The organism is Pedobacter glucosidilyticus DSM 23534 (assembly GCF_000425145.1).
Lineage (GTDB): Bacteria > Bacteroidota > Bacteroidia > Sphingobacteriales > Sphingobacteriaceae > Pseudopedobacter > Pseudopedobacter glucosidilyticus.
In genome coordinates, this window is the sequence record NZ_AULF01000006.1 from 1 (window position 1) to 57,671 (window position 57,671).

55 protein-coding genes and 1 pseudogene (1 of these 56 running past the window's edge) are annotated in these 57,671 nt (G+C 33.9%); 27 read left to right on the forward strand and 29 right to left on the reverse strand.

The annotated features are described in order from the left end of the window. The 10 genes and pseudogenes from H510_RS18025 to trmB all read right to left on the reverse strand — a co-directional run. Nucleotides 1-180: pseudogene (locus tag H510_RS18025) on the reverse strand (IS5/IS1182 family transposase); the annotation flags it as partial. A 196-nt stretch (nucleotides 181-376) separates the two neighbouring features. Next, nucleotides 377-1,648, reverse strand: a complete 1,272-nt coding sequence (locus tag H510_RS0101410) for a glucose-1-phosphate adenylyltransferase (RefSeq protein WP_026902672.1) — start codon at nucleotides 1,646-1,648, stop codon at nucleotides 377-379. Then, entirely contained in the window at nucleotides 1,635-3,065 is a 1,431-nt protein-coding gene (locus H510_RS0101415; protein WP_026902673.1) for a glycogen synthase, read from the reverse strand. The genes H510_RS0101410 and H510_RS0101415 overlap by 14 nt, the downstream gene beginning before the upstream one ends. A 73-nt stretch (nucleotides 3,066-3,138) precedes the next feature. Continuing rightward, nucleotides 3,139-5,940 (reverse strand): DNA polymerase I, encoded by a 2,802-nt coding sequence (polA, locus tag H510_RS0101420; RefSeq protein WP_026902674.1) that lies wholly within the window; start codon nucleotides 5,938-5,940, stop codon nucleotides 3,139-3,141. A 91-nt stretch (nucleotides 5,941-6,031) separates the two neighbouring features. Further along, nucleotides 6,032-6,601 (reverse strand): DNA-3-methyladenine glycosylase I, encoded by a 570-nt coding sequence (locus tag H510_RS0101425; protein WP_051290997.1) that lies wholly within the window; start codon nucleotides 6,599-6,601, stop codon nucleotides 6,032-6,034. Nucleotides 6,602-6,603: 2 nt separating this feature from the next. After that, on the reverse strand, nucleotides 6,604-6,882 hold the full coding sequence (locus tag H510_RS18030) for a type II toxin-antitoxin system RelE/ParE family toxin (protein ID WP_036691566.1): 279 nt from the start codon (nucleotides 6,880-6,882) through the stop codon (nucleotides 6,604-6,606). Next, nucleotides 6,882-7,103, reverse strand: a complete 222-nt coding sequence (locus tag H510_RS0101435) for a DUF2683 family protein (RefSeq protein ID WP_026902676.1) — start codon at nucleotides 7,101-7,103, stop codon at nucleotides 6,882-6,884. The genes H510_RS18030 and H510_RS0101435 overlap by 1 nt, the downstream gene beginning before the upstream one ends. 43 nt (nucleotides 7,104-7,146) lie before the next feature. Beyond that, nucleotides 7,147-7,491, reverse strand: coding sequence for a carboxymuconolactone decarboxylase family protein (locus H510_RS0101440; RefSeq protein WP_026902677.1), 345 nt, complete (start codon nucleotides 7,489-7,491; stop codon nucleotides 7,147-7,149). Between the two features lie 73 nt (nucleotides 7,492-7,564). Further along, nucleotides 7,565-7,906: an MGMT family protein gene (locus H510_RS0101445; RefSeq protein WP_026902678.1), complete on the reverse strand. Its 342-nt coding sequence runs from the start codon at nucleotides 7,904-7,906 to the stop codon at nucleotides 7,565-7,567. Then, entirely contained in the window at nucleotides 7,907-8,557 is a 651-nt protein-coding gene (gene trmB / locus H510_RS0101450) for a tRNA (guanosine(46)-N7)-methyltransferase TrmB (RefSeq protein ID WP_026902679.1), read from the reverse strand. 105 nt (nucleotides 8,558-8,662) lie between these two features. On the opposite strand from trmB, the gene fcl reads away from it, so the two are divergent. Continuing rightward, the gene (gene fcl, locus H510_RS0101455) at nucleotides 8,663-9,592 is read left to right on the forward strand and encodes a GDP-L-fucose synthase (protein ID WP_026902680.1); all 930 of its coding nucleotides are present in this window, start codon (nucleotides 8,663-8,665) and stop codon (nucleotides 9,590-9,592) included. Between the two features lie 52 nt (nucleotides 9,593-9,644). On the opposite strand, the gene H510_RS0101460 is transcribed toward fcl, so the two are convergent. From H510_RS0101460 to H510_RS0101480, 5 genes are all read right to left on the reverse strand, one after another. Next, nucleotides 9,645-10,394 (reverse strand): zinc ribbon domain-containing protein, encoded by a 750-nt coding sequence (locus H510_RS0101460; protein WP_026902681.1) that lies wholly within the window; start codon nucleotides 10,392-10,394, stop codon nucleotides 9,645-9,647. Then, entirely contained in the window at nucleotides 10,394-11,491 is a 1,098-nt protein-coding gene (locus H510_RS0101465; RefSeq protein WP_026902682.1) for a Nif3-like dinuclear metal center hexameric protein, read from the reverse strand. The genes H510_RS0101460 and H510_RS0101465 overlap by 1 nt, the downstream gene beginning before the upstream one ends. A gap of 75 nt (nucleotides 11,492-11,566) precedes the next feature. Further along, a complete protein-coding gene (locus H510_RS0101470; RefSeq protein WP_026902683.1) occupies nucleotides 11,567-11,926 on the reverse strand; it encodes a TM2 domain-containing protein in 360 nt (119 codons plus the stop codon). Nucleotides 11,927-11,938: 12 nt separating this feature from the next. Then, nucleotides 11,939-12,226 (reverse strand): DUF2752 domain-containing protein, encoded by a 288-nt coding sequence (locus H510_RS0101475; RefSeq protein WP_245584771.1) that lies wholly within the window; start codon nucleotides 12,224-12,226, stop codon nucleotides 11,939-11,941. A gap of 1 nt (nucleotide 12,227) precedes the next feature. Further along, nucleotides 12,228-12,641: a DUF4199 domain-containing protein gene (locus H510_RS0101480; protein WP_026902685.1), complete on the reverse strand. Its 414-nt coding sequence runs from the start codon at nucleotides 12,639-12,641 to the stop codon at nucleotides 12,228-12,230. Nucleotides 12,642-12,748: 107 nt separating this feature from the next. On the opposite strand from H510_RS0101480, the gene mfd reads away from it, so the two are divergent. Further along, on the forward strand, nucleotides 12,749-16,099 hold the full coding sequence (mfd, locus tag H510_RS0101490; RefSeq protein WP_026902686.1) for a transcription-repair coupling factor: 3,351 nt from the start codon (nucleotides 12,749-12,751) through the stop codon (nucleotides 16,097-16,099). 100 nt (nucleotides 16,100-16,199) lie between these two features. Then, the gene (locus tag H510_RS0101495) at nucleotides 16,200-17,354 is read left to right on the forward strand and encodes an ATP-binding protein (protein WP_036691570.1); all 1,155 of its coding nucleotides are present in this window, start codon (nucleotides 16,200-16,202) and stop codon (nucleotides 17,352-17,354) included. Here H510_RS0101495 and gltX read toward each other — a convergent pair. Together gltX and H510_RS0101505 are read right to left on the reverse strand one after the other, a co-directional pair. Continuing rightward, nucleotides 17,337-18,848: a glutamate--tRNA ligase gene (gltX, locus tag H510_RS0101500; RefSeq protein ID WP_026902688.1), complete on the reverse strand. Its 1,512-nt coding sequence runs from the start codon at nucleotides 18,846-18,848 to the stop codon at nucleotides 17,337-17,339. The two genes, H510_RS0101495 and gltX, sit on opposite strands and share 18 nt — an antisense overlap. Before the next feature lie 86 nt (nucleotides 18,849-18,934). Further along, nucleotides 18,935-19,957 carry a dipeptide epimerase gene (locus H510_RS0101505; RefSeq protein WP_026902689.1) on the reverse strand — a complete coding sequence of 341 codons (1,023 nt, stop codon included), beginning with the start codon at nucleotides 19,955-19,957 and terminating at the stop codon, nucleotides 18,935-18,937. Nucleotides 19,958-20,010: 53 nt separating this feature from the next. Here H510_RS0101505 and H510_RS0101510 point away from each other — a divergent pair, with 53 nt between their 5' ends. The 3 genes from H510_RS0101510 (at nucleotide 20,011) to H510_RS0101520 (ending at nucleotide 23,780) form a co-directional block, all read left to right on the forward strand. Next, the gene (locus H510_RS0101510) at nucleotides 20,011-21,147 is read left to right on the forward strand and encodes a hypothetical protein (RefSeq protein WP_026902690.1); all 1,137 of its coding nucleotides are present in this window, start codon (nucleotides 20,011-20,013) and stop codon (nucleotides 21,145-21,147) included. A 60-nt stretch (nucleotides 21,148-21,207) separates the two neighbouring features. Next, the gene (locus H510_RS0101515) at nucleotides 21,208-21,981 is read left to right on the forward strand and encodes a TerC family protein (RefSeq protein WP_026902691.1); all 774 of its coding nucleotides are present in this window, start codon (nucleotides 21,208-21,210) and stop codon (nucleotides 21,979-21,981) included. Nucleotides 21,982-22,094: 113 nt separating this feature from the next. Further along, nucleotides 22,095-23,780, forward strand: a complete 1,686-nt coding sequence (locus tag H510_RS0101520; RefSeq protein WP_026902692.1) for a S41 family peptidase — start codon at nucleotides 22,095-22,097, stop codon at nucleotides 23,778-23,780. Between the two features lie 31 nt (nucleotides 23,781-23,811). Here H510_RS0101520 and H510_RS20455 read toward each other — a convergent pair whose 3' ends face one another. Further along, a complete protein-coding gene (locus H510_RS20455; RefSeq protein ID WP_026902693.1) occupies nucleotides 23,812-24,645 on the reverse strand; it encodes a TonB family protein in 834 nt (277 codons plus the stop codon). 91 nt (nucleotides 24,646-24,736) lie between these two features. Between H510_RS20455 and H510_RS0101530 the strand changes: the two genes are divergently transcribed. Together H510_RS0101530 and H510_RS0101535 are read left to right on the forward strand one after the other, a co-directional pair. Then, a complete protein-coding gene (locus tag H510_RS0101530) occupies nucleotides 24,737-26,137 on the forward strand; it encodes an MBL fold metallo-hydrolase RNA specificity domain-containing protein (protein WP_026902694.1) in 1,401 nt (466 codons plus the stop codon). Nucleotides 26,138-26,242: 105 nt separating this feature from the next. Next, a complete protein-coding gene (locus H510_RS0101535; RefSeq protein WP_026902695.1) occupies nucleotides 26,243-27,229 on the forward strand; it encodes a pyruvate dehydrogenase complex E1 component subunit beta in 987 nt (328 codons plus the stop codon). 72 nt (nucleotides 27,230-27,301) lie between these two features. Here the strand turns inward: H510_RS0101535 and H510_RS0101540 are convergent, their stop codons facing one another. Continuing rightward, a complete protein-coding gene (locus tag H510_RS0101540; RefSeq protein ID WP_081659163.1) occupies nucleotides 27,302-28,870 on the reverse strand; it encodes a TonB family protein in 1,569 nt (522 codons plus the stop codon). Next, a complete protein-coding gene (locus H510_RS0101545) occupies nucleotides 28,867-29,247 on the reverse strand; it encodes a BlaI/MecI/CopY family transcriptional regulator (protein ID WP_026902697.1) in 381 nt (126 codons plus the stop codon). Before H510_RS0101545 ends, H510_RS0101540 begins: the two co-directional genes overlap by 4 nt. A gap of 228 nt (nucleotides 29,248-29,475) precedes the next feature. On the opposite strand from H510_RS0101545, the gene H510_RS0101550 reads away from it, so the two are divergent. The 11 genes from H510_RS0101550 to H510_RS0101600 all read left to right on the forward strand — a co-directional run bounded on the left by H510_RS0101550 (nucleotide 29,476) and on the right by H510_RS0101600 (nucleotide 40,301). Continuing rightward, nucleotides 29,476-29,892 (forward strand): cobalamin B12-binding domain-containing protein, encoded by a 417-nt coding sequence (locus H510_RS0101550; RefSeq protein ID WP_245584772.1) that lies wholly within the window; start codon nucleotides 29,476-29,478, stop codon nucleotides 29,890-29,892. Between the two features lie 2 nt (nucleotides 29,893-29,894). Then, entirely contained in the window at nucleotides 29,895-30,671 is a 777-nt protein-coding gene (locus tag H510_RS0101555) for an enoyl-CoA hydratase/isomerase family protein (protein ID WP_036691573.1), read from the forward strand. A 141-nt stretch (nucleotides 30,672-30,812) separates the two neighbouring features. Further along, complete coding sequence (locus H510_RS0101560) at nucleotides 30,813-32,243, forward strand: sigma-54-dependent transcriptional regulator (RefSeq protein ID WP_026902700.1); 1,431 nt, start codon at nucleotides 30,813-30,815, stop codon at nucleotides 32,241-32,243. Then, complete coding sequence (locus tag H510_RS0101565; RefSeq protein WP_026902701.1) at nucleotides 32,244-35,057, forward strand: PAS domain-containing sensor histidine kinase; 2,814 nt, start codon at nucleotides 32,244-32,246, stop codon at nucleotides 35,055-35,057. 5 nt (nucleotides 35,058-35,062) lie between these two features. Continuing rightward, a complete protein-coding gene (locus H510_RS18035; RefSeq protein ID WP_036691634.1) occupies nucleotides 35,063-35,470 on the forward strand; it encodes a response regulator in 408 nt (135 codons plus the stop codon). An 11-nt stretch (nucleotides 35,471-35,481) separates the two neighbouring features. After that, complete coding sequence (locus H510_RS0101575; protein WP_026902702.1) at nucleotides 35,482-36,942, forward strand: hybrid sensor histidine kinase/response regulator; 1,461 nt, start codon at nucleotides 35,482-35,484, stop codon at nucleotides 36,940-36,942. Between the two features lie 67 nt (nucleotides 36,943-37,009). Then, nucleotides 37,010-37,996, forward strand: coding sequence for a hypothetical protein (locus H510_RS18040; RefSeq protein ID WP_051290998.1), 987 nt, complete (start codon nucleotides 37,010-37,012; stop codon nucleotides 37,994-37,996). An 81-nt stretch (nucleotides 37,997-38,077) separates the two neighbouring features. Continuing rightward, nucleotides 38,078-39,118, forward strand: coding sequence for an AI-2E family transporter (locus tag H510_RS0101585; protein ID WP_026902703.1), 1,041 nt, complete (start codon nucleotides 38,078-38,080; stop codon nucleotides 39,116-39,118). A gap of 71 nt (nucleotides 39,119-39,189) precedes the next feature. Then, nucleotides 39,190-39,456 carry a YtxH domain-containing protein gene (locus H510_RS0101590; RefSeq protein WP_026902704.1) on the forward strand — a complete coding sequence of 89 codons (267 nt, stop codon included), beginning with the start codon at nucleotides 39,190-39,192 and terminating at the stop codon, nucleotides 39,454-39,456. A 42-nt stretch (nucleotides 39,457-39,498) separates the two neighbouring features. Further along, nucleotides 39,499-39,834 carry a phage holin family protein gene (locus tag H510_RS0101595; RefSeq protein ID WP_026902705.1) on the forward strand — a complete coding sequence of 112 codons (336 nt, stop codon included), beginning with the start codon at nucleotides 39,499-39,501 and terminating at the stop codon, nucleotides 39,832-39,834. Between the two features lie 2 nt (nucleotides 39,835-39,836). Continuing rightward, nucleotides 39,837-40,301 (forward strand): hypothetical protein, encoded by a 465-nt coding sequence (locus H510_RS0101600; protein WP_026902706.1) that lies wholly within the window; start codon nucleotides 39,837-39,839, stop codon nucleotides 40,299-40,301. 123 nt (nucleotides 40,302-40,424) lie between these two features. On the opposite strand, the gene H510_RS0101605 is transcribed toward H510_RS0101600, so the two are convergent. From H510_RS0101605 to rsfS, 5 genes are all read right to left on the reverse strand, one after another. Beyond that, nucleotides 40,425-41,507 (reverse strand): 3-oxoacyl-ACP synthase III family protein, encoded by a 1,083-nt coding sequence (locus H510_RS0101605; RefSeq protein ID WP_026902707.1) that lies wholly within the window; start codon nucleotides 41,505-41,507, stop codon nucleotides 40,425-40,427. Nucleotides 41,508-41,568: 61 nt separating this feature from the next. After that, the gene (locus tag H510_RS0101610; protein WP_026902708.1) at nucleotides 41,569-42,636 is read right to left on the reverse strand and encodes a PA0069 family radical SAM protein; all 1,068 of its coding nucleotides are present in this window, start codon (nucleotides 42,634-42,636) and stop codon (nucleotides 41,569-41,571) included. A 45-nt stretch (nucleotides 42,637-42,681) separates the two neighbouring features. Continuing rightward, nucleotides 42,682-43,326: a LutC/YkgG family protein gene (locus H510_RS0101615; RefSeq protein WP_026902709.1), complete on the reverse strand. Its 645-nt coding sequence runs from the start codon at nucleotides 43,324-43,326 to the stop codon at nucleotides 42,682-42,684. A gap of 63 nt (nucleotides 43,327-43,389) precedes the next feature. Then, the gene (gene ftsH, locus H510_RS0101620) at nucleotides 43,390-45,474 is read right to left on the reverse strand and encodes an ATP-dependent zinc metalloprotease FtsH (protein WP_026902710.1); all 2,085 of its coding nucleotides are present in this window, start codon (nucleotides 45,472-45,474) and stop codon (nucleotides 43,390-43,392) included. A gap of 27 nt (nucleotides 45,475-45,501) precedes the next feature. Next, complete coding sequence (gene rsfS, locus H510_RS0101625; protein ID WP_026902711.1) at nucleotides 45,502-45,876, reverse strand: ribosome silencing factor; 375 nt, start codon at nucleotides 45,874-45,876, stop codon at nucleotides 45,502-45,504. A gap of 36 nt (nucleotides 45,877-45,912) precedes the next feature. On the opposite strand from rsfS, the gene H510_RS0101630 reads away from it, so the two are divergent. The 3 genes from H510_RS0101630 to pfkA are packed head-to-tail and all read left to right on the forward strand — an operon-like array spanning nucleotide 45,913 to nucleotide 49,717. Beyond that, entirely contained in the window at nucleotides 45,913-46,677 is a 765-nt protein-coding gene (locus tag H510_RS0101630; RefSeq protein ID WP_026902712.1) for a biotin--[acetyl-CoA-carboxylase] ligase, read from the forward strand. A 7-nt stretch (nucleotides 46,678-46,684) separates the two neighbouring features. Then, nucleotides 46,685-48,736 carry a protein-disulfide reductase DsbD family protein gene (locus H510_RS0101635; protein WP_026902713.1) on the forward strand — a complete coding sequence of 684 codons (2,052 nt, stop codon included), beginning with the start codon at nucleotides 46,685-46,687 and terminating at the stop codon, nucleotides 48,734-48,736. Then, a complete protein-coding gene (pfkA, locus tag H510_RS0101640; RefSeq protein WP_026902714.1) occupies nucleotides 48,737-49,717 on the forward strand; it encodes a 6-phosphofructokinase in 981 nt (326 codons plus the stop codon). Between the two features lie 76 nt (nucleotides 49,718-49,793). Here pfkA and H510_RS0101645 read toward each other — a convergent pair whose 3' ends face one another. Both H510_RS0101645 and H510_RS0101650 read right to left on the reverse strand, forming a co-directional pair. Further along, on the reverse strand, nucleotides 49,794-50,120 hold the full coding sequence (locus H510_RS0101645; protein ID WP_026902715.1) for a DMT family transporter: 327 nt from the start codon (nucleotides 50,118-50,120) through the stop codon (nucleotides 49,794-49,796). Nucleotides 50,121-50,122: 2 nt separating this feature from the next. After that, nucleotides 50,123-52,228 carry a carboxy terminal-processing peptidase gene (locus H510_RS0101650; protein ID WP_245584773.1) on the reverse strand — a complete coding sequence of 702 codons (2,106 nt, stop codon included), beginning with the start codon at nucleotides 52,226-52,228 and terminating at the stop codon, nucleotides 50,123-50,125. Nucleotides 52,229-52,351: 123 nt separating this feature from the next. On the opposite strand from H510_RS0101650, the gene H510_RS0101655 reads away from it, so the two are divergent. Both H510_RS0101655 and H510_RS18045 read left to right on the forward strand, forming a co-directional pair. Continuing rightward, nucleotides 52,352-53,674: a replication-associated recombination protein A gene (locus H510_RS0101655; RefSeq protein ID WP_051290999.1), complete on the forward strand. Its 1,323-nt coding sequence runs from the start codon at nucleotides 52,352-52,354 to the stop codon at nucleotides 53,672-53,674. Between the two features lie 39 nt (nucleotides 53,675-53,713). Then, complete coding sequence (locus tag H510_RS18045) at nucleotides 53,714-54,262, forward strand: HPP family protein (RefSeq protein ID WP_051291000.1); 549 nt, start codon at nucleotides 53,714-53,716, stop codon at nucleotides 54,260-54,262. Between the two features lie 2 nt (nucleotides 54,263-54,264). Here H510_RS18045 and pepT read toward each other — a convergent pair whose 3' ends face one another. Further along, complete coding sequence (gene pepT / locus H510_RS0101665) at nucleotides 54,265-55,503, reverse strand: peptidase T (RefSeq protein WP_036691577.1); 1,239 nt, start codon at nucleotides 55,501-55,503, stop codon at nucleotides 54,265-54,267. 117 nt (nucleotides 55,504-55,620) lie between these two features. On the opposite strand from pepT, the gene H510_RS0101670 reads away from it, so the two are divergent. The 3 genes from H510_RS0101670 to H510_RS0101680 are packed head-to-tail and all read left to right on the forward strand — an operon-like array spanning nucleotide 55,621 to nucleotide 57,397. Beyond that, nucleotides 55,621-56,406: a hypothetical protein gene (locus tag H510_RS0101670; protein WP_026902719.1), complete on the forward strand. Its 786-nt coding sequence runs from the start codon at nucleotides 55,621-55,623 to the stop codon at nucleotides 56,404-56,406. 5 nt (nucleotides 56,407-56,411) lie between these two features. Further along, the gene (locus H510_RS0101675) at nucleotides 56,412-56,765 is read left to right on the forward strand and encodes an MmcQ/YjbR family DNA-binding protein (protein WP_026902720.1); all 354 of its coding nucleotides are present in this window, start codon (nucleotides 56,412-56,414) and stop codon (nucleotides 56,763-56,765) included. An 8-nt stretch (nucleotides 56,766-56,773) separates the two neighbouring features. Continuing rightward, on the forward strand, nucleotides 56,774-57,397 hold the full coding sequence (locus H510_RS0101680) for a rhomboid family intramembrane serine protease (RefSeq protein WP_026902721.1): 624 nt from the start codon (nucleotides 56,774-56,776) through the stop codon (nucleotides 57,395-57,397). Here the strand turns inward: H510_RS0101680 and H510_RS18050 are convergent. Beyond that, a protein-coding gene (locus H510_RS18050) for a diacylglycerol/polyprenol kinase family protein (RefSeq protein ID WP_051291001.1) crosses the window boundary here: on the reverse strand, nucleotides 57,394-57,671 show its 3' end. The gene runs 451 nt beyond the window's last position; 278 of the gene's 729 nt are visible here — the last part of the coding sequence; the start codon falls outside the window, past its right edge; the stop codon is at nucleotides 57,394-57,396. The two genes, H510_RS0101680 and H510_RS18050, sit on opposite strands and share 4 nt — an antisense overlap.

Sequence of the window (57,671 nt, forward strand, 5' to 3'; positions counted from 1 at the left end):
ATAGGATGATGTGCCTTTAGTCTGATAAGCTGATAATAAAGGTTCTACATTGATGCGATTGATAACCTCATTGACTACTCTAACTGTATGACTTTCAGGTATAAGCTCCTCTAAGGATGGAGGAAGCATCATGATTTGATGCTGATTATAGGGCTTGAAAACAGGTACTTTATTTGGCATTACATCTTATTGATTTACACTTAAATATAAGTAAATCAAGTATTTATACCAAAAAAAATATGAAATTTATCTACTAAATTAACTCATTATTATCAAACAAAAAGAGACTGCCTTTTTGAGACAGCCTCTTTAATTTTGTTAAAGTGCTACCGAAGGGACACTCCTTTTAAGGACAAGGTTGAAAGTGAAACGCTCTCTAGCCTATAACCGTTCCATCAGCAATAACGGCTTTTTTCTTGATAACAATAATACCATCTTTACAGGTATGGGTATCAAAATCTCCATCTTGCAAATGCGGACCACCATTAATGACAACATTATTACCAATAAAACAATTTTTATCCAAAATTGCATTGCTAATGGTACAATTTTCACCAATACCGGTTAAAGGTTTGTGGGTTTGTTTTAAACCTTCAATTTCTTCAAGGGTTTGGTAATAATCGCTACCCATTACATAACAGTTAGAAATTTTTGTGCCTGCGCCAATTCTGGTTCTGATACCTATCACCGCTCTGGTAATTTCTTCTGCATGGATGATGCAACCATCGGCAATAACGGTATTGGTTAGTTTTGTTCCTGATATTTTAGATGGAGGAAGCATCCTAGCTCTTGAATAAATAGGATTAGTACCAAATAAGTTAAACTGTGGGACCTCATCAGTAATACCCAAATTGGCTTCAAAGAAAGAGTCTATATTTCCAATATCTGTCCAATAACCTTCGTACTGATAACTTACAATCTTGTTAACGCCAACCGCTTGTGGGATAATTTCTTTACCAAAATCATGACGCTCGTTACCCTCTAACATATTGATTAAAACATCTTTATTAAAAAGATAAATACCCATAGAAGCCAGGTAATGTCTGCCTTGTTTGGCCATTTCCTCGCCTACCTCAGACTCCCACCCTATAATTTTCTCGGCATTGGGTTTCTCTGTAAATGCTGTTATAGCTAGGTTTTCATCAGCTTTTAAAATTCCAAAACTGGTTCCGTCTTTGGCATTAACCGGTATGGTAGCAATAGAAATATCAGCTCCTTTTTCTATATGCGAATCAACCATCGCTTCAAAATCCATCTGGTAAAGCTGGTCGCCAGATAAGATTAACACATATTCAAAATCATGCTGTTTTACATGATGTAAACTTTGCCTTACAGCATCAGCCGTACCTTGGTACCAAGTTGTATTTAAAGGAGTTTGCTCTGCTGCCAAAATATCAACAAAAGCATCGCTAAAAACGCTAAAATGATAGGTGTTTTTAATGTGTTTATTTAAAGATGCCGAGTTAAACTGTGTTAAAACGAAAATTCTTTTTAAGTTAGAATTGATACAGTTAGATATTGGAATATCAACCAAACGATATTTACCTGCTATAGGAACTGCAGGTTTAGAACGTGTTGCTGTAAGAGGATAAAGACGAGAGCCTTGCCCGCCACCTAGGATAATTGAAATGACTTTAGATGGTACCATGTTGTTGTATTAAGCTGTTGTATAACTGTATGTATTGCTGTGCCGATTTATTCCATGAAAAGTCTAAACTCATCATAGATTTTCTTATTTGTGTTAGTTTTTTATTGTCTTGATAGAGGTAGATAGCCCTTTCGATTGCTTTTACAATATCACTTACCTCACAATTATCAAATCTTATACCATAGCCATCAGTATCATCAATATCAATAATAGAATCTTTTAATCCGCCGGTTGCCCTTACGATAGCTACTGTGCCGTATTTTAAAGCATATAATTGGTTTAAACCGCAAGGTTCTACTCTTGATGGCATCAAGATAAAATCTGCCCCAGCATAAATCTGATGTGAAAGCTCCTCATTATAACCGATATAAACATTATAGTCTTTAAATTCTTCTTTTAAATCTACCAGTTGTTGCTCTATATGTTTCTCGCCAGAACCCAAAACCAAAACGCTAATTTGTCCATCAAAAGCTTTTAAGCTATCCCTTATGGCATCGGCAAGTTTATCTGCCCCTTTCTCTAAAACTAACCTACCTATAAATGTAAATAGTGGTTTTGTTTCATCTAAACCGAAAGCTCTGCAAATTTCTGCCTTATTAAAAGCTTTACCTTGCACCACACTAGCAGCGGTATAAGTTTTGGCAATCATTTTATCTTTAGCAGGGTTCCAAACCGCTGGATCTATACCATTTAAAATACCTATTCCTTTTTGCTGCTCCAACTCAAATAAAAATTCTAGTCCGTTAGCTTGATGTTTTAACTCGGCCAAATAACTTGGCGAAACTGTAGTGTAAGCCCAGCAACATTTTACTGCTGCGGCCAAAGAATTAATACAGCCACCCCAATCTAAAAGCCCTGTTTTGCTCGTATCAGCATCTGGTAAATAGTAAAATTTATCCCAACCTAACCAGCCTTGGTATTGCCCATTATGGATAGTTAAAACAGTTGGTATATCTTTTAAAGTGTTAAATCTGGATGAATGCTGCATGAGAAAAGGCACTAAACCGGCATGATGATCATGACAATGTACCAAATCTACTTCAACATTGGCTTTTACCAGCCAATCTACAACAGCAATTTGATAAGCTACAAACTGCTCTATTTCATCAGGGTAGCAATATATTTCTTCGCGGTCTAATAAACTTGGTATTTTAACTAAATAAAGCTCAAAACCTAGTACATCTTTTTCTTCTTTCAGGATTTCATAATCAAAAACCCTTTGCCCTAAATTAGAAGAACTGCTAAAAACGTTTATTAAATGATGCTCTTGCGTAAATTTCCGATTATAAAAAGGCATTACCACGCTTGCCTGTACACCTTCTTGCTTTTGATATTTTGGAAGTGCACCCACAACATCGCCCAAGCCGCCTGCTTTGGCTACCGGATAACATTCTGCACTTAAATGTAATACATTCATTAAAGATAAATTGGTGCTTTAATTTAGTATTTTGTTATTTAAATGAAGAATTATTTCTTAATAAATTATGAATCTAATGTGCCTCTAGCCAGTTTTGCCCTTCGCCAATTTCTACCACAATTGGTACAGTTGTTTTTAAAGCATTTTTCATCCTGTTTTGGATAATGGTTTTCATTTGCTCTTTCTCAGAAATCAGAACATCAAAAACCAACTCATCATGTACCTGCATGGTCATTTTAGATTGTAGCTTTTGGCTGATGATATCTTGATGTATTTGAATCATGGCAACCTTAATCATATCTGCCGCAGAACCTTGTATAGGTGCATTAATAGCATTTCGCTCTGCAAAACCTCTTACAGTTTGGTTGGCCGAGTTGATATCTCTTAAATATCTTCTACGCCCCATAATGGTTTCTACGTAACCATTTTCACGAGCAAAATTCATGGTATCTGACATATATCTTTTGATACCTGCGTATTGCGTGAAGTAGTTTTCTATAATTTCTGCCGCTTCTTTTCTTGGGATGCCTAAATTTTGAGATAAACCAAAAGCAGATTGCCCATAAATAATTCCAAAGTTTACCGCCTTAGCATTTCTTCTTTGTTCTGATGTTACTTCTGATAACGCTACACCATAAACCTTAGCTGCGGTTGCGGTATGGATATCTAAACCATTTACAAAAGCTTCCATCATGTTTTCATCTTTACTGATTTCTGCAATGATACGCAGCTCTATTTGAGAATAATCGGCAGATAAAAGGATATGATTTTCATCTCTAGGGATAAATGCTTTTCTTACTTCTCTTCCTCTTTCTGTTTTAATAGGGATATTTTGCAAGTTTGGATTATTAGAACTTAACCTACCTGTTGCAGCTACCGCTTGATTATATGAAGTATGCACCCTATTGGTTTTAGGATTTATCATCAGCGGAAGCGCATCTACATAAGTAGATTTTAACTTACATAACTGGCGGTAATCTAATATATCTCTAACAATGTCTGATTTATTGGCGAGTGCAAGTAAAACATCTTCACCAGTTTGGTATTGCCCAGTTTTGGTTTTCTTAGCTTTATCATCAAGCTTAAGCTTATCAAATAAAACTTCGCCTAGTTGTTTTGGCGAGCCGATATTGAATTTAACACCCGCTTTATCAAAAACTGTAGCTTCTAAACGGTTTATCTCTACCTCTAAATCTTTAGAATAGTTTTGAAGTTGCTCAACATCTATCCTTACCCCTTCTTTCTCCATATCTGCCAAAACGTAGATTAATGGATTTTCCAAGTTTTGAGCTAAATTATCAGCTTGAACATCTTTAAGCAAAGGCTCAAAAACTTCTTTTAGTTGTAGGGTAATATCGGCATCCTCAGCAGCGTAATCTTTTGCTTTCTCCAGCTCAACATCACGCATATTACCTTGGTTTTTTCCTTTTTTACCAATCAACTCGGTAATAGAAACAGGCGTATAACCCAAATAATTTTCTGCCAATACATCCATATTATGGCGAGTGTCTGGGTCTAGCAGGTAATGGGCTAGCATGGTATCAAACAATTCGCCTTTTAGGTTAATGTTGTACCATTTTAAAATGAGTAAATCGTATTTAATATTCTGACCAATTTTTCTGATGTTTTCATTTTCAAAAACAGGTCTAAACTCTTCTAAAACAGCTTTACATTCTTCCTGATTTTCTGATAGCGGAATATAATAACCCTCACCAACTTTAAAACTAAAAGATAAACCCACCAACTCGGCTTCATGGGCATCTAAACCAGTAGTTTCTGTATCAAAACAAATTTCTTTTTGTTTTAATAGTTCTTGAATAAGGTTTTGCCTACTTGCTGCATCATTAACCAAATGATACTCGTGTGGTGTATTATCAATATTTTTTGATGGTATTATAGCTTCTGCTAGCTCTGTAACTGGCTTTTGTACCAAATTACTTGCAGCCGGACTACCAAATAAATCCATTTGTCCGCTGCTGTTGGTTTTAGCATCATTTACAGAAAAATCTTCTCCGAAAACACGTTTTCCTAAAGTTCTAAATTCTAACTCGGCAAATAAAGGCTCTAAAACCTCCTTATTGGGCTTATCTAACCTAAAGCTTTCTTCATGAAATTCTACTGGAGCATCTAATAAAATTGTTGCTAACCTTTTAGAAAGTAAACCTTGAGCTGCAAAAGTCTCCACATTTTCTCTTTGTTTGCCTTTAAGCTCGTGACTATTGGCTATGATATTTTCCATAGAGCCATATTGCTTAATTAAAGCTTTAGCGGTTTTTTCTCCAATACCCGGTATACCTGGGATATTATCAACAGCATCGCCCCAAAGGCCTAAAATATCTATCACTTGGTGGATATGCTCTATTTCCCATTTTGCCAATACTTCTTTCACCCCTAATATCTCCATATCATTACCCATTCTAGCGGGTTTGTAAATGAAAATGTTTTCTGATACAAGTTGGGCAAAATCTTTATCCGGAGTCATGCAGAAAACTGTAAAACCTTCTTTTTCTGCCTTTTTAGCTAGGGTTCCAATTACATCATCAGCTTCGTAACCATCAGAAGTAATTACTGGGATGTTAAAACCTTCTATCATTTTTTTTACATAAGGCAGGGCAAGAGATAAATCCTCTGGCATGGCTTGCCTATTGGCTTTATAAGCTAAAAAATCAGTATGCCTTTCTGTTGGTGCTTCAGTATCAAAAACTACCGCAATATGAGATGGATTTTCTTTCTTTAAGACTTCTAACAAAGTATTAGCAAAACCCATTACTGCCGAGGTATTGATACCTGTTGAAGTAAAACGCGGGTTTTTACTTAATGCAAAATGGGCTCTGTAAATTAAAGCCATCCCATCTAAAAGAAAGAGTTTTTTCATTTTTATTGATTTGAGTGATGATACCTTCTTGGTTTAAAAGAGGCATCATCCAAATTTATAAATATATTAAAGATTATGGCTGTTGCCGATGCTATTTATGTGTACAAGTAATTAAATGATCATTTACCATACCAGTTGCCTGCATGTGTGCATAGCAAATGGTTGTACCAAAAAATTTAAAGCCTCTTTTTTTCATATCCTTAGCAATGGCATCTGATATTTCTGTACGGGCAGGAACATCTGCCATGCTTGAAGGAAAATTTATAATGGGCTTTTGGTTAGGCATAAAGGAATATAAGTAGGTATCAAAAGAGCCAAACTCTTGCTGCACCTTCAAAAACAGCTTTGCATTGTTAACTGCCGAAACTACTTTTAAACGATTACGAATGATGCCCGGGTCTTGTAAAATATGTTCTATATCGGCATCAGTAAATTGGGCTACTTTTTCTGCATCAAAATTGGCAAAAAGCCTGCGGTAGTTTTCTCTTTTACGTAATACAGTTATCCAACTTAAACCTGCCTGTGCTGCTTCAAGAATTAAAAATTCAAAAAGTATTTTATCATCATGAACTTCTTTTCCCCACTCTTCATCGTGGTATTTTACATAAAGTGGATCTGTGCCACACCATGGGCAACGAGGGTTTAATTGGGTTTGGTTCATGTTTATAATTGCTGTTCTTGTCTGTTATCCCAAAATAATAAAATGTTTATGTAGTTATTATTAACTTGATATAGAATTGAGGTTTGCTTAGTCACAAAAGCTTTTCTAACAAACGGAACATTAGTTTTGGGATACAAATAAGGGTTATTTGAAATAGATGTAATGACTTTATAAGCTTTATCGATAAATTCATCAGCAACTTTTTCATTCCAATTAGTTTCAATGAATAGAACGATACCTAAAAAGGTATCCTCTGCTTCAGGAGAGAATCTAATTTCCACTATTTTCTTTTACTTATTATAGCTTTCATTTCATCCAAGCTAATAAACTTACCTTCAGCAATTTGCTGTTGACTTTTCTTTACTTTTTGTACAACAATATCTGGAAGTTGTTCTTCTACACCAGCTTTTAGACACTCAAAATCTACTTTAAGCGCCTCTAAAACCGCTTTTAATGCCTTTTCTTGAGCTTTAGTTTGAGGATGTATGATATAAGAATCCATAAATTAAATTTAAGCTTTTATAGTAAAAGAAACAAACAGTGTACTAACCCGCATTCAACTCGTCCCAATACTCTACTGCCCTTCTATAGTGTGGAATTACAATAGAACCGCCAACCAAATTAGCAATCATAAATATTTCATTCATTTCGGCATGGTTTACACCAGCTTCATGGCATTTTCCTAAATGATATTTGATACAATCATCACAACGTAAAACCATAGAGGCAACCAAACCCAACATTTCTTTGGTTTTTACATCTAAAGCACCCTCTGCATAGGTTGTAGTATCTAGCGCAAAAAAACGCTTGATATTGGTATTTGCACTTTCCATTATCCTATCGTTCATTTTTGTACGATAGCTATTAAAATCATCAACCAGTTTTCCCATGTTATTTTTTTATTACGAATATAAAGATGCTAGCTACTAACCTTGCTATAGCTTTGTGTAAAAAAGACGATGCTTATTTTTCTAAATCAATTTCTACTGCCGGATCCCAAAAAAACTGCTTAAAATTTATAATTTGATCGTTTTCTACTTTAATACCCTCTTCTTCTAATAACTCTTGCATCGCGGTAGCTGTACCAAAATAAAACTTACCGGTTAGTAAACCATTTCTATTCACTACCCGATGCGCTGGAACTGGCGGATGTGCCGTAAAAGAACTGTTCATGGCGTAACCTACCATTCTGGAAGAACCTTTCGCCCCTAGAAAAGCTGCAATAGCACCGTAAGAAGTAATCCTACCTTTTGGAATAAGCCTCACTACCTGATAAACCTGTTCAAAAAAAGTAGCTTTTTCCATTTAAGAAAATTTAAACCTTACGTAATTGATGTTTTTTCCTTTTTGAAGGTATAAACGCTCGTAATGTGTTTTGATAGATAAAATCTCATCTCCGGGATGCGTTTTATAAACATCAGTAGTTTGTTCTTCTATAGGAAATTTTAGCTCCGCTATTTTTTCTAACGTGTAATCGTAAAAACCATCATTATCGGTTTTTAGATGCATAGCACCGTTGGCTTTGGTTACGGTTTTATACTTTTCTAAAAATGTAGGATTGGTTAATCTTTTTCGTTCTAAAGGACTTTGCGCTTGAGGGTCTGGGAAGGTAAGCCAAATTTCATCAACCTCACCAGCCTCAAAATAATCTAGTAAATTCTGAATCTGTATTCTTAAAAAACCTACATTATCTAAATTTTCATCAAGAGCCATTTTTGCTCCAACCCAAATTCTATTACCCTTATAATCTATTCCTAAAAAATTCTTATCTGGGTATTTACGACCTAAATTAACGCTATACTCGCCTTTTCCACAGGCAAGCTCTAATATCAAAGGATTATTGTTTTTAAAAAATTCTTTCTTCCAGTTTCCTTTAAAAGGCTTTCCGTTTTCTAGCTGCACCACATTTTTAAAAGTGCCTATCTCTGCAAAGCGCTGTAATTTTCTTTTTGCCACGTAATTAGTATTTGCACAAAAATAACCTTTCTTTAAAATTTAGCGCTAATAATCATAGCAACTGCCAAAAGAATTATATTTTTGCACACATCTTAATATAAAGTTTTGGAAAAATCAGCAAAAATTTATGTAGCAGGTCACCGTGGTATGGTAGGCTCTGCCATTACCAGAAAACTTCAAAAAGAAGGTTATACCAATATCATCACCAGAACATCTGCTGAACTTGATTTAAGAAACCAGCAAGCAGTTACTGATTTTTTTGCTACCGAAAAGCCTGAATATGTTTTCTTAGCAGCAGCAAAAGTAGGCGGCATTGTAGCTAATAATACTTACCGGGCTGAGTTTTTGTATGATAATTTGCAGATACAAAACAATATCATCCACAATTCTTATTTAAATAACGTTAAGAAATTATTGTTCTTAGGTTCAAGCTGTATTTATCCAAAAATGGCTCCTCAACCTTTAAAAGAAGAATATTTATTGAGTGGCTATTTAGAAGAAACCAACGAGCCTTACGCTATAGCTAAAATTACAGGTATTAAAATGTGTGATGCTTACCGCAGCCAATATGGTTGTAATTATATATCTGCAATGCCAACCAATTTATATGGTTATAACGATAATTATCATCCACAAAACTCGCATGTTTTACCTGCTTTGATTCGTAAATTTCATGAGGCAAAAGTTAATGGTTTAAAGGATGTTACCATTTGGGGAACCGGAAGCCCCATGCGTGAGTTTTTATTTGCTGATGATTTAGCCGATGCTTGTTATTACCTGATGTTAAATTACAATGAGCCACATTTAATTAATATTGGTACTGGTGAGGATATTACCATTAAAGATCTAGCTTTAACTATTAAAGAAATTGTAGGTTTTGATGGTGAATTAAAATTTGATACCTCTAAACCAGATGGTACGCCGCGTAAACTGATGGATGTAAGTAAACTACACAGCAAAGGCTGGAAACATAAAATAGAGCTAAAAGAAGGTATTAAATTAGCTTATGAAGATTTCTTAAGCAAACATGCTTAAAACAAAAAAGGTGGTTGAAAATTTCAACCACCTTTTTAATGCTTTTAACAGTTTAAACTGCAACGTTTTTAATATCCTCAGACATAGTCTCGTCAATTAAAATACGTCCGCAATGCTCGCAAACAATAATTTTCTTACGTTGACGGATATCAGACTGGCGTTGAGGTGGAATTTTATTGAAACAACCAGAGCAAGAATCTCTCTCGATAGTTACTACTGCTAAGCCATTTTTAAAGTTTCCTCTTAAACGGTTATAAGCAAATAATAAACGTTCTTCGATTTTTTCTTTAGCTTTCTCTGCTTGACTTAATAAAACTTCCTCTTCTTTCTGAGTTTCAGAAGTTATGGTTGCTAACTCTGCTTTTTTTACTTCTAAGTCCTTTTTACGGTCTTCTAAGTTTTGTGCAGCACTTTCATAAACATCAGTTTTAGTTTTAATCTCATACTGATGCTCTTTAATCTTCTTCTCGCAAACTTGTATTTCTAAACCTTGGATTTCAATCTCTTTAGCAAGAGCATCAAACTCACGGTTGTTTTTTACATTATTTTGCTGAGTTTCGTATTTTTTGATTAAAGCCTGAGCTTCTTTAATCATATTTTTACGATTTACAATCGCATCTTCCAGATCATCAAGCTCTGCTTTGATTTTTTGTATGCGGGTTTCTAAACCAGCAACATCATCTTCTAAATCAGCCACTTCCATTGGAAGCTCGCCTCTTGTCTGACGAATTTTATCAACTTTAGTATGAATTGTCTGCAGTTCGTATAAAGCTTCAAGCTTTTGTTCTACGGTTTGTTCCATTAAGACAAATATTTTATTGGGTTTGTATTATGTACAGTTAAACGGAGTGCAAAGTTAGGAAAATTATTTTGAATTATTTCCAATAGTAACTCTTGCGTAAATTGCTCACTTTCAAAATGTCCGATATCGGCAATGATAATTTTACCATCGGCGTCAAAAAACTCGTGGTATTTAAAATCTGCGGTTATAAATATATCGGCCCCAGCCTGTATAGCTTGTTGCAACAAAAAGCTTCCAGAACCTCCGCAAACAGCTACTTTACTGATTTTTTTCTCTAAAAGTGTAGTATATCTAATCACAGAAACTTGCATATTTTGCTTCAGTAACTGTAAAAATTCTAGCTCATCCATAGGTGCTTTTAATTCTCCAAGCATTCCTGCGCCTACTGTTTTTAGGGTGTTTGAAAGTAAAAATAAATCGTAAGCTACTTCCTCATAAGGATGCGCTTGCAACATAGCCGCTACAATTTTATGCTCTAAATGTGCTGGAATTAATACCTCTAAACGATACTCTTCTTCTGTATGTCGTTTATTTTTTTCGCCTAAAAACGGGTTAGCACTTTCATTGGCCTTATAATTCCCTTGCCCTGCTTGTTCAAAACTACACTCGGTATAATTACCAATACTGCCAGCACCAGCATTAAATAGGGTTTCTTTTACTTGTTCTTTATACTGTGAAGGCACAAAAACAACCAGTTTTTTTAAAAGTGCTTCTTTAGGAGCTAATATTTGGGTGTTTATTAAACCTAGCTTATCGGCTATTTTTTTATTTACACCATTGTAAACATGGTCCAAATTGGTGTGGATAGCATATATAGCAATATCATGTTTAATAGCCTGCATAACTACACGCTCCACATAATTTTTACCATTAAATTTCTTTAATCCTTTAAAAACTATGGGATGATGAGCAATAATAATATCACATTGCTCATCAATAGCTTCTTGTACAACAGCTTCTGTACAATCTAAACATATTAAAGCTTTTTTTATTTCTTGATGAGGATGACCAACTATTAAACCTGCATTATCATAAGCCTCCTGATAAGAAGCTGGTGCTATGCTTTCTAAAAAAGAGCTAAGTTCTATAATCTTCATAAGCACTAAGTTAGCTTTTTATGGCAAATCATCGGCAATAAAAGCTCATCCAACGCTTATGATGCAATCAAAAAATTATACGGTAGCCATCCCAACAAAATGACGACTTTCTAATGCCATTTTATGGTTGTACTCGTTTGCTAAGCTTTTATAATTGATTAAATCTACAATAGTACCTATAAAGCATAAACCTGCTGTTAAGAAATATAGAATACCCATACCCATTTGGTTGGTTACAAAACGTTGTATACCTGCTATCCCAAAAAAGCCTAGAATAGTAAATAATAAAACGTGTTGCGGGTCGCGGCGTTTACCTGTATAAACTAACTCGAAGTTTCTTACTTGGTTTTCATTTAAGTCTTTCGTTATCTCTTGTATGAAGATCATTTCTTCAGTAGTAACGTTAGCCAAGTGGAAAAGGAAATTATGTTTCATTTGCTCCATTTTTTAAGGTTCAGAAAAGTATGTTTTTCTAATTAGAGTGTAAATGCGAACAATTATTACAAAAAAAGCAAAAAAACCTAAAGGGTGCATTTTCCATGATGCCGAAAACTGAAAATGTAACAGGTAATAAATAGAACGCCCTAAGCCACAGCCCGGGCAAAAACCTATCTCAAAATAGGCTAAAGGACAAATAGAATGATGCTCTTGACTTGGATTTAAAAAGTACAAGGCAATAATTGCAGTAGAAAAAAATAAAAGCTCGAGCGGAATTTTTACTATTTTTTTAATCACTTTACAACTGCTTTGGCTTTGTCATTAATAACAATGAGCTAGCTAAGGTAACTAAGAAACCTATAATTGCAGCACCAAAAATACGCTCCATATAATCAGAAGAAAACTCTATGTTTAAAAAACTAAAATAAAGCGAGCTAAAAGCACCTGCAATTAAACCACTAATAGCCATTATTTTAAAGCCTTCAAATACGCCCTCAAAAAAAGTTAAGCTATTATTGTTTCTATTTTTAAAGCCTCTAATTCCTAAATATAAACCAATTATTGGGATAATAACAGAAGTATATTCTAGCCATCTATTATCGCTTTCTTTTACATTTTCTGGGTTAATACCTGCATAATGCATGATGATTACCCATAATACTGAAACTACACCAATGATAATTCCTGATAATATTGCGTTTTTCATTTTCATAATAAGATGTTTTAATGTTAAAAGGTATTGATGATTGAAGAAGCTAATTTAATGCCATTTCTAGATTATAAGTCTGCTTTGGTATATTTGTGGCAAGAGATTGTAAAGTGAACATCAGAGAAATTCTAGAAAGATATAAGCAAGATAGCCGGGTTGAGCAATTAACCCATGCTTTGCAGCAAAAAAAATCGCGTATACATTTAAAAGGTTTAATTGGCGCACAGGATGCTTTTGTAGTAGCTGCCAATTATTTTCTTACGCACAGAAATATGGTTTTTGTACTTCCGGATAGAGAAGAAGCCAACTATTTCCAAGCTGATTTAGAAAACCTCATGGATAAAGATATCCTGCTTTTTCCATCTTCCTACCGTAAATCTTTTGATTTTACCCAAACAGATTCTGCCAACGTACTTTTAAGAGCCGAAGTACTAAACGAGCTTAATCATACACAGGAGTATGGAAATTTAATTGTTACCTACCCAGAAGCCTTAGCAGAAAAAGTTATTGATAGAAACGCACTCGAGAAAAACACACTTGAAATTGTTCTAAACAATAAGCTCAGCATTGATTTTATCAACGAGTTTTTAATAGAATATGATTTTGAACGTACCGATTTTGTATATGAACCAGGACAATTTTCTATTCGCGGTGGCATCGTAGATATCTTCTCTTTCTCTAACGATTTACCTTACCGGATAGAATTTTTTGGCGACCATGTAGAATCTATCAGAACTTTTGAGATAGAAAGTCAGCTTTCTGTAGAACAAGTAAAATCTGTTACGATTGTTCCAAACGTACAAGCTAAGTTTCTTACAGAAAGTAACATCTCTTTATTAGAGTTTATTGATGATGATGCCGCTATTTGGTTTAAAGATGTAGTTTTCACTTTAGATACCATCAAAACAGGATACAAAAAAGCTACAGAACTATGGAAAGCTTTATCAGCAAATGATAAACAAACCAACCCAGATTGGCTAGACCCTAAGTTTTCTTTTACTGATGAAAAACTACTGGCAGACCAACTCAGCGATTTCCCTATCGTAGAATTTGGCAAACAGTTTTTTTATCCGGCAACGCAAACTATTTTGTTTGATACCAAGCCGCAGCCATCTTTTAATAAAGATTTTAATCTGCTTATCCACAACCTAAAAGAAAACGAAAAGCAAAAAATAGAGAATTTTATCCTGACAGATTCTTCTAAACAACAAGAACGTTTATTTGCCATTATAGAAGATTTAGGCAAACAAATTACTTTTACGCCTATCAATATCTCTATTAGAGAGGGCTTTATAGATTACGAGCAAAAACTGGCTTGTTATACAGACCATCAGATATTTGACCGATATTATAAATACAAGCTTAAAAGAGGCTATACCAAATCTCAAGCCATCACCCTTAAAGAACTTAGAGATTTAAAACCTGGTGATTTTATCACCCATATAGACCATGGAGTTGGTAAATACGGCGGCTTAGAAAAGGTTGAAGTAAACGGTAAAATACAGGAAATGATTAGGCTTATTTATGCTGATAATGATTTGCTGTATGTAAATATCAACTCGTTAAACCGTATTTCTAAGTATTCTGGTAAAGATGGGCACATTCCTAAAATGAATAAATTAGGAACCGATGCTTGGGATAAACTCAAGAAAACCACAAAAAAAAAAGTTAAAGACATTGCCCGCGACCTGATAAAACTTTATGCCCTGCGTAAAGCACAAGAAGGTATGGCTTTCTCGCCCGATACTTACTTACAAAACGAACTGGAAGCTTCTTTTATTTATGAAGATACGCCAGACCAAGAAAAGGCTACCGCCGATGTAAAAAAAGACATGGAATCGCCACACCCTATGGACCGTTTAGTTTGTGGCGATGTTGGCTTTGGAAAAACAGAAGTAGCTATCAGGGCAGCTTTTAAAGCCGCTACAGATGGTAAGCAGGTTGCTATTTTGGTACCTACAACCATTTTGGCTATGCAACATTACAAAACCTTTAATGAGCGTTTAAAAGATTTCCCGGTAAGGATAGATTATATCAACCGATTTAAATCTACCAAGCAAGTAAAAGACACTTTAGAAGCTTTAAAAGCCGGAAAAGTAGATATCATTATTGGCACCCATAAATTGGTGAGTAAAGATGTTAAGTTTAAAGATTTAGGCCTTTTAATTATAGATGAGGAGCAAAAATTTGGTGTTACCGTAAAAGAAAAATTAAAACAATTTAGGGCTAATGTTGATACGCTTACACTAACTGCAACGCCAATTCCTAGAACGCTCCATTTTTCTTTGATGGGCGCTCGAGATTTATCTATCATCCAAACGCCACCACCAAACCGCCAACCTGTTTTAACAGAACTACATGTTTTTAACGAGAAACTGATTAAAGAAGCTGTGGAGTTTGAGTTGGATAGAGATGGGCAAGTTTTCTTTATCCATAACCGTGTTGCAGATTTACGTCAGTTGGGCGGTTTAATACAAAAGCTGGTGCCTAAAGCAAGAATAGCAATTGCACATGGCCAGTTAGAAGGTGATAAGCTTGAAGATATCATGCTTGATTTTATTGATGGAAAGTATGATGTTTTAGTTGCCACCACCATTATTGAAGCCGGATTAGATGTACCAAACGCCAATACTATGCTTATAAACCACGCACACATGTTTGGCTTAAGTGATTTGCACCAAATGCGTGGACGTGTTGGTCGCTCTAACAAAAAAGCATTTTGTTATTTGTTAAGCCCGCCTTTGTCTACCCTTACACCAGAAGCCAGAAAGCGTTTAAGTGCCATAGAAGAGTTTTCTGATTTAGGTAGCGGATTTAACGTGGCTATGCGAGATTTAGACATCCGCGGAAGCGGAAACCTTTTAGGTGCAGAGCAAAGCGGTTTTATTGCTGAAATTGGTTTTGATATGTACCACAAAATCTTGGATGAAGCTATACAAGAATTGAAAGAAGATGAGTTTAAAGGACTGTTTCAGGATGAAAAACCTCGTCCTTTTGTAAGCTTTACGCAAATAGAAACCGATATGGAACTGCTTATTCCTGATGAGTATGTAACCAATATCCAAGAACGTTATAATTTATATACCGAGCTTTCTAAAATCGAGAATAAAATAGTTTTAGATGCTTTTGAAAAAGAACTTCACGACCGTTTTGGACCACTGCCAAGACAAGTGAAAGACCTGCTTAGAACGGTAGAATTACAATGGATTGGGAAAGAAATTGGCTTAGAAAAAATAAGCTGGAAAAAAGGTACTTTAAGGGGTTATTTTATTACCGATAAACAATCTAAATATTTTGAAACCGATATGTTTGGGCGTATCCTTCAATATGCGCAGCAGCATCCACGTAAAGTAAACCTGAAAGAGGTTAAAAATACTTTGCGTATTGCTGTTGAAGACATCAAAAATATTGATGAAGCTATATGGGCTTTAGAGCAAATGAGAGACCCAGTTTTGATATAAACTGACTGAATTTACGTAAATTGAGTTAGTTGATTGACTGAATTTACGTAAATTCAGTCAGTTGATTGACTGAATTTACGTTTTTTTGCTATCTTTGAGTATGAAAATTCAAAGATTAGCTGCTTTACAACTCACAAAACGTATTCAGCAAAATAAGGTTTTACTTTTATTTGGCACCCGTAGGGTGGGTAAAACGCATTTATTAAAATCTATTGAAAGCTCTTTAAATATCCCTTTCCTACATCTTAACGCAGAAGATACGGATACAGCTACCTTATTAGAAAACAGAAGTATAGCCAATTATAGGAGATTACTGGGAGAAAATCGTTTATTAATTATAGATGAAGCACAAGTAATTACAGAAATAGGAAAGATATTAAAATTAATGATTGATGAATTTGAGGATTTAACCATTATAGCCACAGGTTCATCTGCTTTTGATTTATCAAACCAAACTGGCGAACCTTTAACAGGAAGAAGCTATACTTATTATTTGTACCCTATAGCACAAGCAGAACTTGCAAAACACGAGAACCTGTTACAAACAAAGCAAAATTTGGAAGAAAGATTAATCTATGGCTCTTATCCTGAAATTTTCTCCTTAGAAAGTCTTAAAGAAAAAGAAGAATATTTAAAAAACCTGGTAAACTCTTACCTTTTAAAAGATATTCTAAGGTTTGAAAACATCCAAAACAGCAATAAAATTTTCGACTTGATGAAACTTATAGCTTACCAAGTTGGGGCAGAAGTTTCTTTGGATGAGCTAGGTAAGCAATTAGGAATGAGTAAAAACACCGTTGAGCGGTATTTAGACCTTTTGGCCAAAGTGCAAATATTATTTAAACTAGGTGGCTATAGCTCTAACCTTAGAAAAGAGGTTACAAAATCTTCTAAATGGTATTTTTTTGATAATGGAATTAGAAACGCTATCATCAATGATTTTAGGCCTTTAGCGTTAAGACAAGATAGTGGCTTACTTTGGGAAAATTATTGTATTTATGAACGTATCAAAATAAACCGCTATCAAAAAACAGATGCTGAGTTTTTCTTTTGGAGAACTTATGATCAACAAGAAATAGATTTAATAGAAAAAGTAGGTCAGAAGATTGAAGCTTTTGAGTTTAAATATAATAGCTCAAAAAAAGTAAAAGTACCTGTGTTTTTCCAAAAAAATTATCCCGATGCTGAGTTTAGCCTCATCCATCGGGATAATTATATAGATTTTATTGTGGCGGAGTTACTTAAAAAAAGCTAAAGCATTTTTAATCCTGCTTATTGTTTCTGCTTTACCTAACATTAAAGCAATATCAAACACTTGTGGACCAAATTTTCCTCCTACCAACATCACTCTAAAAGGTAACATAACTTCGCCAACTTTTAAGTTTTTATCAGCAGCTAAAGCTTTAAACAAAGTTTCTAAAGTAGCGCTATCTTGAAACTCAATTTCCTCGAATTTTTCTATTAAGCTAGAGAAAAATGCTGCTTTTTCTTCGTTCCATTTTGGTTTAACAGCATCTTCATCATAAGTAGTTGGTGCTGTGAAAAAGAAAGCACTTTGCTGATAAAAATCTGGTAATAAAGTGCAGCGTTCTTTTACGGCATCAATAACTTTTTCTAAGTAAATGTCCTCTGCTGTGATACCTTTTTCGATTAAAATTGGCTTTACATAAGGTAACAAATGACTTGCTGTACTTCTTTTTATCCACTCGGCATTGTACCATTTAGCTTTCTCGTAATCAAATTTTGCACCGCCTTTATGGATACGGTCTAAAGAGAATTTTGAAATCAATTCATCTAAAGAAAATAATTCTTGGTCGGTTCCATCGTTCCAACCTAGCATAGCCAAAAGGTTTATCATGGCTTCTGGCAAGAAACCTACATCTTTAAAACCATCTGCTTTTTCTTGAGTTTTTGGGTCTATCCAATCTATAGCGTAAACAGGAAAACCTAATCTCTGTCCATCACGCTTGCTTAATTTACCGTGGCCATCGGGCTTTAATATTAAAGGTAAATGTGCCCATTCTGGCATATCTGCCTCCCAACCTAAATATTTCCATAATAGAATATGAACCGGGGCAGATGGTAGCCACTCTTCGCCTCTAAAAGCATGAGATATCTTCATCAGATAATCATCAACCACAACGGCTAAATGATAGGTTGGCATACCATCGGCTTTAAGCAAAACTTTATCGTCAACATCGTTACTGTTAAAACTTACATCGCCACGTATTAAATCTTTAAAATAAACCTGCTCGTCTTTTGGCATTTTTATTCTGATCACATGTGGTGCTCCTTCTTTGATTAGGCTTTCTGCTGCTTCATGAGGTATGGTTAAAGAATTTCTCATTTGCATACGATGGTTATGGTCGTACTTAAAGTTTTCTATAACCTGTCTTTTACTTTCTAATTCTTCTGGCGTATCAAAAGCATAATAAGCATAACCGTCTTTTACCAGTTGCTCTGCATAAGCTCTATAAATTTCTTTACGTTCGCTTTGTCTGTAAGGGCCATAAGCGCCACCAACATGCGGACCTTCATCTGGGTTTAGTCCGCACCATTTTAAGCAATTGATGATATAATCTTCTGCACCTTCAACAAAACGGGTTTGGTCTGTATCTTCAATTCTTAAAATAAACTCGCCTTGTTGTTGCTTTGCAAAAAGGTAATTAAACAAAATGGTACGTACACCACCTATATGTAAGCCTCCAGTTGGGCTTGGGGCAAATCTTACCCTAACTTTTTTATCCATAGCCTTTGAAAATTTAAGCAAATGTTGATGCTTTTCTCTGAAACCAAAGTTAAGAGATAAGCTTGTACAAACCAGCTTTTTTATCATTAATCGGGATTTTTAAGTCCTAAACCTGGTTCATCGCTTAAAATATATTTACCGTCAATAAAATCTGGTGTTTTAAAAGGGTTATTGGTGGTCATGAAAGGCCCGTCTAAATCGGCCCAATCACATAAAGGAGCCAAAGCCGCCCCGGCTAAGGTAGCCACGCTGGTTTCACTCATGCAACCAATTAGTATTTTCAAATCATTTGCTCTGGCCATTTTTATCATTTCATAAGCTTCATACAAACCGGCCGATTTCATTAATTTGATATTAATACCATGATAAACACCTTTAGCTTTTGTAACATCTGCTAAGCGTTGTATGGCTTCATCGCCGATAATTGGGATAGGACTGCCAGCAGTTATCCAAGCGTTACCATCTATATTTTCTTTAGGCATAGGTTGCTCTATTAAAATGATGCCTTGTTCTTGCAGCCAAAAAGCCATATCTAAACCTTCATTTTTATCTGTCCAACCTTGATTAGCATCCACATATAAAGGTAAATCTGTAATATTTCTTATGGTTTGGATGATTTGCTTATCGTTCTCTCTACCTAATTTTACTTTTAATAGTTTGAAATCATATTGTAAAGCATCTTCAACTTTTTTGATAATCATTTGAGACTCATCAATACCAATAGTATAAGTTGTTTCTGGTATATTTTGAGGTATAGAGCCAAAGAAACTGTAACAAGGCTTTTGAGCTATTTTACCAGCCAAATCATACAGAGCAATATCAACTGCGGCTTTTACGGCTGGCATTCCGGCTGATATTTCATCCATATATTGATGAATAGCGGCAAAATCAAAAGGATAAGTAAAGTTTGATAAATCTAATTTAGATAAAAAAGAACTGGCAGTTTCTTCATTTTCGCCCATATAAGGTACCATAGAAGCTTCTCCAATACCGGTATATCCTTCATAAAAAATCTCTACCAGCATGATTGGTGTACTGGTTCTAGAAAATTTAGCTATGGTAAAAGGAAATTTTAGTAAAAGATTAAAACTCTTGTAACTTATTTTCATGTATTTTCGTCTAAAAATTAAATGTAAAAAATTACCCTTTAATTCAACCTTAAATGATAAAGAAATACGCTCTAAATATTGTTCTTATTCTGCTCATTACCATTATAGGCGCTTGTAGCAGTGGAAAAAAACTATTAGAACAGGGTGATTATGACCGAGCTGTTTATACTGCCGTTGACCGTTTAAAAAGCAGCCCTAGCAACAGAAAAGCCCGCCAAACCTTAGATGCAGCCTTTTCTTACGCTGTCCAAAGACACTTAAAAAGAATTGATGAAGCTAAAATGAGTACAACTCCTTTTAAATGGGAAAGTGTAGTAAGTGATTATTCTGCTTTAAATAATTTAGCTAATGCTGTAGAAAATTGTCCGGCTTGTTTAGAGCAAATTCCTAATACTAGAAAATTTATTAGAGAATTAGATGATGCCAAGTTTAATGCCGCCGAAGAGCGTTACAATGCTGGAAAAAAATTGTTAGCACAAGGAACAAGAGAATCTGCCAGAACTGCTTATGATCATTTCGATAGAGCAAATCTGTTTTATCCTGATTTTAAAGATGTTAGAAAACTTTTAGATGATGCTTATTTAGCTGCTGTTTTAAAAGTTATTGTTGAACCTGTACAAGTGAACTCTAGACTATACCAATTGAGTAATGAGTTCTTTCAAGGTAAAATAGCCGAGTTTATGGCTTCTTATGAAGAACGTAGCTTTATTAAATTCTACAGTCCTGAAGAAGCAAAAAAAATGAAATTAAAAGCAGATCATTTGTTAAGTTTAAGCTTTGATGATTTTGTTGTTGGACAAACTTATGTGAAGGAACGCATTCAAGATGTAAAAAGAGACAGCGTAAAACTTGGCGAAACTACACAGAAAAGACCTGTATATGGAACAGTAAAAGCCCGAGTTACTACATTTGAAAAAACTATTAGCTCATCTGGCTTATTAGATTTTAGAATAAGAGACTTTAATAATGGCAGAATTATATCGCAAGAGAAAATGCCTGGAACTTTTATCTGGAGAGATATTTGGGGTACTTTTAATGGTGATGAAAGAGCACTTTCTGATGAAGAAAGAAGAATTTGCAGAAGAAGAGAAATTATGCCTCCGCCACCTCAAGATTTATTTATAGAGTTTACAAAACCTATTTACAGTCAATTAACTACCAAAATAAGAAGTTTTTATAACCGCTATTAATTTTGGTATAATTTTATATTTAAACTTGTAAAAAATTAACGTACATAAATAAACACATATATGGAATGGATTACTAATCCAGAAATCTGGATTTCACTTTTAACCTTAACAGTTTTAGAAATCGTATTAGGTATAGATAATATTGTATTTATATCTATTCTTGCTGGTAAATTACCAGTAGACCAACAAAAGAAAGCCAGGTCTGTAGGTTTGGCCTTAGCCATGATTACTAGAATATTATTGCTTCTTTCTTTAAGTTGGGTGATGTCTCTAACAGCTACACTATTTAACATGGCTGAATGGTTTGGAGTTAACGATAGTAATTTATTATCTAAATTTGCAATCTCTGGTAGAGATCTCATTTTACTTCTGGGAGGCTTGTTTTTAATTTATAAAAGCACCCACGAAATTCATGAAAAGTTAGAAGGCGATGAAGGAGACCATTCAGTAAAAAAAGTGTACTCTTTTACCGGGGTTATCATCCAAATTTTAATTCTAGATATAGTATTCTCTTTAGACTCAGTTATTACAGCAGTGGGTATGGCTGATGAAATTATGGTCATGATAGCCGCTGTGACTATAGCTGTAATTGTAATGATGTTTTCAGCAGCTTCTATTTCTAACTTTGTTAATAAGCATCCAACAGTTAAAATGTTAGCATTATCTTTCTTATTACTCATAGGTTTTTCTTTAGTAGCAGAGGGCTTAGACCAGCACATCCCTAAAGGATACATTTATTTTGCTATGGCTTTCTCTGTATTGGTAGAAGTATTAAACCTAAAGTCTAAGAAAAAATCAAACCCGGTAGAATTAAGAAATACCCCGCAAGAATAATTTAAAGCCTCCTTTATGGAGGCTTTTTTTTGACATCTATTTAAAAACTACTACCTTAATAGCTTGTTATATTGTAAGCTTCAAAAACGCTCCGCATCTTTAACATATTCAACATGTATAAAAAAATTAAGCTTCTAACCGTTTTGCTAAGTATTGCTTTTCTAGCATTCTCTTTCAAAACAGATTTATTTCAAGTTTCTAAGAATCTTGACATTTTCGCATCGGTATATAAAGAACTTAATCTCAATTATGTGGATGAGGTAAATTCTGCAAAACTTATCAAAACAAGTATTGACGCTATGCTGAGTGATTTAGACCCTTATACGGAGTTTGTGCCAGAATCTGAGATTGAAGATTACCGAATGAAATATGTAAGCACCCAATATGGTGGTATTGGTGCAGCAGTTATTCATAGAGATGGACGTGTTTTTATATCAGACCCATTTGAAGGCTACCCAGCACAAAAAGCAGATTTAAAAGCTGGTGATGAAATTATTGCTATTAACGACCAAATCCTAAAAGGCAAAAATAACGACCAAGTAAGTTTATTACTGAAAGGACCAAAAGAAACTCCTGTAAAATTAAAACTAGCCAGAGATGGTAAGGTATTTGAAAAAGAAATTAAAAGAGCAGATATTAAACAACCCAACGTAAGTTATTACGGCATGATTGGTAATACAGCTTATATCAAATTAGACAAATTTTTAGAAAACTCTGCCCAAGAGGTTAAAGATGCTTTGGTAGAGCTTAAGAAAAATAATCCAACAGGCTTAATCATAGATCTTAGAAATAATGGTGGTGGTATTTTACAAGAAGCCGTAAAAATTGTAAACTTGTTTGTGGGCAAAGATGTTGAAGTGGTATCTCAGAAAGGAAAAAATCCAGAAAAGAATATCAATTATAAAACATTTTTATCCGCTCTTGAGCCAGATTTACCTTTAGCTATTTTAATCAATAATAGGTCTGCATCTGCATCAGAAATTGTTGCCGGCTCTTTGCAGGATTTAGACAGAGCAATTATTATTGGTCAGCGTAGTTTTGGAAAAGGTTTGGTACAACAAACCTTTAATTTACCTTACAATACGCTGGTAAAAGTAACAGTTGCCAAATACTATACCTCATCCGGAAGGTGCATTCAGGCTTTGGATTATGCCCACCGTACAGAAGATGGTGTGGTAGAAAAAGTGTCAGACTCTTTAATTAACGAGTATAAAACCAAAGGCGGTCGTTTAGTTTATGATGGCAGCGGTATCTATCCTGATATCAATATTGAGCCTTATAAGTATCATCAAATTACCCAAACCCTAGTATCTAAATACCATGTGTTTGATTTTGGAAATCTGTTTGTAAAAAACAACCCTACTATTACTTCTGCACCAGACTTTAAACTATCTGATGCTGATTATAACAGTTTTTTAACCTTTATAAAAGATAAGAATATTACTTATAAAACATCCTCAGAAAGACTTTTAGCCAATTTGAAAGAAGAAGCACAAAAAGAAAAGAAATTAAACGATGTAAAAGCAGAAATAGAAGCTTTACAAAACACTTTAAGTAATAGTAAAAAGGCAGATTTAACAACCCATAAAGCAGAGATTATGCGAGTTTTAGAATCTGAAATTGTACAACGCTATTACTATGAGAAAGGGCGTATTGTACAAACTTTCCAGTACGATGAAGAGATCAAAAAAGCAAAAGAGTTTTTTAACGATAAACAAAAATACAATGCCGTTTTGGCTGGCTTAGGCAACTATAAAACCATAGGTAAACCAGTAAAAGTTGTAGCGAAAGCTGATTAAAATAAAAGCGGTTATTAAGCCGCTTTATCATTTATTTTTTCAGCGGTTCTGATATTTCTACAGTTTTAAAGGAGGTAAATTTAAAAGCCATAGTTTTACTACTCCTTACTGGAATTTCATTGATAGAACCTGACACCCATTTACGAGATAGAGCTAATAACCTTGTTATTTCCTCATCAAAACCAAAACCGCCAGGTCTTAACACTTTTATATCCGTTAAACTACCCTCTTTATCCACAACAAAACTCACGAGCACCACTTTTTCTAAGTCTTTGTTTAATGCTCCAGTAGGATATTGTAAGTTGTTATTTAAGAAACCCTCAAATTCTTTAAAGCCTTTAGCTGGCTCTGCCTGATTATGGTTTAATTTATAAACTACATCTAAATTTTCAGGTAAGGGAGGGCTAAAAAGCTTAATTTTAAGGTCTGGATTATTGTTTTCTAAGGAAAATGTAATATTTAATCTTCTATTTACCCGAACTTTTTCGCCGTTTTTTACGCCACTTTTCCATTTTTTAGCTAAGGATAACAATCTTTTAGCTTCCTCCCCAAGACCAGAACCTTTAACATTTCTAGTTATAGAAATATCACTTAAACTCCCGTCTTTTTCTACTATAAAATCCAAATGAATTAATCCTACAATATTATTCTCTAAAGCATTTTTAGGATACTTAAGATTTTCTTTCATCAACTTTTCAAGCCCCTCTAAGCCATCCAGATATACGGGGCTTTCATCTACTTGTACATAAACATAATCGGCTTTATGATTAGCTTCCTTTTGTTGAGCGTAAAAATCATTTGCATAAGAGAAAGTTGACAACATAAAACATGTTGTACAAGCTATAGCCTTGATTAAATTTTTCATAAATAGGGTAATTGGTTTAAAAACCAAAGAAACATATTGTTTTCTAAAATATCAATAGTTAATACCTAAATTGCTTTTTTAAAAATCAGATATGAAAATAACTTTTCATGGTGCTGCACAAACAGTTACCGGCAGTAAACATTTATTAGAACTAGCCAATGGCAAAAAAATTCTTTTAGACTGTGGCATGTTCCAAGGGCATGGAAAACAAACGGGAGAATGGAATTTACACTTCGGTTTTCAGCCTTCTGAGGTTGATTTTCTGATTTTATCTCATGCACATATAGACCATTCTGGTTTAATGCCTCGCTTAGTTGCGGAAGGTTTTACTGGCGATATTATTTGCACACCAGCTACCAGAGAGCTTTGTAAAATCATGCTTCAGGATGCAGCAAAAATTCAAGAGTCAGACGCTAAATTCATCAACAAAAAAAGAACAAAACTGAATAAAAATTTAGTAGAGCCACTTTATACTATGGAAGATGCTTTGTTAGCCCTTTCATTTTTTAAAAGGGTAAAATACAACCAGCCTTATACGATAACAGATGGTGTTGAACTTTTATTTACAGATGCTGGCCACATTATAGGCAGTGCAGCCGTACATTTAGATATTACAGAAAATAATAAAACCACTAAAATAACCTTTAGTGGCGATGTTGGCCGTTATAACGATTTACTATTAAAATCTCCAGCACCATTTAGACAAGCAGATTACGTTATCCTTGAAAGCACCTACGGAGATAGTTTACACGATACGACCATGCCAACAGAAGGTAAACTATTAGAAGTAATTCAAGACACCTGTATTCAAAGAAGAGGAAAAGTTATTATTCCTGCTTTTAGTGTTGGGCGCACTCAAGAAATACTATATGCGCTTAACAGTTTAGAATTAAAAGGCGTTTTGCCTAAGGTAAAATACTATGTAGATAGCCCTTTATCAGAAAAAGCTACTTTAGTGGTAAAAGCGCATCCTTGGAATTTTAACGATAAAGTACAAGAGGTTTTAAAACATGATGATGATCCTTTTGATTTTGAAGGATTATCTTTTATTGAAGATACCGAAGCTTCTATAGCTTTAAATGAAGATCAAACACCCATGGTTATTATTTCTGCATCGGGTATGGCTGAGGCTGGCAGGGTAAAACATCATATCAAAAACAATATAGAAAATCCAAATTGTACCGTCTTATTAGTGGGCTATAGTGAATCTGGATCTTTAGCTGGGCGGTTAAAAAGTGGTGTTAACCCAGTATCTATCTTTGGCGACTACTATCAAGTAAATGCGAAAATAGTAAGTATACAAACTATGAGTGCCCATGGCGATCAAAAAGATTTAATCCGTTTTATCGAAAATCAAGATAAAATGCTCACTAAAAAAATATTTTTAGTACATGGCGAGCCCGATACACAACAAATTTTTAAACAAAAATTGCATGAAAAAGGCTTTCTAAACATAGAAATACCCCATCGCCATCAAAGTTTTGAAATTTAAGCCACAGTTTGGTAAAAAATAGATTTCTAAGCACATAACACTAATTGCAATTCAGGCAACAATATTTATATTTGCGTTCCGTAAATTCAGATTTAAGATATAGTAATGAGAGTAATACAATACAGAGAAGCACTTCGTGAAGCCATGAACGAAGAAATGCGCAAAGACGATAAAATTTTCTTAATGGGCGAAGAAGTTGCCGAGTACAACGGTGCTTACAAGGTTAGCCAAGGTATGCTTGATGAATTTGGTCCAAAAAGAATTATTGATACGCCTATTGCCGAGCTTGGTTTTGCTGGTATTGCTATTGGTGCTGCCATGAATGGCTTACGCCCAATTGTAGAATTCATGACTTTTAACTTCTCTTTAGTTGCAATAGACCAAATTATTAATGGTGCAGCTAAAATGTTATCTATGTCTGGTGGTCAAATTTCTGTACCAATTGTTTTTAGAGGCCCTACTGGTAACGCTGGACAATTAGGCGCACAACACTCTCAAAATTTCGAGAACTGGTTTGCTAACTGCCCTGGTTTAAAAGTGGTAGTTCCATCAAACCCTTATGATGCAAAAGGCTTATTAAAATCATCTATTATAGATCCAGATCCGGTTATTTATATGGAGTCTGAGTTGATGTATGGCGATAAAGGAGAAGTCCCAGAAGAAGAGTATTACATAGAAATTGGTAAAGCAAAAGTTGTTAAAGAAGGAACCGATGTAACTATTGTTTCTTTCGGTAAAATGATGAGCAGAGTAATAGAACCTGCTGTAGAAGCATTAAATAAAGAAGGAATTAATGTAGAAGTAATAGACCTTAGAACCGTAAGGCCAATTGATTTTGAAACCATTTTAACTTCTGTTAAAAAAACAAACAGACTGGTAGTAGTTGAAGAGGCTTGGCCGCTAGCTTCTATTTCATCTGAAATAGCTTTCCACGTACAAAAAAATGCTTTTGATTATTTAGACGCACCAGTTTTACGTATCACTTGTGCTGATGTTCCTTTACCTTATGCTCCTACGCTAATTGCAGCAAGTTTACCAAATGCAGACCGTGTTGTTAAAGCGGTTAAAGAAGTAATGTACATTAACAAATAATCTTATTTAAAATTATAAAAAAAGCCGAGTTGTGATGAACGACTCGGCTTTTTTTGTGCATTTGGCTCCTACCTATTGTTTTTCCTTTAAGGTAATGATAACAACTCCATTCTTACCTTGCTCGCCATATTTATCTGTAGCACTTTTATCTTTCAAGACTTCTATTTTATCGATATTTTCTGGCTTAAGTTTTTTCATCTCTTCTTCCGATATTGCTTTTCCATTTAGCATAAATTGAGGTTTAGGACTATTATCTGTTAGATTAAAAGAAATTGGTACAGTAAAGCTTACCCTAACAGTTTTTCCATTTTGTTGACCTGGCTCCCAGTTTGGCGAAAGTTTTATAACTCTTAAAGCTTCTTCATCCAATTCTTTACTTACACCTCTTAAAATTTTAGCATCACTTAAAGAACCATCTTTCTCTACAACAAAATTTACTATAACCCTTCCTTCTGTTTTTTTTGCTTTCGCTTCTGCTGGATATTTAATATTTCCAACAAGAAAATCTGTAAATTTTTGATGCCCACCTTTGAACATTGGCAAAACATCAACTTTAGTTAAAACATCCTTTTTACCTTCTTGCGCAACAATATTTATTTCTTTTGATATTGGAGCTTCTAAAGCAAGGTCCTTTTTTGCTGTATCTATACCATAAGCAGCTTCCTTTTCATCAAAATCAGCTATAGTTTTAGAGTTTGACTCTAGCTGCTCTGCTTTACTCTTATACAACGTAGTTTCTTTAAAAGTAGGAATCAAGGTTTGAACTGATTCTTGAATTTCTATTTCATCAGCAACATTGTTTAATGTTTTATTTTCATTGATTGTAGCAGAAGATAATATCAATGCTAATAGAAATAATGGTGCAGACAAACCATACTTTAGAATGGCTACTTTTCTTGATTTTTGTTTTTGTAACATCTTGATTCTCCTTTTTAATAAAGACTGGTTAAAAAATGTGTTGGTTAATTTATGTGGATTTATACCGAAACTTTTGCTAAAGATTAACAATGCATAATCTGCTTTACTCGTTTCAGATTGCACAACTACCTCATCAGCAATAAATTCATGAATTTGTTTTATAGCGTTTTTATAGAAATATACTATGGGGTTAAACCAATTTATGATGCTGATGATTTCAAAAAATAAGACATCTGCAGAATGTAATTGCTTAGCATGTATTAACTCATGTTTTAGGATAATATCTTTCTGAGGAAGGCGCTCATCTATTTTAATTCTAAAAAAAAATGAAAATGCCTGCTCACGGTTGTTAGAATTTAAAAGAACTCGCACTTTTAAAAGTCTATAAAGAAGTCTTGTAAAGAATAATAAAACTCCTGCTAAATAAATAAAAGAAACCATATCACTTAAAGTGTGATTTGGTGTTGTCAATGGTGTGGCAAAACTTTCTGAAATTGTCAAATAAACGCCTGTCCATCCGGTTTCTACCTTATCGTTCATAAAAAAATTGCGAATCCATTCGAGGTAAAACAATGGGATACACATAGAAAGCAAAGCCGAGCCTAAAAGATAAATCCTGTTAAGCTGAAAAAAGGTTTCATTTCTTAAAAATAAGAAGTAAAATCCGTAAAACAACATCAAGTAAATGTTGATTTGAATGAGGTAGTTTGCCCAGTTCATCATTTATTGGTTTTAAGTTTTTCAATAAGTTTTAATATCTCATCTGCTTCTTTAACATCAATTTTTTGTTTCTTCACAAAGAAAGAAAACATGCTCTCTACAGAATTTTCAAAATATCCATTCAGTAGTTTATCAGTTGCATAGTTTTTATACTCCTCTTTTGTGATAGCAGGTAAATACTGGTGACTTTTACCAAAAGCCTGATGTTTAACAAAGCCTTTAGTTTCTAAAATCCTGATGATAGTAGACACTGTATTATAAGCAGGCTTAGGTTCTGGCAAATGCGCTATCACATCTTTAACAAAACCTTGCTGTATTTCCCATATCACCTGCATGATTTGTTCTTCTGCTTTTGTTAACTCTTTAAATTCCTTTTCCATTTTTATATACTTATGTTTAATCTAATGTATAACTAATTTTTTAGTTATACAACTAAAAAATTAGTTAATCAAAATAAAAAATTGAAAATCAGGTTATTAAAATAATTACTTAGAAAAGCAAAGCTGCTTATTTAAACTCTAGAAAATAATTATAGGTATAAGATTAATACAAACAAGATCCAAATAACAGCCAAAATTTTGTTTACATTTATATGAAACCTGTTTGATATGCAAGAAATGAACAGACCAGTAAGAGTTTTAGTTGCCAAAGTTGGCTTAGATGGGCATGACCGTGGAGCAAAAATAATAGCCACTTCTTTAAGAGACGCCGGTATGGAGGTTATTTATACAGGCTTAAGGCAAACGCCAGAAATGGTTGTGAATGCTGCTTTACAAGAGGATGTGGATGCCATAGGAGTATCTATATTATCTGGTGCACACATGACTGTTTTTCCTAAAATCATCAGTTTGATGAAAGAAAAAGGTATGGATGATGTATTGGTTACAGGTGGTGGCATTATTCCGGATGAAGATATGCAAGCGCTCAGGAAAATAGGTGTTGGCGAGTTGTTTCCGCCTGGGACCAATACCCTAGCCATTGTAAATTATATTAAAAATTGGGTTGTAACACACAGAGACTTTTAATCATGAAAAACTATATTAATCTACTTACCGATATACAAAACAACATTCTTTATTTAACCATCAATAGAGAAGAGAAACTTAATGCACTTAATAAAGATACTTTAGCAGAAATACATGATTGTTTGATAGCCGTATTAAATAATGATTTAATAAAAGGTATCATCATTACCGGTAAAGGTGAAAAAGCTTTTGTTGCTGGTGCCGATATTAAAGAATTTTCTGATTTTAATGAAGAACAAGGTAAAAATTTAGCTAAAGAAGGTCAAACAAAGGTTTTTGATTTAATTGCTAACTGTAAGAAACCTGTTATCGCAGCCATTAATGGCTTTGCTTTGGGTGGCGGGTTAGAATTAGCTATGGCTTGCCATATCAGAATAGCATCGCAAAATGCTAAACTTGGGCTTCCGGAAGTTAGTTTGGGATTAATTCCAGGTTATGGAGGAACACAAAGACTAACAGAACTGGTTGGTAAAGGAAAAGCTTTTGAAATGATTTTAACTGCTGATATGGTTTCGGCCGAAGAAGCAGCAAAAATTGGTTTAATTAATCACACAGTAGTATCAACAGATTTATTGCCTCAGGCAACAGCTATGATGGAAAAAATTCTGAGTCGTTCGCCAGAAGCTATTGCAGCAGCCTTAAAAGCTATAAATGCTTTTAACCATAGCCAAAGTGGTTATGACGCAGAGATACAAGCTTTTGGAAACTGCTTCTCTAGCCAAAACTTTAAAGAAGGCGTAACAGCATTTTTAGAAAAGCGTAAGCCTAAATTTTACTAATGAGATTTTAAATATTTTTATAATTAAAAATAAAGTACCTAAAATTAATTATGTAGAATTATTTTCCCATTTAAAATAAATATCTATATTCGCTTATAAGAAACTTGTTAAGAGTTGCTATTCTGGTAAGTAAATACAGATATGAAAAAAATACTAATCGTTGATGATGAAGTTAACATTGGACTACTTCTCTCTAAATTCCTATCAAGAAACGGTTTTGAGATAAAGACTGCAACTTCAGGAACTTCAGCATTTGATATCCTCAGTAAAGAAACCTTTAACCTAGTACTTTGCGATTTTAGGTTAGAAGATACAGATGGAAGAGAAGTATTAAAAAAAATCAAATTACTTTATCCTAGAACAGGTGTTATCATCATCACCGGTTATTCTGATATAAAATTAGCTGTAGAACTTATTAAAATGGGTGCTTATGATTATATCACAAAGCCACTTTATCCTGATGAGATTTTAAACACCATCAATAAAGCCATTGAAACTCAGCAAGCTTTAAATGAGGAATTAGACAATCCTACACCTGTTACTACTGAAACCTCTAAATCAAAGGAACCTAAAAAAATTTCGGGAGGTTTTGATGAATATGTAATAGGACAAAGCTCTGCAGCTAAAGAATTAATGAGGCAAATAGAACTTGTAGCCCCTACCAATTATAGCGTTATTTTAATTGGAGAAAGCGGAACGGGTAAAGAGTCTGTAGCTAAAAGCATCCACATGAAAAGTAATAGAAGAGATAAGCCTTTTATTGCCATGGATTGCGGTTCTTTAACCAAAGAGTTAGCAGGTTCAGAATTTTTTGGACACGAAAAAGGTTCTTTCACAGGTGCGTTATACACCAAAATTGGTCATTTTGAAATGGCAAATGGAGGCACTTTATTTTTAGATGAAGTGGGAAACCTTTCCTATGAAATACAAGCCGCCTTATTAAGAACTGTACAAGAAAGAAAAGTAAAAAGAATTGGCTCTACAAAAGAAATAGATTTAGACGTAAGAATCATAGTAGCTACCAATGAAAACTTAATTGATGCTATAGCTAAAGGTAAATTTAGAGAAGATTTATACCACAGATTTAATGAGTTTGGTATTTATATGCCTCCTTTAAGAGAAAGAGGCAAAGATATACTCATTTTTGCTGAACACTTTTTAAGTGCCGCCAATGCAGAACTTAATCGTGATGTTAAAGGTTTTAGTGAAGAGGTAGAAGAATGTATTCTTACCTACACCTGGCCAGGCAACGTAAGAGAGCTTAAAAATGTGATGCGAAGAGCTGTTTTACTAACAGAAGGAGACTATATTTTACTTAAAGCTTTACCGCTAGAAATATCCACTTTTACAAAGTTATCAGCACTAGAAAATATTTTAGATAAACCAGCAGGTGGCGGAGAAGGTAGAAGAGAAAGAAAACTCGACTTAAAAAATGCTGCCTTAGAAGCTGAATACGAAACCATATTAAAAGTACTTAAGGAAGTAAATTTTAACAAAACCAAAGCTGCTAAACTTTTAAATATTGATAGGAAAACGCTTTATAATAAAATGAAAGCCATTAATCTAGAATAAATGTTTAAAATTAACCTCTCATTTTTAAAATCTAGAAAAGGGTTTGATATTCCTATTCCCTATTTTCTTGCGGTTTTTACTTTATGTATCATCCCGTTTGTACTCTCGGTATTGCAACTAGATATTAATTTGCTGGGTTATCATATCATCTCTTTTGAAAACAATCAAAATTTTAAAAATATTCAATTAGGCAAAGCCTTTAACACTGCTTGGATTTTATTTAGCGTTGCAACAGGTATTTTTACTTGCATTTTAACACTTATTGATTTTAAAGTTAAAAAAGATATATCCGCCCCTATCATTGGGTTGGTTTTAATAAGTACAGCTATCATAGACCTTTTACACCTTTTGGTTGCAGCAAATCTTATTAAATTATCTATCAATTATAACGAAGCTTTATATGTTACCTGGTTTGCAAGCAGGTTATTACAGGTTGTATTACTAATTTTAGGTACTAGCTTAATTCTAACCATTAAAACAAAAACCATTAGAAAATTAGAACAAAAAGCTAAACTATTACAATTATTAGCACTCTTGTTTGCGGTTATAACTATTCTGGTTATTTGCTATTTATTCACTTTAACATCAGTATCAAACTATTTTATTTCAACAAGTTCTTTTCTTATACACCCAACAGAATTATTCATCATAGGGTTGTTTTTTTTATGGGGCTCTGTTATCATGCCTAATGTTATAAAAGCAAATCCAAGTATTTTTTCTCAACTTTTAGTTTTAAGCATGATACCTGCAATTTTTGCAGCTGTACACATGTCTATTGCTGCCTTTCCTTTTGATGCTAACTATAATGTAGCGCAGTTTCTAAGGCTAATTACTTATTTTATCCCTTTAACTGGTATTAGCTTAAACTATTCTAGAAGTATTTCTAAACAACATCAAATCAATTTAAAACTGGATAGAGAAATTCAAGAAAAGAAAAAAATACAGCAAGACTTAGAAAGCAGACAAAATTTATTAAAATATGCCGAGTCTATGGCAAATATGGGTAGCTGGGAGATACAAATAGCTACTGATAAAATGATGTGGTCTGATGCTCTTTATGATGTCTTAAATTTGCATCCTCTAAAAACAAAACCCACCATACAGGCTATTCTTTATTTGCTACAAGAAACTGATAAAAGCAATTTTTTACAAACTTTAGAAAACTGTAAGAAAAAGCATGGCTCTTTTCAATTAGAGTATCAAATATTAGATAAAAAAACAGAAAAACTACGCTTTTTACAAATAAAAGGGCAATATATCCAAACGGAAAATAAAATTATAGGAACTATTTTAGATGTTACTAAACTTAAAGAAGCAACTTTTAAACTAGAACAAAATGAAGCTATTTTAAAAGAAGCAGAATCTATCTCTCATAACGGAAGTTTTGAATGGAATGAAAGTACAAACGACATCTTTTGGTCTGATGAGCTTTACAGAATACATGGTTTAGACCCTGAAAATATAAAACTAGATTTTGGATTTTATCAAACATTAATCCATCCCGAAGACCTTGAGCGTTGCAAATCTGTCATTGAAAAAGCCTATAATCTAAAGCGTAATTTTGTTATCGAGTATCGTGTAATTAGACCTAATAAGGAAGTAAGATTTTTATACGGAACAGCAAAAATTATTACAGATGATAAAACACCTTTAACTAAAGTTTTAGGTACCATACAAGATATTACTGAGCTTAAAAATACTGCTATCTTACTAGAAAAAACAGAAAGTATTTATAAGACTATTGCTAAAAATGTTCCAGACTCGGCCGTTATTATGTTTGATAAGGATTATAAACTCATCCTATTAGATGGCCCAATAGTAAAAGATTTAAATTTTAAAACACAACCCATCATTGGCATTTCTGTAAAAGATTTATATCATGATGATTTTGCAGAAAAAATCAAAAAATCTCTTGACAAAGCCTTTTCAGGTCTTGAAATTTCTTTTGAAAAAGAAGAAAATAATAGATTTTATAAAATAGACTATGTGCCTGTTAAAAACATTGCCGGAGAGATTTTTAGCGTTATGGTAGTTAAACACGATATTTCGGAGATTAAAGCTACCCAAAAAGATTTAGAGTCTAAAGTAGAAGAATTAAATAGGTCTAACCAAGATTTAGAGCAATTTGCCTACGTAGCCTCTCATGATTTACAAGAACCTTTAAGAAAAATTAGAGCCTTTGGAGATCGTCTTCAAAATAAATATGCTCAAGAAATTTCTGAAGAAGGCTTAGATTATATCAAAAGAATGCAAAACGCATCTGAAAGGATGCAGATACTTATAGATGATTTACTAACCTATTCTAGAGTAACGCGTGGAGACGAAGGCTTTATCCAGGTAGATTTATATGAGCAAATTCAAATGACATTAGAAAATTTAGAATATGCCATTGAAAAAAAGGGTGTAACTATAGATATTATGGTAAATCATGCTGTAAAAGGTATTCCAAGCTTAATAAGACAGCTTTTCCAAAACCTATTTAGCAATGCCATTAAATTTAGTAAAGAAAATGTTAAACCTGTTATAGAAGTAAAATCAGAAATTATAAACGGAATTTCACTAAAACTACCTGGCATTTATCCTCATAAAGATTATTGTGTAATTAAAATAAAAGATAATGGTATTGGTTTTAACCCTGAATATGCCGATAAAATTTTTGCACTCTTTCAAAGGCTTCATACCAGAAATGAATATGAAGGAACAGGCATAGGCTTAGCCGTTTGTAAAAAAATAGTGGAAAAACACGAAGGCTTTATACTTGCAGATAGCAAGCCTGATGAAGGAACCATTTTTACCATTATATTACCTTATTAATTTAAATGAGTAAAGAAAATATAAGCAATGCTATTTGGATTGTTGAAGACGACCCAGATGATAGATTGATGCTAAAAGAGGCATTTAAAGAGTTTAATTATATCAAACCTTTGGTGTTTTTTGAAGATGGAGAGAAGATTATTGAAATTCTTAAAAAAAAGCGTCATAAGCCAAGGCCAAATCTTATTCTTCTTGATTTAAATATGCCCAAGATTAATGGCCACCAAGTATTAGCCTTTATCAAAGAGCATGAAAAAACAAAAAATATACCGGTAGTAATTTTTACGACCTCCAGAAGTGAACAAGAAAAAACAGATAGTTTAAAAATGGGCGCTAGTGATTTCATCACTAAACCTTACAAGTTTAACGAAATGCTTAAAATAGCCGGAGATTTAATAAAATCATACGGATAATATATAATAATATGAAAGCTGTAAAAGTATTATTAATAGATGATGATGAGGATGATTATATCCTTACCAAAGAAATATTTAACGATATCCCACAAAAGGAAATTTATAGCCTAAGCTGGATAAATAACTACGAAGAAGGCATTAATGCCATGCTTAAAAGTCATTATGATATTTATTTGGTTGATTATCGATTGGGTAAATATACAGGATTAGATCTTTTAAAAGAGGCTATCAAATCAAACGTTGGAGAACCCATCATCATTTTAACTGGTAAAGGAGATTCTAAAGTAGACGATGAAGCACTTCAAATAGGTGCAGCAGATTATCTTATTAAAGATAAAATAGACCCTTATACCATAGAGCGCTCTATACGTTATGCTTTAAAGCACACTTTCACCCTAAAAGCACTAAAAGAAAGTGAAAATAAATTTAAGATTATTTTTGAGCGCTCTAAAGAACCATTTTTAATTATAGACTCACTGGGTACTATTAGAGATATTAATGAGGCTGGATTAAAATTCTTTAAATATACCCGAGAAGAACTAAGTCTTATTAAAGGAGCAGATTTATATGCAAACCGCAAAGACAACGCCTTATTTGTACAGCTTATGGATGAAAAAGGCTCAACTCATGATTTTGAGACTCAATTGATTACCAAAAATAAAGAGTTAAAAACAGTAGCTATCTCTGCATTTTTACAAATAGACCAACACGCTACAGAAGAACTTTATTATTGTATTGTGCATGATATAACCAATAGGAAAAAAGAAGAAAAAACTATTGTTGATATGGAGAAGCTTGCAGTAACAGAAAGAATAGTTAAAGGCTTGTCCAATGAGATTAGAAATCCATTATCAAATATTAATTTATCACTAGAACAACTTAAGTTAGATTTAAACACCAATGATGAAACTATAAATCTTTACTTAAACATTATAAAAACCAATTTTGATAAAATAAATCTATTGGTTTCTAATCTAGTAAGCTCAACCCAAAACAGAGAACTTAATATCCAAACCAAAGTATTAAACCACATACTTGAAGAGGTCATCATCAAAACCGAAGATCAATTAAACAACAATCTATTAAAAATTGATAAAGAGTTTAACACAACAGATATTACTATTGATGTTGACGAAGAACAAGTTATACAAGCTATACAAAATGTTTTCATAAACGCTGTTGAGGCGGGGGCTAACTATATTACTGTAAAAACAGAAACTCACAACAACGAAATACAAATTTTAATTACAGACAATGGTTCTGGCGTAGCCGTAGAAGATCAAAAAAGAATTTTTGAACCTTTTTATAGCTCAAAACCTAAAAGTTTGGGAATGGGCTTAGCTAACGCTCAAAAAATCTTAATTAATCATAAAGGGAAAATAAACTTAGATAAAAGTTCAAACCAAGGTTCTACTTTCTCTATATATATTCCTATAAGCAATCAGATTCATTTATGGAATTCTTTATAATTAAATTTTTAATACATCATGTTAAATAAACAGATTTTCATTAACATTGTAATTCAAAATAATAGAAATGAGAAAAAACATTAAATTTTTTTTAGCATTAACGCTATTTGTGTCTAGCACAACGCTAACCTTTGCACAGGAAACAACTAACTCTACAGCTAAAACTTTTGGTGGCAGAGACCAATATAGAACTTGGTCTGTAGGTATTCATGGTGGAGCTTTAACTCCAGTAGTACTTATTGGTGGTTCAGACGATTATACCAACTGGGATGCTAATTTTGGTTATGGCATTAGCTTAAATAAACAAGTTGCACATGCTTTTAGCTTGCAATTAAACGCAGTATTTGGTACTCTATCTGGTAATAATGCTGATGCCCCAGGAGGAAGAATAGGTGATTACAGATCTTTTGATACCCAAATTGGTTTCGGTATTGATTTAAGAGGAGTAGCTAATGTTGCAACTATTGATTTCTTAAAAAGAGAAAATGCTTTAAATTTTAACATTTCTACTGGTATGGGTACTTTAGCTTACGCACCAAGCTATATCAACCAAGCAAATGCTTTGGTTGATTGGAAAGGCAGAGCAGGCTCTTCTGGAGACAAAGACTTTATTAAAAGTGTTTATATTCCTGTAGGTGTTGGTGCAAAATTTAAAGTTTCAGAAGTTGTTAGTTTTAACATCGGTTATACCATGAACTTCTTAGATGCAGATAATTTAGACGCTACTTACGGAAAAGAAAACTCAAAAGATAAATTTTCTTACACACATGCAGGTTTAGAATTTGCACTAGGTTCTAAAACAAAACCAAATTTAACTTGGGCAAACCCAGTAGCAACTATGTATGATGAGCTTAAAGACTCTACTTTACGTGAGGACGTTAATAAATTAAAAGATCGTACAACTAAAGCAGAACAAGATGTGCAAGATCTTAAAAAAGATAGCGATGGTGATGGTGTTGCAGATCATTTAGATAAATGTCCTAATACTCCTGCGGGTACTAAAGTAGATGGCTCTGGTTGCGCTTTAGTAATACCTCAAGCAAAAGCACAGTAAATTCTAAAAAGAAATTATTAAAAGCTTCGGAATATCATTTTCGGAGCTTTTTTTGTTTTAAAAGCTTTTATATATTTAGATATGTCGGTTTTTACATTTAAGCAAAGAAATTCTATTGTTCTTATCGTATTACTACTTCTTGCGGTAATTATATTGTATAGTTTAAGAGACTTATTTACCGCATTCTTAGGCGCCATTGTTATCTACACTATTTTTAAACCGTTATATATTTATTTGTGCAAGAAAGTTAAAAAATACGTTGCCGCAAGTGCCATCATTTTACTATCATTCCTTATTATAATTTTACCATTTTTTGTGCTGAGCTATATGATTATTGATAAAGTGAGTAGCCTCAAACAAGATCAATTTCAATTAAAAGCTCTTATTTCAAGATTAGATGATTTTGTAGGTCTTAAACTAAACCAGCCTCATTTGGTAGAAAAATATGTAAATAAATTATCTCTATTCATTCAAGAACTATTTCCCACATTTGTTGGTGGGGCATTTTTTATCTTCCTAGCGCTTACGCTGATGTATTTTGTACTTTATTTTATGCTGGTACAAATGGATACTTTTGAAAATATCTTGTTAAAATATGCTCCTTTAAGAGAGCATCATGCTAAAAAATTTGCTGTTGAACTAAGAAACACCACTTATTCAAATATTTTAGGGCAAGGTTTAATAGCTATTGTGCAAGGTTTGTTAGTAAGTATATCATTTTTTCTAGTTGGTATAAATGATGCTATTTTCTGGGGAGTATTAGGTACTTTCCTATCCTTCTTGCCTGTAATAGGCGCTCCACTTATTACTTTACCCGCAGCTATTATACTTTTTTTAAATGGAGATACCGGAAATGCTATTTTTTTAAGTGTTTTTACTTTAACCATACTCATCAATATAGATAATGTAATACGCTTCATCATCAATAAAAAAGTGGCCGATACACATCCTATTATTACAGTTATTGGAGTGATTATAGGTATTCCAATGTTTGGCTTCGTAGGTTTAGTTTTTGGACCCTTACTATTATCATGGTTCATACATTTAGCAGAAATTTATGAAATAGATATTATTGCTACAGAACGATTAGAAAGTCATCTGGAAAACAAAAATTCAAATTGATAGCTTATAAAATATATTTTGGCAAGGTATTTTCTTACTTAAAATTATATTTACATTAAAACACAATCATCATGACAGACAATTCAAAAACAGTAATAGCACTTTTAGCCGGATTAGCTGCTGGTGCTGCTTTAGGTTTATTATTTGCTCCAGAAAAAGGTTCAGATACGAGAGATAAACTTGCCGAATCTTTAAAAAATTTAGGCGATAGCATCAAAGAAAAAGCTGCTGAAGAAATAGATAACCTAACAGATTTAAAAGAAAAAATTGTAGGAAATATAAAATCTAAAATTAAACAGGCAGAAGACGAATATGCTAATGACACAGAGCATGCCTAAAAATTTGATGAAAATTATAAAATGACAGACCCACGCTAAGTTATGGAAGAACTAATAGAAAAAATCAAAGAGCATCTTCATACAAGAATGAAACTTGCTAAGTTGACCCTTGTAGAAAAAGGAGTACTGCTTTTTGCCAACTTAATTACTGACGGTTTAGTAATTATATTTCTGGTACTTGCATTTCTTTTCGTGAGTTTGGCATTTGGCTTTTATATATCAGAATTATTGGGTAACAGCTACGGAGGATTTTTCCTAGTTTCTCTTTTCTATTTTTTAATAGCGGTAATTGTATACGCTATCAAAGATAAATACCTAGAAAAACCGATAGTTAACAATATGATAAGGAAAATTTTCAAAAAACAGGAGGAGGAATAATAGTGGTAAATCAAACTAACATAGAAAATATTCAACAGTTAAGAGCGCAAATAAAATCCTTGCGCTTGCAACAAGCAGAACAAGAACTTTACTTCTTAAAAAAGAAACAAAGTTTTAAAGATGCTATAGAATCTCCGTTTACTTTCTTAAAAAAAATTGGCTCTTTCTTAGGTTTCAATACTCCAAAACAACACGGAATAAATCCTAAAAATGCTGATTGGGTAACCTCTTTAGCAAGAATACTTGTCCCAATGGTGCTTAATAAAACTTTATTGAGAGGCAATGGTTTATTTCTAAAATCTGTATTAACCTTATTATCTCAAAGAGTTATCAACCCCCAAAATGTTAACCAAAACAAGTTAAGCAGTTTAATAGATAAAGCAAGTTCATGGATAAACTCAACTCTAAAAAGTAAAAAGAAGCCAACCATAGATTATGGCATTCCGCCAGATAGCGAAACTTTTTAATCACTAAGACTTTTAGAATATCATTTAGTATTCTATATGCCAAAAGCTGCAGCCTTTTCTGGAGATATCAAAAAGTATTTTACTTTGTTTAAAATAATGAATACAATTTTAGGAAGCCTCTTTTTAAAATTTATATACTACCGTATTAATATTCATACCTGCACCTACTGAAGTAAATAATACAACATCGTTTTTCTTAATCTCATGTCCTTCATATTTAGTTTTTAATATCAAATCTAACAATGTTGGAACTGTAGCTACAGATGAATTACCCAATTTAGCAATAGACATAGGCATTATATCCATTGGTGCATCATCAATATCATATAGCTTAAAAAATCTTTTCAAAATAGCCTCATCCATTTTTCCGTTAGCTTGGTGTACTAGTACTTTCTTTACATCGTCTGGATTTAAATTGGCTTTTTCTAAAGCTGCTTTCATTACTAACGGTACATTTTTCAAAGCGTACTCATAAACCTTACGCCCATCCATTTTTAAGAAAATATCAGTGTAAGCGGCATAATCTTCTTTGCTGCTACCTTCCATTCTTAAAAACCAAGCTTCATTTTGGGTATGCGTTTGCGTTTTGTGCGATAGTATACCCACATTTTCATCGGTTTCTAATGCACTCAATATCACTGCTCCGGCACCATCAGCATAAATCATACTATCTCTATCATGCGGATCAGTAATTCTTGACAAGGTTTCTGAACCTATAATCAAAACATTTTTAGCATCGCCAGCTTTAATATAATAGTTGGCTTGTATTAAGCCTTGCACCCATCCTGGGCAACCAAAAGGTAAATCATAAGCTACGCAATCTGGATTTTGAATTGCTAACTTATGTTTAATACGACTTGCCAAAGTAGGCACCATATCAGAACGGTTTGTACCGTGAGTAATATCTCCAAAATTGTGTGCTACAATGATATAATCTAAAGATTCAGGATCTATCAAAGAAGATTGTAAGGCATCTTGGGCGGCTAAAAACCCTAGTTCAGAAGCTGTTTGCTTAGGTGCTGCATATCTTCTCTCTTCTATATCAGTTATGGAAACAAATTTCTTAATGATATCTGCATTACTGCGATTGATGCGTTGCCCATCTCGCTCAAAGAATTCGTGGTTAATAAAATCTTCATTCTTAACTATAACACCAGGGATATAACTTCCGGTTGCAGTAATAACAGCTTTAATTGATTTGGTCATGCGTTAGATTTGTACTATATACCAAATTAGTATAAAGTATTGGGATTAGGAAATATTTATTTTAAAACAAGCTTGTTTGCCTATTAAAATCATTTCTAAAAAGATCTAATCTTTGGATTTTCATTGATCTTCCTTTTAGATATTTCTTAACAGCTAAATTAAAAAGCTGATGTATAGCCTGCGCCTCTATCCCATCTCCAGAAATACGTTTTCCCCATCTAGAATCATTTAACTTACCATCATGGCAAGCTTGTATTTGGTGCAATACTTTTTGGGCAGCATCTGGAAAAGCTTTTGCTATCCAATCTGTAAAAATATGAGCTATAGCACCATTTAAACGTACAATGGTAAAAGCAGCAGCTTGCGCCCCGTTAGATGCAGCTACTTTAACAATATCCGTAATTTCATGACTATTTAAACTTGGTATAATGGGGGCAATCATTACTCTTACAGGTATATCATGCTTTGCTAAAGTTTCTACAACTTTTAATCTGCCTTTGCCTGTTACAGTTCTAGGTTCTAATTTTAACCGCAAATTTTCATTTAATGAAGTAATAGAGATATTTACATGTAATAAGTCATGCTTGTTTAATTCTTGTAATAAATCTAAATCTCTAAGGATAAGATTATTTTTAGTGATGATGCTAACCGGATGCTTATATTTCAGAAATACTTCTAAAATCGCCCGTGTTATTTTAAATTTTCTTTCTGCAGGCTGGTAGCAATCTGTATTTCCGGATAGTAAAATAACTTTAGGTTGATAGTTTGGTCTGTTCAATTGCTGTTCTAATAACTTAGCAGCATCGGGTTTGATGATGATTTTACTCTCAAAATCTAAACCTGCATCAAAACCCCAATACTCATGCGAGTTTCTGGCATAACAATAAATACAACCATGCTCGCAACCATGATATGGATTAATTGATGCTACAAAAGATAAATCTGGGCTATTGCTTTCGCTGATGATTTTCTTTGGGTATTCTTTGATGAATTCTGTTTTGATTTCATCAATAAAAGGTTCATCTAACCCTTCAATATGTTCTAAACTATATTTTAAATTTTGGAATTTATTATTGATATTTCCTTGCGCACCACGACCTTTTAGGTAAGATTCTTCATTATTCAACATAACTTAAAAATACTAAAATTTTTAGTATTTTTTAGAGAAAACTAACTATTGATAAGAATCATCTAACAAGAAAACAAAAAGTTCTTTGGGGCCATGGGCACCTATAACCAATGTTTTTTCAATATCAGCAGTACGACTTGGACCAGTAATGGTACTAATCATTGTAGGTAAATTATTACCGTATTTATCTTTTAATAATTTAAACCCGTCTTTTAAATCCATCACCATTTGTGAAGTATAAGCTATCACTACATGAAAATGGGGGTATATGCTTAACCTCCTGCCAGCTGCACTGGCATTGCTTACTAAAATAGAACCATTTCTGGCTATAAGTGCTTCGCACAAGGTAAAGCCAACTTCTGCCAGTTCAAAATCTTTATCGCTTTCGTAAAACGGATATCCGTATTTGCTTAATAAATCTTGTAAAGGTTTTTCCCAGCAGTAAATTTTTCGCCACTTTTTCTCATCCGCCAAAAGCAAGATATTTTCTATAAGTTGTATTTCATCCTCACAAAAAACAAACTGACCGCTTACGTTTATAAATTGTTCAGCAAATACCACTTCAGGTAGTTCCTCTACCGGCGGATATAAAGGAAGATCTTCCAAGTTAGGATATGGATTATCTCTTTTCTCTAATAAAGCTTTTCGTATTTTTTTAAGTAATTTCTCTTTAGAAGTACTTTCCTTCATTTCCTATGTTATAAGCTGCAAATTTAGGATATAAAAAATCCCCTGAAACAGGGGATTTAAAATTTATATTTCAGATGATTCTGATTTAAGTGGTTCTGTACTATCGCCAACAGGTTCTGGATGTATATTTTCTGCAATTACACCTTGCTCTCCACCCTCTTTACCATTCACAAATTCATCGTAGGTGGTTCTGTGGTCAAATGGTCTTTTACCTAAAATTTCTTCTAAATCACTTTGGAACAAGATTTCTTTCTCCAAAAGCTTTTGAGCTAATAACTCTAAACCTTCTCTTTTTTCGGTAAGTAATTCTTTAGTTCTGTTATAAATACCTTCTATCAATAACCTAACTTCAATATCAATCAATTCAGCAGTTTTATCAGAATAAGGCTTGCTAAAATTGTACTCGTTATTAGGGTCGTGGAAAGAAACATTGCCTACTTTAGGGTTCATACCATAAATGGTAACCATTGCGTAAGCAAGTTTAGTGATACGCTCTAAGTCATTTTGTGCGCCTGTAGAGATTTTACCAAAGATGATATCTTCTGCAACACGACCACCCATTGTCATACATAAACCATCAGAAAGTTGCTCTGTAGTATACAAAAATTGTTCTTTTGGTAAGTATTGTGCATAACCTAAAGCAGCTACTCCGCGTGGCACAATAGAAACTTTAACCAATGGATCTGCATGTTCTAAAAACCAACCTGCAATAGCATGACCAGCCTCGTGATAAGCAACAATTTTCTTTTCTTCTGGAGATATGATTTTATTTTTTTTCTCTAAACCACCAATTACACGGTCAATAGCATCCTGAAAATCTTGCATATCAATAGCTTCTTTGTTTCTTCTAGCTGCAATAAGAGCAGCTTCATTACAAACATTTGCTATTTCTGCACCAGCAAAACCTGGGGTTTGTGCCGATAATTTTTTAGGATCTATCTCTTTAGCAAGTTTTAAGGGTTGCAAATGCACTTTAAAAATTTGCTCTCTACCTACTAAATCTGGCTTATCAATAGAAATTTGTCTATCAAAACGACCTGGACGTAATAAAGCGCTATCCAATACATCTGGTCTGTTGGTTGCCGCCATAATGATGATACCAGAATCGGTACCGAAACCATCCATTTCAACCAATAACTGGTTTAAGGTATTTTCACGCTCATCATTACCGCCTACCATACTATTTTTACCTCTTGCCCTACCTATAGCATCAATCTCATCAATAAAAATAATACAAGGTGCTTTTTCTTTAGCTTGCTTAAATAAATCTCTTACTCTTGATGCACCAACCCCAACAAACATCTCCACAAAATCTGAACCCGATAGAGAGAAGAAAGGAACCTGCGCTTCACCTGCAACAGCCTTAGCCAACAAAGTTTTACCTGTACCGGGCGAGCCAACTAATAAAGCTCCTTTAGGAATTTTACCACCCAAATTGGTGTATTTTTTAGGATTTTTGAGGAAATCTACAATTTCCATTACCTCTTGTTTAGCTTCTTCTAAACCAGCAACATCATTAAAAGTAACGGTTACTTGAGATTCTTTATCAAAAAGTGTAGCTTTTGATTTGCCAATATTAAAGATTTGACCACCAGCTCCGCCTCCGGCACCACCACCCATTCTTCTCATGATAAATATCCACAGTAAAGCAAAAAGGATAATTGGGAATATCACACTCCAAAACCATCCAGAGATTGGGTTACTTCTGGTTTCTGGAAGAACATTTACTCGCTGCCCCTCTGGAACACCTTCTTGCGAAGCTTGCAAACGCTTCTCTAAAGCTTCAAAAGAACCATCTTTAAAATAATATTGCGGACTGGTTCCTGTTACAGAAAAATTAGAGTTATCTCTAACATCTTTAAACTTATCCTTTTTTAAACTATCTTTTTTAATATAAACTTCAGCAATGTAAAGGTCTTCTTGTTTGTAACCTACCAATTTATCTACATCGCCGGTTCTTAGCATTTCTTGCTCAAATTTTTGGTAAGTAATTAACTTAGAATTATTACCACTCATGAAAAACTGAACTGCTAAAATGGCTAGTATAATCACACCGTAAATCCACATGATATTGAATTTTGGTGGCTTTGGAACTACACGTTTGCCGGGAACTTTTTTTATTGATTTTTTATTTTGATTTTCTTTCATTTTCTTCTTGATAATACCTTTGTGGTTTTAGGCGCTTTGATAAAATTTAACTTCTGCGTCTCCCCATAAATCTTCTATACCGTAGAAAGCTCTTTTATCTGTTTTAAAGATGTGCACTACAACATCTGAATAGTCTAGAATTACCCACTCAGCATGTATTAAACCTTCTTTTCTTGAAGGCTCTTGCCCAGTTGCTTTGTAAACTTCTTCTTCTACACTATCTGCTATAGCTCTTATTTGGGTAGATGATTCTGCATGACAAATCACAAAAAAATCTGCAACAGAACTATGAATATTTCTAAGATCTAACCGCACTATTTCATTCCCTTTTTTTTCCTGAATTCCGTGAACTACGAAAGCAGATATGTCTGTAGATGGGATTTCTATTTTATTTTTTACCATTAAAAAATTTTAGTTTTGGATTTTAATTAAAACATATTGCAAAATAACACTTTTTCATCACTATTTGTTGGACAAAATATTGTAAAATTAAAGGAGATTGATTCTACAAACAATTACCTTAAACAATTACTTTCAAATTGCGAGCCACTTCAAGAAGGTACTGTTATTATGGCAGATGAACAATTTGCCGGAAGAGGACAAAGGGGCAATGTTTGGCTTAGTGAAGCTGGTAAAAACCTTACCATAAGTGTCCTTTTAAAACCGACTTTCCTAGCTGCATCAGAACAGTTTGAACTTAATAAAGTTATTTCTTTGGGTGTTACAGATTGTTTAACGAAATTACTAGGTGAAGATTGTAAAGTTAAATGGCCTAATGATATTTATGTTAGAAACAAAAAAATTGGTGGCATCCTGATAGAAAACACCCTTAAAGGCACTTTTTTGAAAGAAAGTGTGGTGGGTATTGGTTTAAATGTTAACCAAAATACTTTTACTGATAGCCTTAAAGCCACCTCTGTTGCTAATATTTTACAAAGGGAATATCATCTTAACCAGTTATTATCAGAACTTTGTTACTGCATAGAAGGCAGGTACTTACAACTTAAAACCAATAAAAAAGATTTACTTTATGCTGATTATATGAACAAACTATTTAGGTTTAACCAGTTGGCAGATTTTATCATTAATCATGAAAAAGTGTCTGCCAGAATTATTGATGTTAACCCCAATGGCAAACTTGTCGTAAGTATAGCTGGAGATATACAAGCATTCGATTTTAAAGAAATTGCTTTTGTAATTTAATATCACAATGAAAAAAAATATTTTATTTACCCTCATCTTTTTCAGCTTAACTGTTACAAGCTGGGCTCAAATTTTAAAACCTGTAAGTTGGTCTTTTTCAACAGAGGCTATCAATGACAAAGAGGCTTATGTGGTTGCTACAGCTAAAATTGATAAAGGATGGCATGTTTATTCTTTAAATATTGAGGATGGTGGACCTATTGCCACATCATTAACGTTAAGCCCAAGCAAAAGCTATACGTTGGTGGGTAAAACCACAGAAGCACCAGAAGCAGAAAAGGCTTTTGACCCCAACTTTAACATGAACATTGCTTGGCATGAAAACCGAGCTGTTTTTAAACAAAAAGTTAAACTTAACACCCAAGAAGCTATCATAAATGGTGTTTTAGAATTTATGGTTTGTAATGATAAACAATGTCTTCCGCCAGAGGAAATAGAATTTAAAGTTACAGCCTCATTAACATTTAAAGCAGTGGCTGTTACACCCGCAACTCCGGTTGTTGATAAAGCGACAGAAAGTCTAGATACGGCAAAAAATGAATCAATAGATAGCGCTGTTACTGATACTACTTCTAAACAAGTTTTTGTTAATGCAATTGATACAAAACCTTTAGCGCAAGAAGAGCAAAGCTTATGGGCAATCTTTTTAGCAGGTTTTATTGGGGGTTTCTTAGCGCTTATTATGCCTTGTATTTTCCCTATGTTACCTTTAACAGTGAGTTTTTTCACTAAAAAGGCAGGCAGCAGGGCAAAAGCAGTTACGCAAGCTGGCTTATATGGGCTATTTATTATTGTGATTTATGTAGCACTAGGCTTATTGGTTACGATAATTTTCGGTTCTGATGCTTTAAATGAAATGGCCAGTAATGGTATTTTTAACTTTGTATTTTTCTTGATGCTGGTGATATTTGCTATCTCTTTCTTTGGTGCATTTGAGCTTACTTTACCATCAGCATGGGTAAACAAGGTTGATGAAAAATCAGATAAAGGAGGCTTAGCCGGATTATTTTTTATGGCATTTGCTTTGGCTTTAGTTTCTTTTTCTTGTACAGGCCCAATCATAGGAACTTTATTAGTACAAGCTGCCTCAATGGGAGAATTGATGGGCCCTGCCATAGGTATGTTTGGTTTCTCTCTTGCTTTAGCTATTCCATTTACACTTTTTGCAGCTTTTCCATCTTTACTTAAATCTTTACCAAAATCTGGTGGGTGGTTAAACAGCGTAAAAGTTGTTTTAGGTTTTATTGAGCTTGCTTTAGCTTTCAAATTTTTGTCAAATGTAGATCTAGCTTACCATTGGGATATCTTAGACCGCGAAGTTTTTTTAGTACTTTGGATTGTTATTTTTGCTTTATTAGGATTATATCTGTTAGGAAAAATCAAATTCTCGCATGATGCTGATTTACCCTTTGTAAGTGTCCCTCGTTTATTTTTAAGCATTATAGTATTTTCTTTTACCCTATACATGGTGCCTGGTTTATGGGGTGCGCCACTAAAAGCCATTAGTGCTTGGTTGCCTCCGCAAACCACTCAAGATTTTGACCTTTACACAAATAGCTTATCTTCGCCTTCTGAAAAAAGTAATGTAGCTAAAAAATACGCTGGTTTATTTGAAGCACCGCATAACTTAGATGCCTTTTTTGATTATGAAGAAGGTATGGATTATGCAAAAAGTGTAAATAAACCAGTTCTTATAGATTTTACAGGACATAGCTGTGTAAATTGCCGTAAAATGGAAGCAAGTGTTTGGAGCGACCCAGAGGTATTGAATATCCTGAAAAAGGATTATGTTTTAATTTCACTTTACGTGGATGATAAAACTGCTTTACCAGAAACAGAACAATACACTTCTACTTTTTCTGGCAAAAAGGTTAAAACTTTAGGTAATAAATGGAGCGATTTTCAAGCTTCTAAATTTAAAGTAAACTCGCAACCTTATTATGTTATTGTAAATGATAAAGAAGAGCTACTTACCAAACCAGAGGCTTTTAACTTAGATATCAGTAATTATATCAGATTTCTTAATGAAGGGAAATCTAACTATCAAAACAAAAAATAAATGACAAGTACCATAAAAAAGATAGGCGTTTTTACATCAGGAGGTGATTCACCAGGTATGAATGCAGCCATAAGAGCTGTAGTACGTACTGCTTTATTTTATAATATAGAAGTTGTTGGTATCAGAAGAGGTTATGAGGGGATGATCAATGCTGAGTTTCAGGATATGGATCGTAAATCTGTTGCTAATATTATCCAACGTGGTGGAACTATTTTAAAAACAGCCAGAAGTAAGGCTTTTTTAACTCCAGACGGTAGACAAATTGCTTACAACAACCTTAAAAAAATAAATGTTGACGCTTTGATTGCCATTGGCGGAGATGGTACTTTTACAGGTGCTAAAGTATTTGGCGAGGAGTTTGACATGCCAATTTTAGGCTTACCAGGCACAATAGATAATGACTTATTTGGCACAGATTTCACTATAGGTTATGATACGGCTATTAATACTGTTATAAATGCGGTAGATAAAATTAGAGATACAGCAGAATCTCATGACCGTTTATTTATTGTAGAAGTAATGGGCCGCGATTGTGGTTTAATTGCTTTAAGAAGTGGTATAGGCGTAGGTGCAGAATCTATTTTAATACCCGAAACCAAAACAGATATCAATGCGATTATCCATAGGTTAGAGATTAGTAGAAAAGACAAATCTTCTAAAATTATTATGGTTGCCGAAGGTGATGATGCTGGTGGCGCTTTTGAAGTAGCAGAAATTATTAAAGCTCGTTTCCCTAACTACGATACTAAAGTTTCTATTCTTGGACACATACAACGTGGCGGAACACCAACTTGTATGGATAGAGTTTTAGCAAGCCGTGTTGGTGTTGCTGCTGTGGAAGGATTATTAAAAGGAGAAAAAGCTCAAATGGTTGGTTTAATAAACGGTAAAATAGCTTTTACACCCTTTGACCATGCTATTAAACACAACGTTGAAGTAAATGAGCATTTATTAAAAATTGTAGAGGTACTTTCTTTATAAATCAAAAATAGAAATCATAAAAAAGCCGTAAGAAAATAATACATCTTACGGCTTTTTACGTTTTTAAATCTGCTATTTAACTTGATACAAACTTTAATCCTATAATAGAACCTATAAGAGTGATGATAAAAAATATCCTCCAAAAAGTAGCTGGCTCTTTAAATATAAATATCCCAACTAGTACCGTTCCTACAGCACCAACACCTGTCCAAACGGCATAAGCAGTGCCAATGGGTAAAGTTTTGGTTGCTAAATACAATAAGTACATGCTGATGGATAAACAGATAAAAAATCCAGCTATCCACCATAAAGCAACATTCCCTGATGTTTCTTTCGCTTTTCCTAAACAAGATGCGAAACCAACTTCAAATAAACCTGCAATAACCAATATAAGCCAATTCATGCTTATTTTACTTTAGCTACTTTATTAAAGCCTATAAAATCGGTAAGAATTTGTAAAGCCTCTTGTTGCATAAAGTCAAATGCTTCTTCTTTTGCAGGTTTAGATTCGCCTTTCTTTAAAGCTGGCAACCCTCTGCTAACTCTTCTGGCGTTTTCTTGTGCAAAATTCTTTTGCTCTAAATCTTCACGTTGCTTTTTAAGTGCTTCTTCATTTAAAGGAACGGAGTTTTCTTTATCTCTTCTTTTAAATTCTTCAATATCTTCTAACAAAAACTTAAATTCCTGACTGGTTTTCATTCTTTGCTGATGCATTACTTTTAGCGAGCTAATATCTTTACTTAAATCTTTAATTTTCACATAATTGCTACTCTTAATCTCATCCCAAGGTAAAGCAGCAGGTTCTGCACTTTCACCATACTTATCAGCTGGAAAAATTGCAGGAAACTCGATATCTGGCGTTACACCTTTATGCTGAGTTGAACTACCACTAACTCGATAGAATTTACCCGTTGTGAGGTTAATTTGTCCACCTTTCTCGCCCAAATTAGGGTTCACCCTTCTCATATCAATAGCAGATTGTACAGTACCTTTACCATAAGTTGTATTTCCTATCACAATACCGCGACCATAATCTTGTATAGCACCAGCAAATATTTCTGATGCTGATGCGCTAAATCTATCTACCATAACAGCTAGCGGACCATCCCAAGCCACACTCGGGTTATCATCGCTATCTACTTCTATTTTATTTCTCAAATCTCTAACCTGTACTACCGGACCAGTTGTGATAAATAATCCCGTTAAATCTATAGCTTCTACCAAAGAGCCCCCTCCATTTGTTCTTAAATCTACTACCACAGCATCAACATTTTGTTGTTTTAAGGTATCTAAAAGCAATTTTACATCTCTTGTGGTTGATTTATAATTAGGATCTCCGGCTTGCATAGCTTTCCAATCTGCATAAAAAGCTGGAATTTCTATGATACCATATTTATAAGTTTTACCATCTCTGATAACCGTTTTTATTGATTTTTTTGCAGACTGGTCTTCCAATATAATTTTCTCACGAACCATTTCTACAATTTTTGGTTTGGCAGACATGTCTTGCTCTTTGGATAAGATTTTCAGCCTTACAACAGTACCCTTTTTACCTCTAATTAATGCAATGGCATTGTCCAATCTCCAACCAATCACATCTACAAACTCTTCATTCCCTTGGGCTACGCCAATAATTTTGTCATCAATTTTTAATTGCTTGCTTTTATCCGCAGGTCCTCCGGTAACAATACTTTTTATGGTAACAAATTCGTTTTCAGAGGTAAGAGTAGCTCCTATCCCTTCCAATGATCTAGACATATCAATATTAAAATTAGCAGCATTTGCTGGATTAAAATAGCTGGTATGTGGATCTATAGACTCGGTAAAAGCCGTCATAATTACCTGAAAAGCATCCTGATTATTAATTTTTGAAGATTGTGTAATTAAGTTTTCATAACGCTTTTTCAAGGATGATTTAATAGCTGTATCTGCTTTTTGAGTAAGTTTCAGATTCAAATAATCATACTTTACTTTTTTTGTCCAATTGGCGTCGCTTTCTGCGATATCTTTAAACCAAGGCAACTTTTCGCGACTAAAGATGTAGTCTTCTTTTTTAGTAAAATCAAAACTGTTGTTTAGATTTTTGATTGAGAAATTCATCCTTTCATTATATCTTTTCTGATATACATTAAACATGTAAAAGGGTGCTGTTAAGTCGCCAGCTTTTAAATCATCATCAAAAGTGGATTTAAACTGAGCGAACTCTGCAATATCAGCAGCTAAAAAATAATTACGATTAGGGTCTAAACTCTGTAAGTAGTTATCATAAATAACACCACCCAAAGAATCATTTAAGCTTAACTTTTTATAATTGAAACTGGTAACCAGCTCGGCAATTTCTTTAGTAATTAAAGCTTGTTGCTCATCAGGTTTTAGGTTATTAGAACCCGGAACATCTTTTATAATTCTAGGTGTTGCGGTACAAGCTATGGTAGCCGCTATTAAAATCCCTGAAAAAATTCTTCTTAACATATCTTTTATCTTTTCAAATCCCGTAAGAGAAGTATTCATTACAACGTATTTTTTTGCAAAATAATGCTTTAAAGCTAAACAAAAAACATAGAATACAAAGCTTACAATAAAAGGAAAAACCAAATACAAATACTATAATTTTTAGCTTAAAACTGGGTTAATATGCTATCTTGTACGATATTTGTTACTTATCAAAAAAATAAAAAATTGGCTATAACAGACCCTTTAGCAGAGCGGATGCGCCCAACATCATTAGACAATTATACCGGACAGCAACATTTGGTTGGCCAAGGAGCTGTTTTGCGTAAGGCTTTGGAGAATGGGAATATACCAAGTATGATATTTTGGGGCCCTCCAGGGGTGGGAAAAACTACCTTAGCTTATATTATTTCTAAAAGTTTAGATAGGCCTTTTTTCTCTTTAAGTGCTATTAATTCGGGCGTTAAAGATGTTAGAGATGTGATAGAAAAAGCTGCTCAATACAAAAAAGGAGGCATTGTACCGGTTTTGTTCATTGATGAGATTCATAGGTTTTCAAAATCTCAGCAAGATTCTTTGTTAGGGGCGGTAGAACGTGGCTTGGTTACTTTGGTGGGTGCTACAACAGAAAACCCTTCTTTTGAGGTGATATCAGCTTTACTATCCAGATGCCAGGTTTATATTCTTAAAAATTTAACTGAGGATGATTTGCTTCAGCTCTTAAAAAGGGCATTAGAAAACGACGAAATTTTAAAAACCAAACATGTTGATTTAAAAGAAACAGAAGCTTTATTTAGATTATCAGGAGGCGATGGAAGAAGACTACTTAACGTTTTTGAGTTAGTGATAAATGCGGCAGAAGATGATAAAATAAGTATCACCAATGAATTTGTATTAAAGCATGTACAACAAAACATGGCTTTATATGATAAAACTGGCGAACAACATTATGACATCATATCAGCCTTTATCAAGTCTATCCGCGGAAGCGACCCTAACGCAGCTGTTTATTGGCTTGCCCGTATGATTGAGGGTGGCGAAGACCCTTCTTTTATTGCCAGGAGGTTACTCATTCTAGCCTCAGAAGATATTGGTAATGCAAACCCTAATGCTTTATTATTGGCCAATAATTGTTTTCAAGCGGTAAATGTGATTGGTTGGCCCGAGTCTAGAATTATCCTCTCCCAAACGGTTACTTATTTGGCAAGTTCGGCCAAAAGCAATGCCTCTTATGAAGCTATTGGTAAAGCACAACAATTGGTTAAACAAACTGGAGATTTACCAGTACCCTTACACCTTAGAAATGCCCCAACTAAACTGATGAAAAACATTGGCTATGGCGAAGATTATAAATACGCCCATGCTTATGAAGGCAATTTTGCCGACCAAGAGTTTTTCCCCGAGCAGTTAAGTGGTACTACGCTTTATGACCCTCAGAACAATCCTGCTGAAATCAAGATTAAAGAGCGCTTAAAAAGCTTATGGAATAAACGCTACAAGTATTAAAATTATTGATAATTTTGCAACCGCAAAACGGATTGAATAGTGAAAAAGAAACTGAAAAGAAGTTATCGCGTTGCTAAATATGTTGTTTATAAACAAACCATTATAGACCCTATTGACCATTTCTGGACATTTATTGGTGCCTTTTTAGGTATTGCTACCATAGGTTTTTTCCATAGCCAAAGGTTTGATCATTTAGATAATGTTTTCTTGATAGGCTCATTTGGTGCCTCGGCTGTATTGGTTTTTGGAGCAGCCAATAGTCCTTTAGCACAGCCCAGAAATCTGGTAGGTGGGCATTTACTATCGGCTATTATAGGCGTAATTGTTTATAAATTTTTACCAGATCAAATCTGGATTTCAGCAGCTCTAGCTGTAGCCCTATCCATAGTAGCCATGCAAATAACGATAACCATGCACCCGCCTGGCGGAGCAACAGCCTTAATAGCTGTTATTGGTTCAGAAAAAATAAAAAACCTTGGCTTTAGCTATGTTATATCTCCGGTTTTAAGCGGTATCATCATTTTATTATTGATAGCTTTGGTGGTTAATAATATCCCAAAAGGAAGAAATTACCCCTATAAAGGATAATTTCAAGCTTTTTCTTCCCAAATAAGTGCCAAATGAATAATGGTTCTTACTGCCGCTTCCATATCTTGAACGCTAATCCATTCTTGTTTGCTATGGAAAGCATGCTCGCCAGCAAAAATATTTGGGCAAGGCAAACCCATAAAAGATAAACGAGAACCATCTGTTCCCCCTCTAATGCTTTGAGCTTTTGGTTTAATTCCTGCTCTCTCAATAGCTTCTAGCGCATAGTTGGTCACTTTTGGATATTGCGCAATAATATTTTTCATGTTGCGATATTGCTCTTTTACCGTAAAAGTCGCGTTAGCAGAAGGATAGTTTTCTAATACTTTTAAAGAGATTTTCTTCACCAATTCTTCATGGGTTAGCAACATAGTATCATCAAAATCTCGGATGATAAATTCTATCAAAGCTTCTTCAACTTCGCCTTTTATAGCTACGGGATGCACAAAACCTTGTTTACCGCTGGTGTGCTCTGGCGATAAATCTTTAGGCAATGCAGCTACTATTTCGGCAGCTATTTTAATGGCGCTTTCCATCTTATTTTTTGCAAAACCTGGATGTGCACTTACACCTTGAATATGAACTGTCATGCCATCAGCAGAGAAGGTTTCATCTTCAAAAGAACCCAAGGTTTCACCATCAATGGTATAACCAAAATCAGCTTTAAGCTTAGCTAAATTTACATAGTCTACTCCTCTACCAATTTCTTCATCGGGGGTAAATAAAACCTTAATTTCACCATGTTTAAGTTCAGGATGATTTACCAAAAAGTTAACTGCATCCATAATTTCAGCAAGACCGGCTTTATTATCCGCACCTAACAAAGTTTTTCCGCTTGCAGTGATGATATCATTCCCAATTTGTTGAGCTAAATCGGGGTGTTCTGTCACTTTTAAGACAACTGATGGGTCATCAGGTAAAATAATATCCTCACCTTGATAATTTTTATGAATAATAGGTTTTACATTTTCGCCTGAACAATCAGGAGAGGTATCCATGTGCGAGCAAAAAAATATAACCGGCACTTGCTTATGAGTATTCGCAGGGATACTGGCATATACATAGCCATTTTCATCCATTTCAGCATCCCGAAGGCCTATTTCTAATAATTCTCTAACTAATAAACTCCCTAAATTCTTTTGTTTTGCTGTAGATGGTACAGTTTGAGAATAAGGGTTAGACTGTGTATCTATTTGAGCATATCTCAAGAATCGCTCTACAACTTGATAGCGTATATCCATTTTAATGATTAATATTTTGATAAGCCAATTTTTTGCAATATTTTTAACCTGATTGCAGAAAGCCTTATATCTGGTTTAAATTGCATAAAAGTATGATTTAAGATTCAAAACAATACTTTGAAAAAGATATTAACAATCATTTTACTTCTAAGTTCATTTTCTGGCTTCTCTCAATCTAGTTTTTACAGGTTTGGGTTTGGTGTACAAGGTGGAGCTACTACGGCTTATACAGGTCTTAGCTATGAGGGTGCTCCTGTACAAAGCAATCCAAATGCTGAAAAAAGCTTAGGAACTAATAAATCTATATTTTACGGAGTTTCTGCTGATTATTATATTACCCCTTTTCTTTCTGCCGGATTAGAATACAATATGGTGGAACTTAAAGATGGTCCAGACCAATATAACAGGCAATTTGTTTCTAATTTCTCTAATATAGAAATAAGAGGAAATGTAGCTGCTGGGCAGTTTTTAGATAATAATTATGCTTTTAACCCCTTTATTTATGCTTTAAGAAATTTAAACCTTTCACTGGGTTTAGGTATTATAAGTGGTAAAAATAATGTTCTTCCTTATGATCCAACTTTAGATAAAAGAGCAGACGGAGGAGAAAATATTCAATTACCTTTTAGTAGACAACATCCTAATGATATAGGTAAAAGTAAATTTAGTACCGTTTTTAACATCCCAACAACTATAGGTTACAGATTAAACCTCTACAATGCTTACGATGAAGCATTTATTCAATTAGGTATCAATTATAAAATGGTTTTTACATTTTCTGATGATATTGATGGTTACAACGATAATCCTGCCGTTTTCCAAAATAATTCTAAAGACGTATACACAAGCTTAGGAATATCTATTAAATACCTTTTTGGTTCTAAAGGTATATTTTACAAATAATTTTCATGAATATTGAAAGCTTAAGAAATTATTGTCTTCACAAAAAAGGAGTAACAGAATCTTTTCCTTTTGGAGATGATACTTTGGTTTTTAAAATAGCAGATAAAATATTCTTATTAGCCGGTTTAACAGCTCCTATCAGTTTTAACGTGAAATGCGAACCTGAAAAGGCCATTCAACTAAGAGAATCTTTTACTGAAGTTGTACCCGGTTACCACATGAATAAAAAACACTGGAATACCGTTTATTATAACGGTAGCCTTTCTGATAAACAACTTACAGAAATGATAGACCATTCGTACGAATTGGTTTTGAAAAGTTTACCCAAAAAACAACAAGAAGAAATTTATAATCTTTAATTTATAGCATGTTGGATATACTAAATGAAACACCTGTAGCGACCATTATATTTATTTTCACAATTGTTACCAGTATTTATGCTTTTAATAACGATGCGCTTTATGGTAAGTTCATGCTTCATCCATATAGCGTTGCAAAAGGAAAGAATTTGTACCAACTTATTAGCAGTGGCTTTATTCATAAAGATTGGTCGCACCTGATATTTAACATGCTTTCTTATTATTTCTTCGCCTTTAACCTAGAAAAAATAATTGGGCATTGGCAATTTGGCTTGCTCTATATGGTGAGTTTAATTTTGAGCGATTTACCTACCGTACAAAGACATAAAGACCACTTTTGGTACAATAGCTTAGGTGCATCTGGGGCAGTTTGTGCAGTGGTTTTTAGTTTTATCGTTTTTGCTCCGCTTACCAAGATGATTATTTTCCCGCTGCCCATCCCAATACCTGCAGTTATTTACGGTTTCTTGTTTTTAATTTATACTTCTTATGCAGGTAGAAGATCTAATGACGGGATAAACCATGATGCCCATTTTTACGGCGCTATAACCGGAGTTTTAATTACCATTATTTTATACCCAAGAGCTATTGGGCATTTTATAAATAGCATCTCGGCTGGTTTAGCTTCTTAAGTGAGTAAATAATAACTTGCTGCGGCAGCGCTTAATTGCATGGTAAGATTATCTAAACCATGATTGCTAAAAGCTTCAACCAATGTGGCTACAAAAGCACAAACCATAGCATAAATAATTGCACTTTGTAGTTGATATCCATAAAAGCGGTATATCAAAAAACAAATAAGTGTGCTTACAATAAAAATAGCCAAAGAACCTTCATAAGTTCTGGTAGCTTTTATACCAAATAAAGTGGGTACTTGGTAAGGATGTTTGCCCCATCTAGAGCCTA

Bases quoted from the DNA above. Each gene is read 5' to 3' on its own strand.
- H510_RS0101410 (WP_026902672.1), bottom strand. From the start codon at position 1,648: ATGGTACCATCTAAAGTCATTTCAATTATCCTAGGTGGCGGGCAAGGC.
- H510_RS0101415 (WP_026902673.1), bottom strand. From the start codon at position 3,065: ATGAATGTATTACATTTAAGTGCAGAATGTTATCCGGTAGCCAAAGCA.
- polA (WP_026902674.1), bottom strand. From the start codon at position 5,940: ATGAAAAAACTCTTTCTTTTAGATGGGATGGCTTTAATTTACAGAGCC.
- H510_RS0101425 (WP_051290997.1), bottom strand. From the start codon at position 6,601: ATGAACCAAACCCAATTAAACCCTCGTTGCCCATGGTGTGGCACAGAT.
- H510_RS0101435 (WP_026902676.1), bottom strand. From the start codon at position 7,103: ATGGATTCTTATATCATACATCCTCAAACTAAAGCTCAAGAAAAGGCA.
- H510_RS0101440 (WP_026902677.1), bottom strand. From the start codon at position 7,491: ATGGGAAAACTGGTTGATGATTTTAATAGCTATCGTACAAAAATGAAC.
- H510_RS0101445 (WP_026902678.1), bottom strand. From the start codon at position 7,906: ATGGAAAAAGCTACTTTTTTTGAACAGGTTTATCAGGTAGTGAGGCTT.
- H510_RS0101460 (WP_026902681.1), bottom strand. From the start codon at position 10,394: ATGGAACAAACCGTAGAACAAAAGCTTGAAGCTTTATACGAACTGCAG.
- H510_RS0101465 (WP_026902682.1), bottom strand. From the start codon at position 11,491: ATGAAGATTATAGAACTTAGCTCTTTTTTAGAAAGCATAGCACCAGCT.
- H510_RS0101470 (WP_026902683.1), bottom strand. From the start codon at position 11,926: ATGAAACATAATTTCCTTTTCCACTTGGCTAACGTTACTACTGAAGAA.
- H510_RS0101480 (WP_026902685.1), bottom strand. From the start codon at position 12,641: ATGAAAATGAAAAACGCAATATTATCAGGAATTATCATTGGTGTAGTT.
- H510_RS0101495 (WP_036691570.1), top strand. From the start codon at position 16,200: ATGAAAATTCAAAGATTAGCTGCTTTACAACTCACAAAACGTATTCAG.
- gltX (WP_026902688.1), bottom strand. From the start codon at position 18,848: ATGGATAAAAAAGTTAGGGTAAGATTTGCCCCAAGCCCAACTGGAGGC.
- H510_RS0101505 (WP_026902689.1), bottom strand. From the start codon at position 19,957: ATGAAAATAAGTTACAAGAGTTTTAATCTTTTACTAAAATTTCCTTTT.
- H510_RS0101510 (WP_026902690.1), top strand. From the start codon at position 20,011: ATGATAAAGAAATACGCTCTAAATATTGTTCTTATTCTGCTCATTACC.
- H510_RS0101515 (WP_026902691.1), top strand. From the start codon at position 21,208: ATGGAATGGATTACTAATCCAGAAATCTGGATTTCACTTTTAACCTTA.
- H510_RS0101520 (WP_026902692.1), top strand. From the start codon at position 22,095: ATGTATAAAAAAATTAAGCTTCTAACCGTTTTGCTAAGTATTGCTTTT.
- H510_RS20455 (WP_026902693.1), bottom strand. From the start codon at position 24,645: ATGAAAAATTTAATCAAGGCTATAGCTTGTACAACATGTTTTATGTTG.
- H510_RS0101530 (WP_026902694.1), top strand. From the start codon at position 24,737: ATGAAAATAACTTTTCATGGTGCTGCACAAACAGTTACCGGCAGTAAA.
- H510_RS0101535 (WP_026902695.1), top strand. From the start codon at position 26,243: ATGAGAGTAATACAATACAGAGAAGCACTTCGTGAAGCCATGAACGAA.
- H510_RS0101540 (WP_081659163.1), bottom strand. From the start codon at position 28,870: ATGATGAACTGGGCAAACTACCTCATTCAAATCAACATTTACTTGATG.
- H510_RS0101545 (WP_026902697.1), bottom strand. From the start codon at position 29,247: ATGGAAAAGGAATTTAAAGAGTTAACAAAAGCAGAAGAACAAATCATG.
- H510_RS0101550 (WP_245584772.1), top strand. From the start codon at position 29,476: ATGCAAGAAATGAACAGACCAGTAAGAGTTTTAGTTGCCAAAGTTGGC.
- H510_RS0101555 (WP_036691573.1), top strand. From the start codon at position 29,895: ATGAAAAACTATATTAATCTACTTACCGATATACAAAACAACATTCTT.
- H510_RS0101560 (WP_026902700.1), top strand. From the start codon at position 30,813: ATGAAAAAAATACTAATCGTTGATGATGAAGTTAACATTGGACTACTT.
- H510_RS0101565 (WP_026902701.1), top strand. From the start codon at position 32,244: ATGTTTAAAATTAACCTCTCATTTTTAAAATCTAGAAAAGGGTTTGAT.
- H510_RS18035 (WP_036691634.1), top strand. From the start codon at position 35,063: ATGAGTAAAGAAAATATAAGCAATGCTATTTGGATTGTTGAAGACGAC.
- H510_RS0101575 (WP_026902702.1), top strand. From the start codon at position 35,482: ATGAAAGCTGTAAAAGTATTATTAATAGATGATGATGAGGATGATTAT.
- H510_RS18040 (WP_051290998.1), top strand. From the start codon at position 37,010: ATGAGAAAAAACATTAAATTTTTTTTAGCATTAACGCTATTTGTGTCT.
- H510_RS0101585 (WP_026902703.1), top strand. From the start codon at position 38,078: ATGTCGGTTTTTACATTTAAGCAAAGAAATTCTATTGTTCTTATCGTA.
- H510_RS0101590 (WP_026902704.1), top strand. From the start codon at position 39,190: ATGACAGACAATTCAAAAACAGTAATAGCACTTTTAGCCGGATTAGCT.
- H510_RS0101595 (WP_026902705.1), top strand. From the start codon at position 39,499: ATGGAAGAACTAATAGAAAAAATCAAAGAGCATCTTCATACAAGAATG.
- H510_RS0101605 (WP_026902707.1), bottom strand. From the start codon at position 41,507: ATGACCAAATCAATTAAAGCTGTTATTACTGCAACCGGAAGTTATATC.
- H510_RS0101610 (WP_026902708.1), bottom strand. From the start codon at position 42,636: ATGTTGAATAATGAAGAATCTTACCTAAAAGGTCGTGGTGCGCAAGGA.
- H510_RS0101615 (WP_026902709.1), bottom strand. From the start codon at position 43,326: ATGAAGGAAAGTACTTCTAAAGAGAAATTACTTAAAAAAATACGAAAA.
- ftsH (WP_026902710.1), bottom strand. From the start codon at position 45,474: ATGAAAGAAAATCAAAATAAAAAATCAATAAAAAAAGTTCCCGGCAAA.
- rsfS (WP_026902711.1), bottom strand. From the start codon at position 45,876: ATGGTAAAAAATAAAATAGAAATCCCATCTACAGACATATCTGCTTTC.
- H510_RS0101635 (WP_026902713.1), top strand. From the start codon at position 46,685: ATGAAAAAAAATATTTTATTTACCCTCATCTTTTTCAGCTTAACTGTT.
- pfkA (WP_026902714.1), top strand. From the start codon at position 48,737: ATGACAAGTACCATAAAAAAGATAGGCGTTTTTACATCAGGAGGTGAT.
- H510_RS0101645 (WP_026902715.1), bottom strand. From the start codon at position 50,120: ATGAATTGGCTTATATTGGTTATTGCAGGTTTATTTGAAGTTGGTTTC.
- H510_RS0101650 (WP_245584773.1), bottom strand. From the start codon at position 52,228: ATGAATACTTCTCTTACGGGATTTGAAAAGATAAAAGATATGTTAAGA.
- H510_RS0101655 (WP_051290999.1), top strand. From the start codon at position 52,352: ATGCTATCTTGTACGATATTTGTTACTTATCAAAAAAATAAAAAATTG.
- pepT (WP_036691577.1), bottom strand. From the start codon at position 55,503: ATGGATATACGCTATCAAGTTGTAGAGCGATTCTTGAGATATGCTCAA.
- H510_RS0101675 (WP_026902720.1), top strand. From the start codon at position 56,412: ATGAATATTGAAAGCTTAAGAAATTATTGTCTTCACAAAAAAGGAGTA.
- H510_RS0101680 (WP_026902721.1), top strand. From the start codon at position 56,774: ATGTTGGATATACTAAATGAAACACCTGTAGCGACCATTATATTTATT.